The organism is Azospirillum sp. UENF 312511 (assembly GCF_058780635.1).
Genome location: NZ_JBSNCG010000001.1, coordinates 348,704 through 405,972 on the forward strand (window position 1 = coordinate 348,704; position 57,269 = coordinate 405,972).

Below are 57,269 nucleotides of genomic sequence, written 5' to 3' on the forward strand. Positions count from 1 at the left end.
CAGGCGGCGGCGGTGCGCAGCCCGGTCAGGTGGTTGGAACTGACCAGCGCCGTCGGGCAGCCGGTCTCCGGGTCGGTCAGCACGGTTGTGGACTGGTGGTTGGTCAGGCCGCGGGCGCGGTTGCCCGTCCAGTAGCCGCCGATCTTCAGCCCGAGCAGCCCAATGGCGAGGTCGCCGCCGGCCTTGATGCCGTAGACGTCCGGCCCCGGCAGCAGCCGTTCGCGGACCACCGGGAAGTTGCGCGCCTGCCCGCGGGAGACCTCGCGGAAGGCCATGTCCATGGCGTCGATGGCGTCGGCGGGGGACACCAGACGGCGGGCGGCGGTTTCATCGATGACGATCATTCTTTTACTCCCGCGGCGTCGAGCACCAGCCGGGACAGCGCGTCGTCCGGCGTTTCCATCCGTGCCATGATCGAGAAGTGATCCTCCCCGGCCAGCGTGTGATAGGTGCAGCGTGAGCCGCGGCACTGGCACAGCGTGGCGAAGTCGCGCGACTGGGCGATCCAGGCGGGCGTCTCCGCCGAGCCGACGACGACCGTCAGGGCCGTGGCGCTGGAGGGCGGGTGGCGCATCGGGCTGACCCCGTCGACCATCTCCGGGCGCAGCCCGATGGTCTCGTTGACGGTGATGTCCAGCACCGGCGCCAGCTCGTAGATGCCGCTGATCAGGACGGCGGCCTTGACGACGCCATCCTCCAGCCGGTCCGCCCCGGCGTCGTCGGCCAGCGCCATGGCGATCAGATGAGCCCCGGCGGAATGGCCCGACACGGTGAGGCGGTCGGGATCGCCGCCCAGCGAGGCGGCGTTGCGGTGGATCCAGCGCAGCCCCTCGCGGGTGCGCCGCGCGATCTCCGGCAGGGTTGCCGCCGGGCACAGGTCGTAGTTCATGACCACGGTCGTGACGCCGCGCGGCACCAGCGCGTCGGCGACGTAGCTGTAGTCGGCCTTGTCCCGCCCGCGCCAGTAGCCGCCGTGCAGGAAGACGTGCAGCGGGGCGCCGGGTGTGGCCGCCGGAAACACGTCGAGCATGGACAACGGACTGTCGCCATAGGCGATGTCGTAACGTCCGGCGTTCCGTTCCCGAGCAGCGCGGCTCAGCTCGGCGGCGCGCTCGGCGTGGCGCGCGAAATCGGGAACGGAATGGCGGGGGTTGTACTGCCACTCGTGATCGTCAGGGACGACTGACACGATGGGACCTCCTGGGTTCCGGAGAAGGGGGGCGCTCAGACCAGATCCATCAGCTGGGTCCACAGCTGGTGCCGCTTGGCGACGTATTCCGGCGTGTCGCGCAGCGCCTCGCCCAGGCTGGCGCGCGGGCGCGGGATGTCGATGGGCACGATCTCGCGGATGCGGCCGGGGCGGGGCGACATGACCACCACCCGGTCGGCGAGGCAGACGGCCTCGTCCACGCTGTGGGTGACGAAGAGGATTGTCTTGCCCATGCGCTCGGTCAGGCCGAGCATCTCGTTCTGCAAAATCTCCCGGGTCAGCGCGTCGAGCGCGCCGAACGGCTCGTCGAGCAGCATGATCTCCGGCTCGATCGCCAGGGCGCGGGCGATGCCGACGCGCTGCTGCATGCCGCCGGACAGCTGGTGCGGGAAACGGTCGCCAAAGCCCTTCAGCCCGACGGTGGCGAGCACGCGCTCCGTCGTCTCGCCGTGGCGGGCGGCGGGAATGCCCTTGGCCTCCAGCGCGAAGCCGATGTTCTGGGCGGCGGTCAGCCAGGGCAGCAGGCCGTATTGCTGGAAGACGAAGCCGCGGTCGTGGCCGGGGCCGGTGACCGGCTTGCCGTCGATGCGGATCTCGCCGCTGGTCGCCGTCTCCAGCCCCTGGATGATGCGCAGCAGCGTGGTCTTGCCGCAGCCGCTGGGCCCGACGAAGGCGATGAACTCACCCTCCTCCACGTCCAGGTCGACGCCGTCGAGCGCCGTCATCGACGGCCCTCCGGACACCGGGAAACGCTTGGTCAGGTTGCGGACGGACAGCTTGGGCATGGGACGGCACCGGGTCTTGAAGCGGGACGGCGGGCGGAATGGGGCAAAGCGGGGGAGGGGGCCGGCGGTGCGACGCCGGCCCCGACGGGAGGATTACGGCTGCTTGTAGGTGCCGATCTCCGCCAGCACCTCCTGGACGATGCTGGTGTCCAGCACCTTCTCGGCCGGGTGGACGGCCTTCTGCAGGCCGCCTTCGACGTTCAGCTCCTGCATGTACTTGGCCTGATCGGCGGTGACGGTGCCGTTCGGGTTCCAGATGCCGCCGATCTTGTAGAACTCGTAGAATTCGGCGAGCTGCTCGTCGTTGTAGTCGAAGTGCTTCTTCGCGACGTCCAGCGCGCCCTTCTCGTTGTCGAAGATCCAGCGGGTCGCCTCCAGCTCCGCCTTGACGAAGCGCTTCAGGACGTCGCGCTTCTTGGCGATAGTCTGGTCGTTCACGTCCCAGGGGGTCATCACGTAATTGGGCAGCTTCTTGGAGACGACGAACAGCACCTTGGCGTTCTTGTCGTGCGCGGCCTTCGGGTCGTAGTTGGAGACGGTCGCGTCGATGGTGCCGGTCAGGATGCCGTTGATGCGGGCCGAGGAGCCCTTCAGCGAGACCCACTGGACCGACTTGATCTGGTCCTCGCTCATGCCGGCCTGGCGCATCAGGGCGGTGATGACGACGTGCGGCAGCGAGCCGGGGGAGGAGATGCCGACCTTCTTGCCCGGCAGGTCGGTGACGTCCTTCACGCCCGACGCGGCGTTGGCGTAGAAGGCGTAGTGCAGGCCGGTGTGGACGCCGCCGATGGTCTTCAGCGTGCCGCCCTTGTCGGCCGCCGCCAGCGTCTCCGACATGCCGGCTTGGCTGATGTCCAGCTCCCCGGCGATCAGGGAGCGCACGGGGATGGAGCTGTCGGCGATGTGCACCAGCTCCACCGTCAGGCCGTTCTTCTCGTAGAAGCCCTGGTCCTGCGCGACGAACTCGACGAGGTTCAGGAACATCTTGGCCGGCATGCCGATCTTCAGCGCGTCGGCGGCGAGCGCGGCGGTGCTCATCGCCACGGAGAAGGCACCCGCCAGCAGGGCGGCCTTCAGCGAACGGGACATCATGCTCATGATCCCTCTTCCTTCCTCAATCCGGTGTGGTGTGGGGCGCGTGTGGTGCGGGGGAGGCGGGCCGGTCAGCGGCGGCGCCAGCGGCCGAAGCGCTCTTCGACCTTTTGAACGAGAACCGTCAGCGCGTTGGCGAGCAGGGCCACCACCAGGACCGGGGCGAAGGCCTTGGCCGTCTCGAACGCGTTGGTGTAGTTGATGATCAGGCCGCCGAGGCCGGAGATGGAGGTCAGGAACTCCGCCACGATCATCGCGATGATGCCGCGGCCGAGCGCGATGCGCAGGCCGCTCGCCACGTAGGGCAGGGCGTAGGGCGCGATGATCTGGCGGTAGACCATGAACCGCGAGGCCATGAAGGCCTTGCCGATGTCCAGATAGTGCCGGTCGACGTTCTTCACGCCGGTGACCGTGTTGATGATCACCGGGAAGACCGCGAACAGGATGATGATGGTGATCTTGGCCAGGAAGCCGATGCCCACCCACAGCATCAGGATGGGGATCAGCGCGACCAGCGGCATGGCGTAGAGCGCGTTGATGTAGGGATCGAGGATCACCTCCACCGTGCGGTTCGTGCCCATCGCGAAGCCGACCACGATGCCGATGATGGAGGCGATGACGAAGCCCAGGACGAAGGTCGACATGCTGTCCAGCGTCGCCGAGAGCAGCTCGCCGTTCAGCAGCAGTTCCCAGGTCGCCATGGCGATGTCGCTGGGCACCGCGACCAGCAGCTTGTTCGCGTCGCGCGCCGCGAATTCCCAGACGGCGAGCAGCAGAACCAGCGTGCCGAGTTGCAGCAGCCGCTCGCGGCGCCTCTGCCGGTTGGGGTCGGACGCGGCCTCAGGCTCGCCGGCGCTTTTTGAAACGGCGCTCGCTTGTGCACTCCGCTGCACGCCTGCCTCCTGTGTGCGAGGTGATGGTATGGTGTGGTGGGTGTGGCGTTTGGCCCTCTGGGCCGCCGCCTTGGATCGTCGTTGATACGTATGCTAATCGAAGGTGGTAGTGTGGCGCAAGCAGATCGTCATACTGTCTGACAAGAAGAGAAATTTTATGTCAAATTTGCCGATAAATATTGTCCGCGTCGCCGCTCCCCTGCGCCAGCAGGTGATCGACTTGTTGCGCGCGGCCATCGCCGACGGGCGCTATTCGCCCGGCGACCGGCTGGTCGAGCGCGAACTGTGCGAGACGTTGCAGGTCAGCCGCCCGATCCTGCGGGAGGCGCTGCGCCAGCTTGAGGCGGAGGGGCTGGTCCACAACGTGCCCCAGCGCGGACTGGAGGTGGTGACCCTGACGGCGGAGGATGTCCGGCAAATTTATCAGGTGCGCGGGGCGCTGGAGAGCCTGGCGGCGGCGGAATTCATCGCCCAGGCCAGCCCGGAGCAGTGGGCGGTCCTGACCGACGCCATGGCGGCCTTCGAGGCGGCGGCGGCGGAAGGCGTGCCGTCGCGCATCCGCACGGCGAAAACGATGTTCTACGACACGCTGATCGCCGGCTGCGGCAACCCGACGATGGCGCAGATCCTCAAGGCGCTGCACAACCGCATCCAGCTGCTGCGCGGGGTGTCGCTGGCCGAGCCGGGGCGGCTGCCCAACACGATCCGCGAAATCCGCGAGATCTTCGAGGCGATGACCGCCCGCGACACGGTGCGCACGCGCCAACTCTACGACGAGCACATCGCCAGCGCCGCCCGCGTGACCATGCAGGCTTTAGCCGCCGGACGATAATGCCTGGGCGATAAGGGCGGTCAGGCGCCGCCGATGCCCTCGGTGAAGGTCTCGCCGGTCCTGGGATCGATGTCCTCGCCGGTTCCCGGCGTGCCGGGCGCGGCCTCGTCCCGATCATTGGGGCGGTCGCTGGCCGGCTTTTGGCTGTCGGGATCGTAGCTGCGCGGGGGATGGACGGCGGTGTCGTCCGGCTTCTTCGGGTCGCTCATGGGCCACCTCTGCGAAAGGGATTGCAACCTTCCCGTCAACAAGGGCGGGGGCGTATCCTCACGCGCATCGGCAACGCACCGACAGGGAAGGGACACGCCATGACGACCGCCAAAAACACCATTTGCCTCTGGTACGACAAGGATGCGGAGGCCGCGGCCCGCTTCTACGCCACGGTCTTTCCCGACAGTTCGGTGGGGGCCGTTCACCACGCGCCCGCCGACTACCCGTCCGGCAAGGCGGGCGACGTGCTGACGGTTCAGTTCACGGTGGCCGGCATTCCCTGCCTCGGCCTCAACGGTGGGCCGACGTTCCAGCACAACGAGGCCTTCTCGTTCCAGATCGCCACGGACGATCAGGAGGAGACCGACCGCTATTGGAACGCCATCGTCGGCAACGGCGGGCAGGAAAGCGCCTGCGGCTGGTGCAAGGACCGCTGGGGCGTCTCCTGGCAGATCACGCCGCGCGTGCTGACCGAGGCGCTGGCGGCCGGCGGCGACGAAGCCGGGCGCGCCTTCGCGGCGATGATGGGCATGACGAAGATCGACGTCGCCGCGATCGAGGCCGCGCGGCGCGGCTGACGATCCCTGGAAGGCGGGCTCACCGGCCGGGGGCCGGCGCCTCCACAGCCTCCACCGCGCCGCGCGCGGGAACGCGCAGCAAACTGGTCAGGCCGCCCGCCAGGGTGAGGACGGCGGCCACGGCGAGGCCGAGGCGCGGCGCCGTCTCCGGACCGGACAGCAGCGAGAACAGCACGGTCATGAGCACCGCGCCGGCGGTCTGCCCGACCAGACGCGCGGTGCCCTGCATCCCTCCGGCGGCGCCGCTGCGCGTCTTGGGCACGGTCAGCAGCATGTTGCGGTTGTTGGGCGTCTGGAACAGCCCGAAGCCGAAACCGCACATCACCATGAAGACCAGCAGCGGCCGCGCGTCCTCCCCGAGCGGCCAGACCGCCGCCAGGGCGAGACCGGCGGCGAGGAGCAGGCCGCCCACGGCGCACAGCCAGCCCGTGCCGACGCGGTCGGACAGCCGGCCGGCGATGGGTGCGGCGACGGCGGTCGCCAGTGGCCACGGCACCAGGAACAGCCCCGCCGTGACGATGCCCTGGCCGAGCCCGTGCTGCAGGTAGAAGGGCAGGGCCACGGCGGCGGCCATCTGGCCGGTGAAGCAGAGGACGGAGGCGACCACCGACAGTCGGAAGGAGCGCACCCGCAACAGATCGAGCGGCACCAGCGGAGCCTCGCGGTCCTTTTCGCGCCGGACCAGTCCGGCAAGGCAGAGCGCGGCGGCCAGCAGCAGCGCGCCGCCGCGCAGGGGCTGCGCCGCAACGATCTCGGCCCCCATCACCAGGGCGGCGAAGAATCCGGCGTTGAGGGCGACGCTGGCGGGATCGAGGCGGCGCTTGCTTCCCGCGACGGCGGGCAGCGCGCGGGCGGTCGCCAGAACCACGATCCCGACCGGGATGTTGACCGCGAACAGGAACGGCCAGGGGGCGACCGCGAGGATGCCCGCACCGATCGTCGGTCCCGCCGCCGAGGCGAGCGCGATGGCCAGGGCGTTCCAGCCGATGGCGGCGCCGAGCAGCCGCTGCGGATAGACGAAGCGCAGCAGCGCGACGCCCAGCGCCATCACCGCCGCCCCGCCGAGCCCCTGCACGAAGCGCGCGGCGATCAGCCAGGGCAGCGTCGGCGCCAGGGCACAGCCGGCGGAGGCCGCGGTGAACAGCAGCACCCCGCCGGTGAACACCCGGCGGTGCCCGAGACTCTCGCCGAGGGCGCCGACGGGCAGGAGCGCGATCACCAGGGCCAGCTGGTAGGCTGTGATGATCCAGACGGTGTCGGCGGGCGGAACCCCGAGGGTGCCGGCGACGGTCGGCAAGGCGATGTTGGCGATGGCGCCGTCGAGCACAACGAGCACGATCGCGGCGATGACGGACGCGGCGGCCACGGCGCGGCGGGGCATGGGCAGCCCGTCGGGATGCGGGGAATCCGGCGTTCGGGCGAGGGTGGAACGGGGCATCGGCGTCTCCAACAGGGGTTGGATCAATGTCGCTCTCCGCTTGGCATGGCGGAAGACGCCGCCTGTGCAGGTTATTCCTGCATGGGGCGCCATGTGTTAACTTCGGGCTCCATGGCCGATCCCGATCTCAACCTGCTCATTGCCCTCGACGCGCTGTTGTCGGAGGGCAGCGTCGTCAAGGCGGCGCGGCGGCTCGGCCTCAGCGAGTCCGCGATGAGCCGCACCCTGGCGCGCCTGCGCGAAGTCACCGGGGACCCTCTGCTCGTCCGGGCCGGGCGCGGCCTCGTCCCGACGCCGCGGGCCATCCAGTTGCGGGAGCGGGTGCCCGGCCTCGCCGAGGAGGTCCGCGCGGTGCTGCGCCCGGCGGAGGCCATCGACATCGCCCGGCTGGAGCGCGGCTTCACCCTGCGCGCCAGCGAGAGCTTTATCGAGGTCTACGCCGCCCGGCTAGTCGGCCGCGTCGCCGCCGAAGCCCCCGGCGTCCTGCTGCGCTTCGCGCCGCGGGGCAACCGCGACGCGCAGGCGTTGCGCGACGGTCTGATCGACCTCGACATCGGGGTGCATTCGGAAACCACGCCGGAGCTGAAGGTGCAGAGCCTGCTCCGCGACCGGCTGGTCGCCGCCGTGCGGGAGGGCCATCCTCTGACCCGGCGGGCGACGGTGACGCCGGAACAGTACGCCGCCTGCGGCCATGTGCTGACCTCGCGCCGCGGGTTGGTGCGGGACCGGGTGGACGAGGCGCTGGCCGCCCTGGGCCTCGTGCGCAAGGTGGTGGCGGTGGTGCCGAGCTTCCCGGCGGCCCTGGCGATCGTCCGCGCCTCCGACCTGACCGCGCTGGTGTCCGAACGCCAGCTCGCCGCCGGGGTGGCCGGGGTGCGCACCCTGCCGCTTCCCGCCGGTCTGGCGACCGTCTTGGACGAGGTCGTGGTGACGCAGATGTGGCACCCCCGGCAGGACGCCGACCCGGCCCACCGCTGGCTGCGCGGGCGGATTCTCGCGGCCTGCCGCGAGCCGGATTGACCCGCAACGCACGCTTGGCGGAGCGGAAGCGGCGCAACAACCTCCCCCTCCCGGCATTGATAAGGTCGGATCGACTTCGACGGCTGGGACGCAATGACCGGATTCCGACGTGCGCTCGCGGGCTTGCTCCTCGGCGCCCTTCTCGCCCTGCCGGGCGCGCCGCTCCGGGCGGCGCCGGTGCCGAAGGACGTGCTGGTCGTCGGCCAGATCGCCGAACCGGCGTCGCTGGACCCGGCGGTCAGCACCGCCACCAACGATTTCCGCATCCTGGTCAACCTGTATGAGGGGCTGGTCCGCTACCGGCCCGGAACCCTGGACGTCGAGCCCGCGCTGGCCGAGCGGTGGACCGTCTCCGACGACGGCCTGACCTACCGCTTCACGCTGCGGCCGGGCGTCACCTTCCACGACGGCACGCCCTGCGACGCCCAGGCGGTGAAGTTCAACTTCGACCGCATGCTGGACAGGACGCATCCCGCCGCCGACACCGGCCCCTTCCCGCTGGCCTTCTTCTTCGCGGCCATCGACCGGGTCGAGGCGCCGGACCCGTTCACCGTCCGCATCACGCTGAAGGAGCCCTTCGCGCCCTTCCTCTCGAACCTCGCCTACCCGACCGGCCTGATCGTCTCGCCCGCCGCCGTGATGAGGGAAGGCCGGGAGTTCGGCCGGCGGCCGGTCGGCACCGGCCCCTTCCGCTTCGTCGACTGGCAGGGCAGCCGGCGCCTGACCATCGAGCGCAACCCGGACTACTGGGGCACGCCGGCCAAGCTGCGCACGATTATCTTCCGCCCGGTGAGCGACCCGAACACCCGCGCGATGGAGATGCTGGCCGGCGGTCTGGACGTGATGGTGGAGGTGCCGGCGGACGCGCTGTCCCAGTTCCGGGACGGCGACGGCTTCCGGGTGCACGAGCAGGCCGGCCCGCATCTCTGGTTCCTGATCCTGAACACCCGACACGGGCCGCTGAAGGACCGGCGCGTCCGGCAGGCGGTGAATTACGCCATCGACAAGGGGGCCATCGCCGACAGCATTTTGCAGGGCACGGCGATCCCGGCCCGCGGCCCCACCGCGCCCGCCTTCGACTGGGCCACCGACCCCGCGGTCACGGGCTATCCCTACGACCCGGATAAGGCGCGGGCGCTGCTGAGGGAGGCCGGGGCGGAGGGAGCGAAGCTCACCTTCTATGTCGCGGAGGGCGGGTCCGGCATGCTCGATCCCGTCGCCATGGGGACGGCGATCCAGGCGAACCTCGCCGCCGTGGGGCTGTCGGTCACCATCGAAACCTACGAGTGGAACAGCTTCCTGGCGCGGGTGAACGGCGGGCTGGGCGAGGCGGCGGACATGGCCGAGATGGCCTGGATGACCAACGATCCCGACACTCTGCCGTACCTGACCCTGCGGTCCGGCGCCCTGCCGGAGGCGGGCGGATTCAACTCCGGCTACTACGCGAATCCGGACCTCGATCGGCTGCTCGAACGGGCGCGGCGCAGCGGCGACCGGGCCGAGCGGGGCGCGCTCTACCGACAGGCCGAGCGGATCATCGTGGACGACGCGCCCTGGGCCTTCGTGGCGCACTGGAAGCAGAACGCCGTCACCACCGCGGCGGTGCGCGGCTTCGCGCTGGAGCCGTCCTTCTTCCTGCTGCTCGACCGCGTGTCGAAGGACTGAGGGGGCGCCCGTGGGGTCTTACATCCTCGGCCGCCTCGCGGCGCTCGTCCCCGTGCTGTTCGGGCTCAGCGTGATCGTCTTCCTGATCATGGCGCTGATTCCCGGCGACCCGGCGACCGCGATCCTTGGCCCCTACGCGACGCCGGAGAACGTGGCGCGGCTCCGTCAGGACCTCGGTCTCGACCACAGCCTGCCGGTGCGCTACGCGACGTGGCTGGGCAACGTGATGACGGGCGATCTCGGCCGTTCCTCCAGCCTCAACCGGCCGGTCCTCGACGAGGTGACGGAGCGCTTCGCCGCCACGCTGGTGCTGGCCGGTGCCGCGCTGGTGCTGGCGTCGGTGCTCGGGCTGCTGGCCGGCATCCTGTCCGCGGTGCGGCAGTTCGGCCTCGCCGACAAGCTGGTGACTCTGGCCGTGCTGGTGGGGATCTCCATGCCGACCTTCTGGCTCGGCCTGCTGCTGATCCTGGTCTTCGCCGTCCGCTGGCAGCTTCTGCCGGTGAGCGGCATGCTCTCCATCTACGGCGGCGGCGACCTGCCGGACCTGCTCTTGCATCTGGCGCTGCCCGCCGCGACGCTGGCCATCGTCGCCGCCGGGGTGATCGCCCGGCTGACGCGCTCGGCCATGCTGGAGGTGTTGCGCCAGGACTTCGTCCGCACCGCCCGCGCCAAGGGGCTGACGGAGCGTCGCGTGGTGTTCGGTCACGCGCTGCGGGCCGCCATGGTGACGGTGATCCCGGTGATCGGCATCCAGGCCGGCTTCGTCCTGGGCGGGGCGGTCTACATCGAGACGGTGTTCCAGTGGCCGGGCATCGGCCGCATGCTGGTCAACGCCATCGCGACGCGCGACGTGCTGCTGGTCCAGGGCGGCGTTCTGGTGGTCGCGGCCAGCTACGTGCTGTTCAACCTGCTGGCCGACATCCTGCAACGCCTGCTCGACCCAAGGATCGCGCCATGAGGGGCGGCTTGGCTCTCTTGCGCCGCGTGATGCGCAACCGGCTGGCGGCGCTGGGGCTCGTGCTGCTGGGGCTGATCGTCCTGGTCGCGCTCGCCGCGCCCGTCCTGCCGCTGGCCGACCCGGACGCCATCGATCCCGCCCGGCGCCTGCTGCCGCCCTTCAGCGCCCGGGCGTGGCTCGGCACCGACACGCTGGGGCGCGACGTGCTGGCCCGGCTGGTCTGGGGGACGCGGCTGAGCCTGGGGGTCGGCGTCGCGGCCTCCCTCCTCGCCGCGCTGATCGGGTCGGCCATCGGCCTCGTCGCCGGCTACGCGGGCGGGCGGACCGACGGCGTGCTGATGCGCGGCATCGACGTGCTGATGGCCTTCCCCTATCTGCTGCTGGCGCTCGCCATCGTGGCGGCGCTGGGGCCGGGGCTGCTCAACGCCCTGTACGCCGTGGTGGTCGCCAACATTCCCTTCTTCGCGCGCAACGTCCGCGGCGCCACCGCCGGCCTGCGCCGCCGGGAGTTCGTCGACGCGGCACGCCTGTCCGGCATGGGCGAGGCGCGCATCCTGTTGGGCGAGGTGCTGCCCAACGTCCTGCCGGTGATCGTCATCACCGCCTCGACCACCGTGGGCTGGATGATCCTGGAGACCGCCGGCCTGTCCTTCCTGGGGCTGGGGTCGCAGCCGCCGCAGGCCGATCTCGGCTCGATGCTGAGCGAGGGGCGCAAGGCGCTGATCACAGCACCACACGTCGCGGCGGTGCCGGGGCTGGTCGTCTTCCTGATCGTCATGAGCATGAACCTGATCGGCGACGGGCTGCGCGACGCGCTCGACCCGCGCCTGCGCTCCGGCATCCCCGGTGCGCCGGGCGCCGCCACGCGGGTGGTACGGACCGCCGGGGGCGGTGGGAATTTGGCCCCGGACCCTGGCGCGCTGCTGCAGGTCACCGGCCTGCGCACGGCCTTCGACACGGCGAACGGTTCGGTGGACGCGGTGAAGGGCGTCGACCTGCGCGTCGCCCCCGGCGAATGCCTGGGCATCATCGGCGAGTCCGGGTCCGGCAAGTCGGTCACGGCACTGTCCATCGCGCGCCTCGTCGCCTCGCCGCCGGGGGTGGTGCGCGGCGGCGCGGTGCGGTTCGGCGGGGACGATCTGCTGGCCCTGCCGGTCGGAGCGTTGCAACGGCTGCGCGGTGGGCGGATCGCCTATGTCTTCCAGGATCCGCTGACGACGCTCCATCCGCTGATGCCGGTCGGCGCGCAGGTGGCCGAGGCGCTGCGCGCCCATCGCCCGGTGCCGCGGGCCGAAGCCGACCGGCGGGTGGTGGAGCTGTTCGCCGCGGTGAAGCTGCCCGACCCCGCCAGCCTCGTCCATGCCTACCCGCACGAGCTGTCGGGTGGGCAGCGCCAGCGGGTCGGCATCGCCATGGCGCTGGCCAACGACCCGGAGCTGATCGTCGCCGACGAGCCGACCACCGCGCTCGACGTCACCGTCCAGGCCGAGATCCTGGACCTGCTGGACGATCTGCGCAGACGCCGCCGCCTCGCCGTCGTCTTCATCAGCCACGATTTCGGAGTCATTGCCCGTCTCTGCGACCGGGTGGCCGTGATGTTCCAGGGGGAAATCGTCGAGGAGGGCGACACCCGCAGCGTCCTCACCCGGCCTCGGCACGCCTACACCCGGCGCCTGCTCGCCGCCGTGCCGGTGCTCGGGCAGTCACGGCGCCCGGAGACACCGCCGCGAGGGGCGTCGTCGGTGGGTTGGGCGGTCGAGGTCCGCGATCTGGTCAAGACCTACGCGGCGCGCCGCTCCCTGTTTGGCCAATCACTGTTTGGGCGGTCGCGCCCGGCGGTCACGGCCTTGAAATCCGTGTCGCTGCGGGTGGCCTTTGGGGAAACGCTGGGGATCGTCGGGGAGTCCGGCAGCGGCAAGTCGACGCTCGCCCGCAGCCTTGTCGGGCTGAGCCGGCCGACCGGCGGGACCGTCCTGCTCGACGGCCGTTCCCTCGCCGAGCTGGCCGCCGAAGGGCCGCGGGCGCTGGGTCGGACGGTGCAGTATGTCTTCCAGGACCCGCTGTCCTCGCTCAACCCGCGCAAGACGATCCGGCGGACCCTGACGGCGCCGTTGCGCTTCCTGGCCGGTGTGCCCGCCGGAGCGCGGGAGGAGCGGTTGGCCGAGCTGATGCGGTCGGTCGACCTCGACCCCGCCATTCTGGACCGCTACCCGCACGAGCTGTCGGGCGGGCAGGCGCAACGCGTCGCCATCGCGCGGGCGCTCGCCGCCAGGGCGAGGATCATCGTTCTCGACGAGGCGGTGTCCGCCCTGGACGTGTCGGTGCAGGCGCAGGTGCTGCGCCTCCTGGCGGCGCTGAAGGAGCGGCACGGGCTGACCTACCTGTTCATCAGCCACGATCTCGCCGTGGTCGAAGCCATCGCCGACCGGGTCGTGGTGATGGCCGCCGGCGATGTCGTCGAGGAGGGGCCGGGCGACCGTCTGTTCGCCGCTCCGGAGCATCCCTACACACGCCGACTGATCGCCGCCGTGCCGACGCTTCCGTCCTGATGGAGCGGTGGGGCGTGCGCCGTGATGTCTGGAAAGGGGAGGAAAACAGGGCGCGCTCTGTGCGGCGGCGCAAAGGGTGTCGCCACACGGTGCGCCTGGCCGGCAAACCCTTGAAATCATAAGCAATGAGAGGAAAGTTGGTTGGGGGACTAGGATTCGAACCTAGGTAGCCAGAGTCAAAGTCTGGAGTCCTACCGCTAGACGATCCCCCAATGGTGGTCCCGACTGGGATTGAACCAGTGACCCCTACGATGTCAACGTAGTGCTCTCCCGCTGAGCTACAGGACCAAACCGCGAGATACCGAACCGAACTTAACCTAACCACAAGAAAGTGGCGCGAGTGACGGGACTTGAACCCGCGGCCTCCGGCGTGACAGGCCGGCGCTCTAACCAACTGAGCTACACCCGCGTCGTTGGCGACCTTTTAAAGAACAAAGACCGCCGAAGCAAGCACTAAATTCAACCTTGCTCTACTTACTCAAGTCAACCAACCAACCGCCGAAGAAGTTGGTGGAGCCGAGGGGGATCGAACCCCTGACCTCCTCATTGCGAACGAGGCGCTCTCCCATCTGAGCTACGGCCCCATGGTGCTGCCAGAGAGGATTGAACTCTCGACCTCTCCCTTACCAAGGGAGTGCTCTACCACTGAGCTACGGCAGCGTCCGGCGGGAGCGGGTGAATAGCAATCCAGGCGGCCCCCTGTCAAAGGGAAAAATATCGAAGGGGGCATTTCTTTCTTTTCACCCCGGCGGAGGCCGCAGGCGGCGCTTGCATCCCGCCGCTTTCGCGGGGCATCTCATGCCCCATTCCGACCATGCCCGACCGACAGGTTTTCCCGTGGATGAGGTTCTGACCGAGGCGCGCCGCCTGATCGCGGCGCGGCATTACCGGCAGGCGGTGCGCCTGCTGCGGGACACGGCATCCGAGGCCGCAAGCTCCGCGGAACGCGACCGGCTGACCGGCATGGCCGCTCTGGGCCGGCGCGACGCCGCGGCTGCCGCGGCCGCGCTTCGCCGTGCCCTGGCGCGCGCGCCGGAGCACTCGGAAACCCTATATCATCTGGCCCAGGCCGTGCTGGCGGCCGGGGACCGCCTGCAGGCGGTGCGCTGGCTGGAGCGGGTCGCGGCGGTCGATCCCGCCTTTCCCGGCCTCTGCGAGGCGCTGGCCGGCGCCTACCGCCGCGACGCCCTCTATGAGGAGGCGCTCCGGGTGACCGGGGAAGCGCTGGCCGCCGGGAATCGGTCGGCGGACATTCTTTATGAGCGGGCGGTCAGCCTCGCCCATCTCGGCGACGCCGCGGGCGCGCTGGCCGTCTTCGACGAGCGGCTGGCCGACGACCCGGAGCACGCCGCCGCGTGGTTCGGCAGCCACGCCGCAGCGCTCGGCCTGAACGGGGTGGAGGACGCGCTGCGCCGCCTGCGCCGGGCCGCGGACTGTCCGGGGGCGGCGGGGAAATACTGGGGCTTCCTGTGCGCCTACCTGCTGCTGCTGGGCCGCGACGCGGAGGCCGAGGCGCTGTACGGCGAGAAGCTGGCCGGTCAGCCGAAGCGTCTGCCGCTGGTGGAGGCGGTGACGGCGATTCGCCCGCACCTCGCCCAGGACGTGCGACTGTTCGGCGTGGGGGCGGAGTTGCTGCGGTTTGCGCTGGAGCGGGCGGAGCGGCCCGGTCTGGTGCTGGAGTTCGGCGTGCGCCGCGGCACCTCGCTGAACCAGATCGCCGCGGTGGCCGGGCAGACCGTGCACGGCTTCGATTCGTTCGAAGGGCTGCCGGAGGGCTGGGTGAACGCGCCGCGCGGCGTGCTCAGCACGGGCAAGAGCCTGCCGCCGGTGCGCGGCAACGCGGTGCTGCACGCGGGCTGGTTCGAGGACACGCTGCCGCCCTTCCTGGCGGCCCACGGCGGCGCGGTGCGCTTCGTCAATGTGGACAGCGACATCTACTCGTCGGCGCGGACGGTGCTGACCGCCCTGGCGCCGCGCTTCCGGGCGGGGACGGTGCTGGTCTTCGACGAGTTCATCGGGAACCGGACGTGGCGCGAGGACGAGTACCGCGCCTTCATGGAATACGTGGCCGAGTCCGGTGCGGCCTGGGAGATCATCGCCGTCAGCCCGCACACCAAGCAGGTGGCGATCCGGCTTCTGGCAATTCCCGCGTCGTAACGGGGCTTCCGTCCCGGCCGTCGTTCCCGAACAGGAGTAGGAACGACGGCCGGGACGGAAGCGTGCCCGGATGTTAGGAAACGATGCGCCAGCTGCCGTCCGGCTGCTGGCAGGCGGTGCCGTTGGCCCGCTCGGCCTTGCCGCCGACATAGACGGTCTGCTGGTACTCGCGGCAGTAGTTGCCGGAGTTGTCGCGGCCGTCGCGGATCGGGGTGATGGTGCCGCGGTTGCCCGATTCCGGGTTGTTCCACTGGATGGTCGAGCCCATCGGCGCCGCATAGGCCTGGGTGGCGGCGCGCTGGGCGTAGCCTTCGTCCGCGCGGTCGAGCGACTGGCCAAGCTCGCTGCCGAGATAGGCGCCGAGCAGCGTGCCCACACCGGTGGTGATGAGCTTGCCGGTGCCGCCGCCGAACTGCGAGCCGATCACGCCGCCGGCCGCCGCGCCGCCGAGCGCGCCGACCGTCTGCTTGGTCCCGATGCCGCTGCCGCCGCTCTGGCAGGCGGCGAGCGACAGGGCGACGAAGGCGGTTACAGCGATCTTCTTCATGGGGTCTCTGCCTCTTGGTTCCGTATAAGCCATCAACACGTAAGGCTTCGCTTTAATCCGGGGGAGCCTGCGCTTTGGTGCGTATGACTCCCGTTCAACCGCCTCTCCCGTCATAGGCGGTGGCGGATAGAAGCACGGACCCGGTGGCCCTCGCCTGTTATCAAAATGGCGCACAAATGTCCGGCCGGCCCCGCCATGCTCGCCGCCGTTGAGCATAAGAGCGAGGGAACCATCCAATGGCTTCGACCACCACGGGCAAGACCGACGCCAAGATTGTCGTGAGTGCCTATGGGCAGTCCGCCGGAGGCATCTGGCCGCATTTCCGCCTGTTGATCGACGGCGTCGAGGTGGGCCAGGCAACCGTCAACGCCACCAGCCCGACCGCCTACAGCTTCACGGTGCCGGTCACCGCGGCGCAGGCGCACAAGGTGCAGATCCAATACGACAACGACGCGATGGTGAACGGCCAGGACCGCTCGCTGATCGTCAGCGGGGTCTCCATCAACGGCAAGACCCACAAGCCGACCGACGCCAACGTCACCTACGACAAGGGCGCGCTCGACGGGAAGGACGTGGTCAAGGGCCAGTCCGGCATGTGGTGGAACGGCACGCTGGTGGTCGACACCCCGGCCGCCGACTTTCCCGCCCCGGCGGCGCCGGTCGCTGGCACCTCGACCTTCGTGGTGAACGCGCAGGGCATTGCGGCGGGCGGCACCAACGCGCATTTCAACCTGATGGTCGACGGCAAGAAGGTGGGGGAGGGCACGGTCGGCACCGCGGCCAAGGACTACAGCTTCACCGCCAACGTGGCGCCGGATCAGGCGCACAAGGTGCAGATCCAGTATGACAACGACGCCGTGGTGAACGGCCAGGACCGCTCGCTGATCGTCAACAAGGTCACCATCAACGGCAAGTCCGTCTCCGCCACCGACAGCATCGTCACCTACGACAAGGGTGCCTTGGACGGGAAGGACGTGGTCAAGGGCCAGTCCGGGATGTGGTGGAACGGCACGCTGGTGGTGGACGCCGACAAGAGCTTCTTCGCGACCGGCGGGTCCACGCCGGCCCCGACGCCCACGCCGAATCCCACGCCGTCCCCCGCCCCGACCGGGCCGGCGTTCTTCGTGGCGACCAACGGCAACGACAAATGGTCGGGCAAGCTGGCCGCCCCCAACGCGGACGGCACCGACGGGCCGAAGGCGACGCTGACCGCCGCCCGCGACGCCATGCGCGCCGACCCGAACATCGACGTGACCTACGTCCGCGGCGGCGACTACTACATGAAGGACATGCTCTGGCTGGACGGCCAGGACAGCGGAGTCCGCTTCGCCGCCTACGGCAGCGAGAAGCCGGTCTTCCACGGCGGCTCGCTGGTTGACAACTGGGTGTCGCGCGGCAACGGCCTCTACAGCGCGCAGCTTCCCGGCGGGTCCAAGGCGGTGCTCGACCTGTCGATGGACGGCGACCGCCAGACGGTGGCCCGCACGCCCAACGCCGATCCCAGCCATCCCATCGACGGCGGCTGGTTGATCGCCACCAAGGCCGGGGCCAACGCCTACACCCAGTTCGGCTTCAAGGCCGGGGCGATCCCGACCTATTCGAGCACGGACGGGCTGATGGTCAGCGTCTTCAGCCAGCACGGCTACGACAACATGACCGTGCCGGTGAAGAGCATCGACTACGGCAGCAACACCATCACGCTGGCCCAGAACACCTACGACGCGCTCGGCGCCGGCAGCCGTTTCTACCTGTTCAACGGCAAGGACCAGCTCGACGCCCCGCGGGAGTGGTTCTTCGACAAGGCGTCCAACCAGGTGCTGTTCAAGCCGGAGGGCGGGGCGGTCGCCGGGCATAAGGTGGTCGCGGCGCAGCTTCCCGTGCTGATCGGGCTGGGCGGTGCGAAGAACGTGACGATCGAGGGGCTGACCCTGACCGACGGCGCGCCGGACGGCCACGCGGTCTACGCCAACAACGCCGCCGGGCTGACCTTCAAGAACAACACCGTCACCAACACCGGCTACGGCATCACGGTGGAGGGCAGCGCCAACAGTACCGTTTCCGGCAACCATTTCGCCGAGACCGGGCGCGAGGCCGTCTACGTCAAGGCGGGGTCCAACTTCACCAAGGTGTCGGACAACCTGATCCAGCACGCCAGCGCCGTCGACCACGGCGGCGACGCGCTGTGGGTGAACGGCAGCAACGACGTCACCATCACCCACAACCAGATCGAGGACACGCCGGGCAAGGCCATCGCGGTCGGCTCCGTCCAGGCCTCGGGCGACGCCACCTACCGGGCGACGATCACCTACAACAAGATCGTCGGCGCCAACCAGGAGACCAGCGACGGCGGCGGCATCTACCTGATCAACCGCCAGCAGGATCTCGCCGGGCACACGGTGGCCTACAACGAGGTGTCGGGCACCACCGCCTTCGGCAACGTGACCTGGGACGGCAAGGTCTCCCCCACCTTCCTCGACCCGACGAAGCTGGTGAGCTGGGGCATCTATCTGGACGACTGGACCAGTGGCACCACGGTGAAGGGCAACGTCGTCCACGACAACGTCGGCGGCATCTTCCTGCACGGCGGCTGGAACAACACGGTTACCGACAACATCCTGGCCGACAATCTGGGCACCCAGATCGGCCTGCAGCAGAGCGTCGGTTGGGGCGGCTGGAAGGGCACGCCGATGGCGAACAACACCATCACCCAGAACATCGTGGATGCCGGCGACGGCCGGGCGGTCAACATCGACGGGCCGAAGACGGCGGGGACCTTCACCGGCAACTTCTACGCCGACCTCAATCCGAGCGAGGCGCTGTTCCAGGTCTGGCCGCAGGTGATGGCGAACGGCGCCACCGGCACGCTGGCGCAGTGGCAGGCCGCCGGCTACGACAAGGGGTCCTTCACCTTCGACCCGCAGTTCACCGACGCCACGCACGACAACTTCGCGCCGGTGGCGGGTTCCGCGGTGTACCAGCACGGGTTCGATCCTCTGCCCTTCGACCAGATCGGCCTGCTGGGCTGAGGATCGCGACGAGCAAAGGGAACCTGCGGCGGGGCGGGAGCGTTATCGCGGCATGGACATCATACGCATCATCCTGGCGCTTCTGCTGCCGCCCGTCGGCGTCTTCCTCCAGGTGGGGTTTGGCGCCCAGTTCTGGATCAACGTGCTGCTGACCCTGCTCGGCTACATTCCGGGCATGATTCACGCGCTGTACGTCATCGTGAAGTACAAGGACCGCTCCCCGGCGTGAGGTCCTGACAAGACAATCGCATCCTGCTCCCTCTCCCGCCCCGGGAGAGGGATGGGACCCGCGCAACGCGCGGGAAGGGTGAGGGGACAGGCAAGGATCAGGGTTTGATCCTCGTACGACCCTCACCCGCTCTCGGCGGACCGAAGGTCCGCCTGCCGCGTCAGCGCTGGCTTCGAGCCAGCGCGAGAGCCCGCTGCCGCGGGCATCCTCTCCCGGGGCGGGAGAGGGGATATTCACCTCCTTACGCCGCGCGGACCTTCGCGAGGAAGCCGCTGACCTCCGTCCGCAGACGCGCGGCGGAACGGCTCAGCTCCTGCGCGCTGCCCAACACGCGGCCCGCCGCGGTCCCGCCCTGCGAGGCGGCGCCGCTGACCTGCACGATGGCGCCCGACACCTCCGCGGTGCCCGCCGAGGCCTGCTGGACGTTGCGGGCGATCTCCTGCGTGGCGATGCCCTGCTGTTCGACCGCCTGGGCGATGTCGTCGGCGATCTGGCTGCTTTCCCCGATGACCTGGGCGATCTCCCGGATCGACTGCACGGTGCGCAGGGTCACGTCCTGGACCCCGGCGATCTGGGCGGTGATGTCCTCCGTCGCCTTGGCGGTCTGGTTGGCGAGATTCTTCACCTCGCTCGCCACCACCGCGAAGCCCTTGCCGGCCTCGCCGGCGCGGGCCGCCTCGATGGTCGCGTTCAGCGCCAGCAGGTTGGTCTGCTGGGCGATCGAGTTGATGAGCTGCACCACCTCCCCGATCTTCTGCGACGTGCTGACCAGACCTTCCGCGGTCGCCTGGGTGTCCTCGGCGTTGCGGACGGCGCGGTTGGCGATGTCGGCGGACTGACGGACCTGCTGGCCGATGCTGCTGACCGACCCGGCGAGTTCACCGCAGGCCGTGGCCACCGATTCCACGTTGGCCGTCGCCTGGGTCGCCGCGGCGGCGACGGTGCCGGCCTGATCGTTGGCCCGCTCCATGGTGGCGTTCAGCGTCTGGGCGGCGCCCTCCAACTCGGCGGCGGCGTGGGAGACCAGCTCGACGATGGAGCCGACGCTGCGCTCGAACTGGTCGGCCAGCCCGTTCATCGCCTCGCGTTTCTCGGCCTCGGCGCGGCGTTCCGTCTCCTCCTTCTCCGATTCCATGCGGCGGGCACGGACCATGTTGTCCTTGAAGACCTGCACGGCGCGGATGATCTCGCCCACCTCGTCGCGGCTGGTCGCCTGCGGCACCGCGATGGTCAGGTCGCCCTCGGCCAGCTTCAGCGTGGTGTCGGTCAGGCGGCGCAGCGGCCGCACCGTCAGGATCGACCACCAGGCGAGTCCGGCGCCGAGCAGGACGGTCACCGCGCACAGCGAGATCATCAGCACCTGGAAGCTCTCGGACACCGTCCGGGCGTGCTTGGCCACCGCCTGGCTCTCGGCCTCCTGGAGGTCGATGAAGGCGTTGATGCGGGCCAGCCATTCGGTGAAGCCGGGGCGGGCCTGCTCGACCAGGATTTTGACGGCGCGGTCGGCGTCGCTGGCCTGGCGCGCCTCGATGACGCCACGGGCCAGCGGCAGGGTCTTGGCTTCCGTCTCCTTGATGGAGGCGAGGATTTCCCGTTCCCTGGGGGTGATGTGGGTGCCGACGGCGAACATGCGGTCCATCTGCTCGGCCGAGCGCGCGTAGTCGGCGGCCAGCCGGTCGATGGTGGCGAGTTCGGCCTTCAGCGCCGCGGCGTCGGACAGGAGCGTGACGTCGCGCAGGCTGATCGCCCGGTCATGCACGCTGCCGCGGAAGTTGATGGCGTAGCGCTGCTTGACGTTGTTGACGTCGTTGATCGTGGAAAGGCTGTCGTTGATGCTGTTGACCTTGTAGATGGCGATGGCCGCCAGGGCGACCATCAGCACCAGGATGCTGGAAAAGCTCAGCATCAGCCGAAGGCCGACCTTGGCGTTTCGGAACCAGTTCATTGTCCACACTCCCGCCGGTCCGTGTCGTCGAAGACTCGTTGGATGCCGCCGGTTGCCGAAAGCCCACCCTGCGGCGGAACCGACGATAGCACCAAAGAGTTGATACGGATTTTCCGAGAGATTGGATCAAAAGGAAAATTTTTCAGGACGCGGGAAGGGATGGCTGGGTTGTGGGATTTGTCACAGAAATTCGCCTGCCGTCCGGCTACAGTCGCGCGCGTTCACAGACCCCATTACGAGACCCCGATGGCCGGACCCATGCTCAAGCTGCTGCTTGCCCTGTTGCCGCTCGGCGCGTCGCTGCTGATGCTGGCGACGGTTCAATGAGGAAACGGGTCACGAGTTGATGACCCGCCGCACCATCTCGTAAATCCCCATCCGCCGCAGCCCTCCCTGAAGGGCGGCGCGCAACGGCGCCGGAATGGACAGCAGGCGCCGCGGTTCGATCCCCGCCCGGCGCGTCTTCTCGAAAGCCGCGCGGTCGTCGTAGGCGACCCGCCGCACGCTCACCGTCCGTCGGCCGGTGTCGAACAGCATCCAGGTCGCCCGCCGCTCGTCGCTCCGCGGCTCCCCCACCGTGCCGGGGTTGAGCAGGTAGCAGGAACCGCCGCGCAGGGCGACCTCGCTGCCGGGATCGTGCTCCCACAGCTCGCCGTTGCGGTATTCGTGGATGCCGAGCCGGTGCGTGTGCCCGTAAGCGCAGACGCGGGCGCCGGAGGGGTGGGCGAGCAGGGCCTGCGCGGTCCGCCGCATCCGGTCCTCGCTGTTCAGCCGGACCAGCTCGCAGCCCCGGTCCACATGAAGCGCCCCGTGAACGGCGACGAGCTGGTCGCCGACATTGGTCTTCAGCGGCAGGGCGGACAGCCACGCGACGTCCTCCGGCGGCAGGCGCTTGCGCGTCCAGGCGATGGCCCGGATGGCGCGGACGCTGAAACCGTCGGTGGGGATCTGGCGGGTCACCGCGCGGTCGTGGTTGCCGGCGACGCAGACCGCCCCGGCCTCGCGCAGCAGCCTGATGCAGGGCGACGGGTCGGTGTTGTAGCCCACCACGTCGCCCAGGCAGACGATGCGCTCCACCCCCGCGCCGCTCATGTCGGCCAGTGTGGCCTCCAGTGCCTCACGGTTGGCGTGGATGTCCGACAGGATGCCGATCCTCATCGCCGCGCCACCCTCATTGGGCTTTCATCGCGCCGCCGGGCGCGTCGTGGTGCGCGCGCGACGGCAGGAAGCGGGCGAGCTGGTTGTGCAGGAAGGGCATGGGATCGTCGAGCGCGATGGCCTTGGCTTCGCAGCCCAGCACCCAAGGCAGCCACGCGGCCATCGACAGGCCGCTGTCCCGGGCGGCCAGCCGGTCCTTGGTGATATGGCACCAGCGCGCTCCGGCCCGCGCCTTGCCCACCGCCGGGCGCGGCAGGCCGAGCCGGTCGGCGTGGACCAGCGCCGGCAGGTTCACTCCGGCCACCGCCCCCAGATGGTGCCACAGGTTGAAGCGTGGGTTGACCTCCAGCAGGTGCAGCGAACCGTCCGGGGCGCGCTTGAAGTCGAACTTGGCGACGCCGCGCAGGCCCAGCCGTTCGGTCAGCGAGCGGCCGAGCGCCGCCACGTCCGGCGCGTCGGTGATGATCAGGGCGGTGCTGTGCCCGTAGGCGAGCGGGTAGGTGCGGATCTTGGCCCCGGTAAACTCCCCGGCCACACCGCCGCGCTCGTCGACATAGACGTGGTAGCTCTCGATCCGGGTTTCCGGGCCAGGGATCATTTCCTGGACCAGCAGGTCGAGCCCGACCGCCGCCAGCCGCGGCCACAGGGCGCGCAGCTCCTCGGCGGAATCGACCTGGATGGCCTTGGCGAAGCCGTCCGCCTCGTCCCACACCCGGCGGCGGGTCAGCGGCTTGACGATCAGGGGGAAGCGCAGGTCCACCACGTCGGGTGCAGCCTCACGGGTCGGATAAAGGCGGCGGGTCGCCGGGACGGGCAGGTTCAGCCGCTCGGCCAGCGCCTGGAAGCGGCCCTTGTCCACCAAATCCTCGACCAGCTCGGCGTCGGCGATGGCGAAGCGGAACCCCTCGGCCAGCCGGTCGCGGTTGCGCGAGACGAGCAGGAGCTGGGTGTCGTCCTGATAATAGAGGACCGGCTTTTCCGGCTGGCTCTTGGCGAAGGCCATCATCACCTCGACCAGCCCGTCCGGGTTGCGCGCCGGGTCGTCCCACAGGATGGCGTCCTTGGTGAAACGGGAGTGCAGGGCGGGGGCGCCGGGATGGGTGACCACGGCGCAGCGCAGCCCGGCCAGCCCCAGCGGGCGCACCATGTCCATGTCGCCCATCACGCAGGCCAAGGCGGAGTTGGCGACGGAGCTGGCGGCGGGGGTGTTTCTCATTTTCGGCATCCTCCAACCGCCCCGTCGGCGGCCCTGCGGTTTGCGGCGTTGGTCTTAATGGAGTCAGCGGTTCATCAGGGGAAGCGGGCTGCGGATCAGCCGTCTCATCCGGTCGGCCAAACCCGCCTTGACGCGGCGCAGGCGGGTGTCGATCTGGCGGCTCAGCCGGTCGGGGCCGAGCGCGATCCAGTTCATCGGCTGCTCGGTGTTGGACAGCAGCGGCTTGTGTCCCGCCGGGGTGGACATGAAGTCGTAGCAGTCCTCGCCGCGGGCCAGCGTGTCCTCGATGGCCAGGACATGGGCGACCAGACCGGGCTTCAGCCGGTTGTCGGCCTCGTAGGCGAAACCGCCCTGGTAGTTCATCACCCGCCCGCGATGGACGAAGTTGTAGAGATAGCCGATGACCGCATCCCCGGCGCTGACCCGGCACAGCCGCACCGTCCCCGCCGGCACGCCGCCGGCGATCAGCCGCTCGTGAAAGGGGCGGAAGGCCGGGTTGGAGAAGGCGCCGGACTGGCCGCGGGCGTTCCAGCTCGCCTGATGCAGGATCTCCATGGCGTGGAAATCCTCCAGCGCTTCCTCCGCCGTCGTGGCGACGCGGTAGGTCAGCGGGCCGCGCTCCGTGTAGAGCCGCATGGCCCGGCGCACCGCGGCGCGGGTGTTCTTGCCGAGGCTGGCGAGGTAGCCCGCGCCCTGCCGGCGCACGCCTTCCAGGTCGACCCACTGGCAGCTGTCGGCCACCCGGACCTGCAGCGCGTGGCCCTGCTGCGCCGCGGCGAGCCGCACCGCCGCTTCCGCCTCGGGCTCCAGCCCGCCCAGCACCAGCTCGTCCCAATTGGTCAGGCGCTGCCCCAGCCAGTCGAAGCAGGCGGCCAGCACCGCGTCCGCGCAGTTCCGGTCGGCGAGGATGCCGTTGTACTCCACGAACAGCCGGTCGAAGGTCCGCTCCCCCGTCTCGTGCAGCAGCCAGCAGCGCGTGCGCAGCAGACCGAAGCGCCACTGTGTGCGCGGGCAGAGGAGCGCCAGCCCGACGACCTGTTCGCCGCGCCGCGCCACCAGTGCGTGGGGGCGTGTGCCGCTGGGCAGGGAGGCCAGCCAGTTGCCGATCCACTGCCAGCTGAGGAAGAAGGACCCGTCGGCGCGCCGCTCCAGATCGGTCCAAAGCTCTTCAAGTTTGCTGGGATTTTCTACAGGCTGCAACGTGATGTCGATGGTGTCGCCGTCGTCCTCAACAAGAGTCCTCATGTCCATGGGCTCGGTCTTCCCTGGGGGATGTTGATGAAGGGCCGGCTTCGAATGTCTACGTGAAAAAAATGGGATTGGATCGGCGTCTCGAAAACTTTGATCTCATCCGCTCTATCCTGTGCTTCCGCATCTGCATCATGTACGGACGACTGTGACAAAAAACGCGGTGGCGGAAGGTGGGTTGCGGCGTTCCGGTGGGGGAACCCGTCCGGGTCATCCGGGGTATCGGGCGGTGATGCGACTGCGAGATGGAGGTGTCCATCTGCCCCCTGAAAGCCCTTCCGCCCGATGCGATGGTCCTATGGCCGGCCATGCGTCCCGGCCATTCGTCCAGGTCTTGCGGATGGCCGTTGTTCTTTTGGCCTTTCCTCTCCATCTCTTGAGTCCATGGGTTAGGCATCGGAAAGGACCGGCCCCGTGACCACGCCCGAAGAAGCCTTGCCGTCGCGGCTGGAACGCGCCTGCGCCGAGCGGGGGTTGAAGATGACCGGCCAGCGCCGGATCATCGCCCGAGTCCTGTCGGAAGCCGCCGATCATCCCGATGTGGAGGAGGTCTATCGCCGTGCGGCGGCGATCGATGCCGGGATCAGCCTGGCGACCGTCTACCGCTCGATGCGGCTGTTCGAGGAGATCGGGATCATCCAGCGCCACGATTTCGGCGATGGACGCGCCCGCTACGAGGAGGCTCGCGGCGACCACCACCATCACCTGATCGACATTGAGACCGGCGAGGTGGTGGAGTTCCAGGACCCGGAGCTGGAGGCCGCCGTCACCCGCATCGCCCGCCATCTCGGCTTCGACATGATCGGGCAGCGGCTGGAGATTTTCGGGCGCCGCATCCAGCGCAAAGGCCCGGAGACGGCCTGATGGCGGCGGAGCGGAGAACCGGGCCGGAGCACGATCCGGCGGAGCGTTTCGCCGCCTGCGAAGCGGCGGTGTGCGGCTGCCGACCGGTGGTCGAGCGCGCCTACCGCGAACTGGTCGATTGCGGGCGCCCCGACCGCCACGCGCTGGAGGCCGCCACGGTGGTGCTGCGCTGGCATCATCCGGAACTGGACGTGCCGCAGGCGCTTCAGATCGTCGAGCGCTGGGTGATCGCCCCCAGTCGGCTGCATTGATGCCGGCTGCATTGATGCCGCCTGCATTGATATTGGCTGCATCGGTGGCGCATTGATCTTGCCTTGTCCGGCGGAGCGGTTCTAAAGCTCTGTCCCTTCCGCGACACCGCAGGGCCATCCATGGACGCCGACGCCGAACGCCGCCTGACCGAGCTGGAATCCCGCCTCGCCCATCACGAGCGCATGGCCGAGGAAATGTCCGCCGTCCTGTTCGAGCAGGGGCGGACCATCGATCTCATGACGGCGCAGATGCGCCGCCTGCGCGACCGGATCGCGGAGCTGGAATCCGGCGTGCCCCGCGCGCCGCAGGACGAGCCGCCCCCGCCCCATTACTGATCATCCCTCGCGGACCGTCACCGCATCTTCCAGCCGCCGCGCGGACCGCACCAGCTGAGCTGCGGGCCGGCGGGCGGCTGGCGCGAGCAGTCGGCCTGGGTGCAGCCGCAGGCGGGGAACAGGCAGCGGTCGCCGTTCACGTCGGTGGCCTGCACGGCCAGCTCATAACGCGTGCCCCGCATCAATTGCGCGCCCGCCGCGCTGTTGCGCTCGTAATGCTCGACGACGGCGAGCAGACGCAGCATGCGGGCACGCTGTCCCTTGGTGTCGAGGCTCATCTTCCAATCTCCCGCCATGGCCGTCCGAATCGTGCTCCGATGGACATGAAACGGCAGAAAAGGTCCAAGGCTCCAGCGTGCAACCGCTTTACCCACCGCTAGCCGGACGCCTGCCGGACGCGGTTCCCCGCTTGGCGGAGGCTTGGCCGCGGGGCCTAGGACGCCGCGCTCTTTGTCGCCTCCGCGACTATGCCCTGGCTTTCGGCCGGGGCGGGCGGCAGGTCGGCCGTCCAGCGGATGCCGCGGTTGCGCCCGGCGCGCTTGGCCTGATAGAGCGCCTGATCGGCGCGGCGCAGGGTTTCCGTCACGTCGGGCGAATCCTCGGGCCACAGCGCGATGCCGAGAGAGCAGCCGACCCGCACCGCCTCGCCCTGGACGCTGACGGGTTCGTTCACCGCCTCGATGATGCGGTGGGCCAGCCCGTCCAGGTCCGGCGGCTCGACACCGGCGCGCTGCGGCAGCACCGCCGCGAACTCGTCGCCGCCCAGCCGCGCCACCACGTCGTCGCCGCGGAAGCAGGCGGCCAGCCGCTCCCCCACCTGACGCAGCACGAGGTCGCCGGCGTCGTGGCCCAGCCGGTCGTTCACCGGTTTGAAGCCGTCCAGATCGATGTAGAGGAAGGCGGCGGAGCCGTTGCCGGCGGTCGTGGCCTCCACATACTGCTCGAAATAGCGGCGGTTCGGCAGGCCGGTGAGCCGGTCCTGATAGGCGATGTCCTCCAGCCGCACCAGCGCGGCGTCGCGGTGGGTCAGCCCGTCCACCAGATCGCGCAGCGTCGCCGACAGCGAGGTGATCTCGGCGCTGCCGGCCAGCACCGGCATTTCCGCCCCGCGTTCGCCGCTGCGGATGCGCTCCGCCGCCTGGGCGATGCGGCGCAGCGGCCGGGTGACCCGCCCGGCGGCCATCCAGCCGAGCGCGCTGAACAGCAGGACCATGGCGCCGCCGGCCAGCACCGTCTCGACCATCTGGGCGGTGGCCGGGGCGTAGGCGACGGCCAGAGGCTGGCGGGCCACCACGCTCCAGCCCAGGCCCGGATAATTCAGGTAGCCGTTGCCGTAGGCGTAGCCGGTGAGGTAGCGCTCCCCGTCCGGCCAGCGTTCCACGATCCAGCCGCTCTCGTTCTTCTGCGCGCTGCGCACCGCCTCGATGTCGAGGGGAGTGCCGAGCAGTTCACGGGGGCCGAGCAGCACCGTGCGGTCGGCCGCGACCACGATCAGCTCCAGCTCCGCGCGGCCCCGCATGGTGTCCAACAGGGAACGGCGGATCTCGCGCGTCCATTCCCAGCTCAGATGCGTGGCCAGAACGCCGACGACCTCACCCCGCTCGTTGTGCACGGGGGTGGAGATGTCCACGAACTTCATGGCCTCGCCCGTCGGGTTCGGCAGCAGGAAGGCCAGCATCACCGCGTCGTGCACGTCACCGACGAACTGCGTTTTCTGCCCGTTCTGGAAGACCGGGCGCTTGGAAATGTCCACGCCGTCCAGCAAGCCGCCGGTCGCGGCCAGAACCTTGCCCTTGGTGTCGGTCACGCCCATCCAGGAGACGGTCGGGAAGAACTCCTGGAACTGCTCCAGCAGCCAGCGCAGCCGGACCGGATCGTCGATGGCGGGGGTGATCCCGAGCTTGGCCAGCATGCCGATCTCGCTGGCGCGCGACCACATGGAGCGGTCCAGCCGGTCGGCCATGTTGTGCGCGGCTTCGGCGAGCGAGTGCCCGATCTCGCTCTCGATCCGTTCGCGGGAGCGCAGGCCGGTCAGTGCCGCCAGCACGACGGAGACGCCAAGGACAAGAACGGCGCCGGTCAGAGCCACCGTCGTCCGCAGACCGCGTTCCCTTGCCATGACGCCCGGCCACTCCCCGAAACACCCCGCCGCCGTTCCGTCAGGAAGACCGCTTACGAAGGTTCTATCAACTTCGGCTAGGTTTCAAAAGTGACATTGGCGGCGGACGAGGCATACCGGCGCATGGAATTGTGGGAAAGGCGGTCAGCGGGCGGGCCGGGCCCCCACGGCGGTGCGCCGGCAGTCGGACAGGATGTTGCCGACGGTGACGCGCTCGCGCTCGTCCATGGTCAGCTCCCACCGCGCCTTCACGGCGATCCAGCCCGCCACATAGGCGCAGATGTACGCCTCGCGCGGCGGCAGCCAGTCCTCCGGCCCCTTCGATCCCTTGGCGCGGTTGGCCGCCGCCGAGACGGTGACGAGGGTCAGCGGGTCGCTCACGTCGTTGGCGTAGGCGGCGCGCTTCTCGCGCGGCCAGTCGTAGCCGCCGCTGGCGTAGGCCTCCTCCAGAGGCACGCGGTGGTCGATGTCCACCTGTTTCGGCTCGGTGAAGGTTTCCCCGGTGTAGGGATCGTTCCACACGCCGGACAGCACCGAACAGCCGTTGGCCGACAGCGTCGCCGGCTTCGCGGAGTCGCGGATCAGCACCTGCTCGCGCGTGTTCAGGCATTTGGAATCGATCGTCAGCCAGTGCGGCCATTCCTCCCGCACATAGCCGCGGCGGCGTTCCTCCGTCACCTGGATGCGGTCGAGCTGGGCGGCGACGGCGGCGTAGTCGATGCTGGCGTCCGGGACCGGGCGGGGGATGGGCCTGGGATTGGGGCGCTGGGCCTTCTCCTCGCCGAGGATGGAATCCAGCGTGCCGGGCGGGACGAGGTGGAAGCGCTCCGCGGCATAGACCGCGGCCAGCACCAGCAGAACGGCGACCAGCCCGCCCAGCGTCAGGGGACGGCCCCTCCGGCCTCCCCGCGGTGCTCCGCCTCTCCGTCGTGCCATGCCTGCTCCCTCAGCCTGATGTGCGCCATACGTGGATATGGTGGCGGGCGTGTTCTATGGCGCTTGGGGAAAACAGGTGCAACGGCGTTGGAGAGGGCGGGGGTCCGTTGAGCGTCACGGACTCTGTGAAAAAGAAGCGGCGGAGTCCGGGACGTGCCCCAAACTCCGCCGCCTCTCACCCCACGGCGGGCAGCCGGTCGAGGAATTTGTCGAGCGTGATCGGGTATTCGCGCACCCGCAGGCCCGTCGCGTTGTGGACCGCGTTGGCGACCGCAGCACCCACCCCGCACAGGCCCAGCTCACCCACCCCCTTGGCCTTCATCGGCGAGGAGATCGGGTCGGCCTCGTCGAGGAAGATCACCTCCTGGTGCGGGATGTCGGCGTGTACCGGCACCTCGTAGCCGGCGAGGTCGTGGTTGACGAAGAAGCCCGCCCGCTTGTCGAGCGCCAGCTCCTCCATCAGCGCGGCGCCGACGCCCATGGTCATGGCGCCGATCACCTGGCTGCGCGCCGACTTCGGGTTCAGGATGCGGCCCGCCGCGCAGACCGCCAGCATCCGCCGCACGCGGATCTCGCCGGTCGCCGCGTCCACCGCGGCCTCCACGTAATGGGCGCCGAAGGTCGATTGCTGGTACTTCTTGTCGAGGTCGCCGTATTCGATGCCGTCCTCGGCCGACAGGCCGTCGGCGCCCGCCGCCTCGGCCAGCGGGACCCTGCGGTTGCCGGCGACGACCTGCCCATCCACGAACTGCGCGTCGGCGGAGTTGACGCCCAGCTTCTGTGCCACCGCCTCGCGCAGCTTCACGCAGGCGGCGTAGACCCCGGCGGTGGCGTTGTTGGCACCCCACTGCCCGCCCGACCCGGCGGACACCGGGAAGCTCGAATCGCCGAGCCGCACCGCCACCTTGTCCAACCCGACCCCCATCATCTCGGCGGCGGTCTGGGCGATGATGGTGTAACTGCCGGTGCCGATGTCGGTCATATCGGTTTCGACCGTGACGATTCCGCGCTGGTCCAGCCGCACCCGCGCCGCCGACTTGGTCAGCAGGTTGTTGCGGAAGGCCGCCGCCATGCCCAGCCCGACCAGCCAGCGCCCGTCGCGCACCTGCCCCGGCTGCGGGTTGCGCTTGGCCCAGCCGAAGCGCTCCGCCCCCAAGCGCAGGCATTGAACGAGCTGGCGTTGCGAGAAGGCCCGGTTGGGGTCGGCGGGGTCGGTCTGGGTGTCGTTGCGGATGCGGAACTCCACCGGGTCCATGCCCAGCTTCTCCGCCATCTCGTCCATCGCGACCTCCAGCGCCATCATGCCCGACGCCTCCCCCGGCGCGCGCATGGCGTTGCCCTCGGGCAGGTCGAGCGTGGCGATGCGGTTGCCGATCAGGCGGTTCGCCCCGGCGTAGAGCAGCCGTGTCTGGTCGGTCGCCGTCTCCTCCGAGCCGCCGGGCAGGTTGCCCGACCAGCTCTCATGGGCGATGGCGGTGATCGTGCCGTCCGGCGTGGCGCCGATGCGGACGCGCTGGATGGTGGCGGGGCGGTGCGTCGTGTTGTTCATCATCAGCGGCCGCGACAGCCCGACCTTGACCGGCCGTCCGGCCTCCCGCGCGCCCAGAGCCGCCAGCAGTGCGTCGGCCCGCAGGAACAGCTTCCCGCCGAAGCCGCCGCCGATGAAGGGGGAGATGACGCGCACCTTGTCCTTCGGCATCTTCAGCGTCGCCGACAGGTCGGTGACCATCCAGTCGATCATCTGGTTGGAGGTCCAGACGGTCAGCCGGTCGCCCTCCCAGGCGGCGATGGTGGCGTGCGGCTCCATCATCGCGTGGCTTTCGTCCGGCGTGGTGTAGGTCTCGTCGAGTTTCACGGGAGCCGCCGCGAAGGCGCCCGCGAAATCACCCACGACGGAATCGCCGTCCTTGGTCTTCTCCGCCTTGTCCTTGGCCGCCGCCAGATCATAGGCGCCGTCCGCTGGCGTGTAGTCGATGCGGACCAGCCCCGCCGCGGTGCGCGCCTGCTCGAAAGTCTCCGCCACCACCAGGGCGACGGCCTGCTGGTAATGCTCGATCTCCGGCCCGCCGAGCAGGGTCGCGGTGTTGCGCTTGCTCTTGTCGAGCGGTCCGGCGTTCTCCGCCGTGACGATGGCGACGACGCCGGGGGCCTTCCGCGCCGCCTCCAAATCCATGGACGCGATGCGCCCCTTGGCGATGCCCGAGCCGATGACCCAGCCATAGGCGACGTTCGGCGCCACGTCGTGCCATTCATAGGCGTAGGTGGCCTTTCCCGTGGTCTTCAGCGGCCCGTCGATGCGGTCGGTCGGCTTGCCCACCACCTTGAGCTGGTCGATCGGGTTGGTGGTCGCGGGAGTGTCGAACTTCATATCTCACCCTTTCGCTTCGGCCAGCACCGAGGCGAGCGTCCGCTCGACCAGGGTCAGCTTGAATGCGTTGTCGTGCGTCGGCTTCGCATCGGCCAGCAGCCCGGCGGTGACCGCCTTGGCGCCGCGCGGCATCTCGGCCTCGGCGGCCTCGACGCGCCACGGCTTGTGCGCCACGCCGCCCACCGCCACCCGGCCGCTGGCCGTCGCGCTGCACCACCGCTGCAACGGAGATCAGGGCGAAGGCGTAGGACGCGCGGTCGCGCACCTTGCGGTAGACGTGGGTGCCGCCGACCGGCTTGGGCAGCGTCACCGCGGTGATGAGTTCGCCGGGCACCAGCGCCGTTTCGATGTGCGGCGTGTCGCCGGGCAGCCGGTGGAACTCCGCGATGGGAATGGTCCGCGTCGTCCCGTCGGCCCGCACCGTCTCCACCGTGGCGTCCAGCGCGCGCATGGCGACGGCCATGTCGCTGGGGTGGGTGGCGATGCAGGCGTCGCTCGACCCGATCACGGCGAGCTGCCGGCTGTAGCCGCCGATGGCGGCGCAGCCGCTGCCGGGCTGGCGTTTGTTGCAGGGCTGGGCGGTGTCGTAGAAGTAGGGGCAGCGCGTGCGCTGGAGCAGGTTGCCCGCCGTCGTCGCCTTGTTGCGCAGCTGGCCCGACGCCCCGGCGAGCAATGCCCGCGACAGCACGCCATAGTCGCGCCGCACCCGTTGGTCGGCGGCCAGTGCCGTGTTGCGCACCAGCGCGCCGACGCGCAGCCCGCCGTCCGGCGTCGCCTCCAGCGTGTCGAGCTTCAGCCCGTTGACGTCGATCAGATGGGCCGGCGTCTCGATCTCCAGCTTCATCAGGTCGAGGAGGTTGGTGCCGCCCGCGATGAATTTGGCGCCCGGCCGGCGCTCGACCGCGGCGGCCGCGGCGGCGGGGGAGTCCGCCCGCTCGTAGGTGAAGGGTCTCATGCCTCCCTCCGTGCGACGTCCGAGATCGCATCGACGATGTTGGAATAGGCGCCGCAACGACAGATGTTGCCGCTCATCCGCTCGCGGTACTCCTCCACGGTGGCTTGGGGCGCGGCGTTGAGGTCGGCGGTGACGTGGCTGGGCATCCCGGCCTTGATCTCGTCCAGCATCGCCACCGCCGAACAGATCTGGCCCGGCGTGCAGTAGCCGCACTGGTAGCCGTCATGCTCCACGAAGGCGGCCTGCATGGGGTGCAGCTTGCCGGGCAGGCCCAGCCCTTCGATGGTGGTGACGCTGCCGCCCTCGTGCATCACGGCGAGCGTCAGGCAGGAATTGATGCGCTGCCCGTCCACGATGACCGTGCAGGCGCCGCACTGGCCGTGGTCGCAGCCCTTCTTGGTGCCGGTGAGATGCAGATGCTCGCGCAGCGCGTCGAGCAGCGTCGTCCGCGTGTCGAGTTCAAGGTCGCGGCGCTGCCCGTTCACCGTGAAGGTGACCTTGGACAGGACGGGCGACAGGGACGGTGCGTCGGCTCCGGTCGCGGGGGGTGGCATGGCGGTCTCTCCAACGGTGGCCGCCCGCGCCGGCGCCCGGAACGGCGCCGCCGTCAGCGCGGCGGTGGCGGCGGTCCCAAGCAGGAGGCCGCGCCGCGTCATGTCGAGGTCGCCGGAATATCGCATCGGTGAAATCCTCTTCCCTTCCTGGCTGTAATCCCGGTGCCCTTGGGGCGGGGCGCGGGCGTGCGGGCGGCTCATCCGCTTGTGCGGATGGGGAAAAGCTAGGCCGTGCCGCTTCGGCGATTACCCGCCGGTCTCTGATAAGTCTTATGAAACCGATCAATGGAACGCAGTGGCCCGGCAAATGGTTGAACGGGGTTTGCCCGGCGCTTCCTCATTCACCCGCCTTGATCCGCCCGCGACGCCCCGACATGATTGGCCGAGGCGGGGGAGTGTCGCTCCCGCAGGCAAAGGGCCGGGCAAAGGAAGGTGAGCGTTGGATCTGCGTCAGTTGCGGTATTTCATCGGCATCGTCGATGAAGGCTCCTTCACGGCCGCGGCTCAGAAGCTGAACGTCGCCCAACCGGCCCTCAGCCACAACATCCGCAACCTTGAGGCAGGCCTCGGAGTCAAGCTGCTGACCCGTGGCGTCCATGGGGTCAAGCCGACCGCCGCCGGCACCCGGCTGTACGAGCATGCGGAGATCATCCTGCGCCACGTCGCCCAGGCGACCGAACAGGTGCGCAACTGCTCGGGCACGCCGAGCGGGCTGGTGACTGTCGGCTTCACCTCCTCGGTGGCGCTGGTGGCGGCGGTTCCCCTGGTGCAGGCGGTCCGCGTCGAGCTGCCGCAGGTGTCGCTGCGGGTGGTCGAGTCCTTCAGCGGGACGATCCTGGAATGGCTGAACGACGACCGGCTGGATTTCGGCTGCATCTACGACGTGACGCGGTCGCGCACACTGCTGGCCGAATCGCTGGTGCGTGAAGACCTCTACCTGATCGGGCCGCCGGGTGGCGGGGACGGCGCCATCGCCTTCGACGAGCTGGCCGGCAAGGATCTGATCCTGCCGAGCCGTCCGCACAATCTGCGCGACCGCATCGAACGGGTGGCGCGCGAGACCTGCACGATCGTCACCGTGGCGGTGGAGATCAACGGGCTCCCGCAGATCAAGACGCTGGTCGCCAAGGGGGTGGGGTACTCGGTCCTGCCGATCTCGGCGGTGATGGAGGAGTGGCGGACGGGCCAGGTCTCCGCCCGGCTGATCGTGTCGCCGTCGCTGCGCCGCTCGGTCCATCTCTGCCGGCCCCGCGGCGCCCCGGTGACCGAGGCCGCGGCGGCGGTGCGCGAGACCTTCCTGCGGGTGGTGCGCGATCTGGTCGGCGGCGGCGACTGGCCCGGCACCCTGCTGCTGGACGAGGAAGCGGCGGCGTCCTAGCGCACGGCCGAAGACATAGGATTCACACCGTGCCGGCAGCGGACCGACGACGCTCCGGGTACCAGGATGTGAACTTGATCGCGCCGACCAGCGCCAGCACGGTCGCGACGATGCCGAAGCGAGGCGGAAGATCGGGCCGGTAGAGCAGGGTGAGGTCCGCGATCACCAGCACGAGGAAGGCCAGAGCCCACACGCCCGTGATCACGTAATTGGTGTGGATGAAGTTCGGGCTGTCCCAGAATTCGTGGGCAACCTGCTCCCGCGCGTACTGCAGCGTAAAGGGGCGCCGCAGCGCGATGGAGATCAGCACGATCAGCAGGAGCCCTGCATCGACGAGCAGCCGGACCCCCATGACGGACCCCCCCATGACGGACCGGGTCGGTCCGCCGGCCACGGCGTAGAGCGCCAACCCACCGAACAACAGCACCGTGCCGATTTCGAGGATTTTCGGTGTCCTGCCGGGGCTCATCCAGTCGCGCAGCAACATGGTGGCCGAAACGAGGGCACCGGCGATGAGTCCCTCCACCGGCCCGACCAGTCGGTCGAGGACAGCGAAGGCGATGAAAGGCGCGAAGGCCAGGAGAATTCCCATCACGTCTCCTTTCCAGCCGAGGAGTCGGCCCATCGGAAGGCTGCGGACGTTGGAAGAGACACGCCGTCGAGGCTGAACCGTCGCATCGACGACGACAAGTGGGCTGCCCGCGTAGGTGAATGGGAATTACGAGTATGACTGCCCTAACCAAGTGACCTTCGTCGCCACCGTTATCCAAATCATTGGTTTTCCGGACACCACCAGCGTATCGGACAGTTCGTCCACTTCCGTGGCATGATCCCTGTCTGGCCCTTGTCGAACCGCGCGAGTTCATCGACAGGCTGGCCAAGCTGACAGCCGCGAACCCGAAGCCCTATATTCTGGGCAAGCACCTCGGGACCGAGTGACCATCGGCCGGCACCTGCATGCGCGGCCGACCGACCGTTCAGCCCGCTATCTCGGAATGTGATCGATCGAGGGTCGTAGAATGAAGCGCAACAAGGCCCTACGGGAACACGCGATACTGGTTGAAGGGACCACGTCCTCACGATGTGGCTCGGCGCACGGGGTGACCCGAATTGCGGCGCCTGCGCGCCTGGACTGGTTGCGCGGCGAAGGTGAAATGAGACACCGCATCCGGGGACATGACTGGAGCGCAACGCCGCTTGGCTCCCTGGAGCGGTGGCCGCTCTCGCTGCGCAATGCGCTGACCATGGTTCTCGATCAACCTCTTCCGATGGCCCTGGCCTGGGGGCCAGACCTTCTGACGTTCCCCAACGATGCCTATCGTCCCTTGCTCGGCAACAAGCCCGACGCCCTCGGCCGGCCATTTCTGGAGGTTTGGGAGGAGGCGCGCGACATCACGGAGCTTCAGATTGCTCAGGCCCTGGCTGGCAATCCACTTTCTTTTGAGAACGCCCGATTTCTGCTCCCGCGCGGGGGCCAGACCGAGGAGGTGTTTTTCGACTACTCGTTCAGCCCAGTACGCGACGAAACTGGCGCGGTCTCCGGCCTGATCAATACGGCCATTGAGACGACCGCGCGGGTCCTTGCCGAACGTGAGCGGGCCAAGGACCTCGACGCCATGACCCGTTTGCACAAGATCGGCGCGATGTTCGTGCGTAAAGGCGACATCGCTCCGGTCCTTGCCGAGATCGTGGATGCGGCCATCGCCATCGCCGATGCCGATATGGGCAACATCCAATTGCTCGCGCCCGCGACCGGGGACTTGCGGATTGTCGCGCATCGGGGCTTCCCGCAATGGTGGCTCGACTTCTGGGACACCGTCGCGCTCGGCCAGGGTGTTTGCGGTACGGCGCTCGAACGTGGAGAGCGCGTCATCATCGAGAACGTCGAAACGAGCCCGATCTTCATTGGCACCCCCGCATTGGACATCCAACTCCGAGCCGGTGTCCGAGCGGTGCAGTCCACGCCTTTGATCAGCCGCTCGGGACAGAAAGTGGGGATGTTTTCCACGCATTATCGGACACCACGACGACCCGATGAACGGTCCCTTCAGTTGCTGGATCTGCTCGCCCGCCAGGCTGCCGACATCATCGAGCGGCAAGCCGCCGAGATCGCCCTGCGCGAGAGCGAGGAAAAATACCGCTCTCTGTTCGAATCGATGGATCAGGGTTATGCGGAGTGCGAGTTGATCCGCGATCCCGATGGTCGCGCCACCGATCTTCGGTACATCGAGTTAAATCCCGCATACGAGCGTCTGACCGGCATTCCCGTGGCTGAGGTGCTGGGCCGGACGGTGCGTGAGGTCATCCCAAATTTCGACGACTGGTGGATCGCGACATACGATCGCATCGTCCGAGACGGTCGCCCTGAGCGGGTCGAAAACCAAGTGGCCACGCTCGGCCGGTGGTACGAGGCGCACGTCTACCCACGGCGCGGCCAGCGGTTCACGGTTCTTTACGAGGACATCACCGAGAGGAAAGAAGCGGCCGAGCGGATGAAGGTCCTTGTTGCGGAACTCCAGCACCGTACCCGGAACCTTCTGACGGTCGTCTCCGTCGTAGCGGAGCGCACCAAGACGGCCAGCAGCACCCTGGAAGATTTCTGGGAACGCTTGGAATTGCGCTTGGAAGCTCTGGGGCGCAGCCAGGCGCTGCTGTCGCGCAGCGGGCCAGGCGTAAACCTGAGTGACTTGACGCGCCTGGAATTGGCGGCGCACGGGGCGGACTCGGAATCCGGGGTGCACGCGGAGGGCCCGGAGATCTGGTTGCAACCGAACCAGGTGCAGATGCTCGGGCTGGCGTTGCATGAGTTGATGACCAACGCGCTGAAGCACGGAGCGTTGACGTCGTCCGGCGGGCGCTTGTCCATCACCTGGGGCAAGCACGACGACGAGCGGATCTGGCTGCTTTGGGAGGAGACGCCGGCGTCACCGCCGCGCTCGCCGCCGGGGCGACGCGGCTTCGGACGGGAGCTGATCGAGGAGGTTTTGCCCTACGACCTGGACGCCAAGACCCGGCTGGAGATCGGCCCGGACGGCGTTCGCTGCGCCATCGAACTGCCGCACTTCTGATCGGAGGCGCTCAGTCCTGCTCCGGGGCGCCGCGCTTCGGGAGGAGGATGCGGGTCTCCTCGATCAGGTTCCGGGTTTCCAGGACGGTCGCTACGGCGCGCGAATAGGCATCGCTGAGAACCGCGGGCGAGGGGGCGGGCTGCGCGGGCCGGCCGGAAAGCGCGGCCTTGAGGCAGGCTAGAAGCTTCGTGTCGCGAAACGGCTTGCTGATGTGGTGCACCGTCGTCCAGGGTTCCGGGATGGCGCTCGCGGCAAAGCCGGTGACGAATATCATTGGCACGCAGCGCGCCCGCAACGCCTCGGCGAGCGGGTAGACGAGTTCGCCGCGCAGGTCGATGTCGAGCACCGCGGCCCCAAGGCCGTCGCCCTCGGACGTGAGCAGGTCGAAGCCAGCCTTCAACGTGGAAGCCGGCCCGACGGGAACGCACTCTGCCGTCTCCAGCGCGCGCGTGATCTTGCCGGCGATCAGGCCGCGGTCCTCGACCACCAGGACGCGCAGTCCCTTCAGCACAACGGCCATTCCGCTGCCTCCCTGCCGCTTCATAGATCCCCTGGACCGACATCAGCCGACAGGCACACATGATGCGGCACTGCCTTCAACAAGTGAACCGGACAATCTGATCACTTCCGTGTCGTGCCCCCTATTGGCTTTTATGGAAAGCCCATACGCTGACAGCGGCGCTTAACCGCCAACAGGTCTTCCAGGCAGATGCAGATGCATCCGAAACCCGCCACCGGTTTGCAGAAGCGCCCTGGCGCTTTGGCCTCATAGCGCTTCGTTATGCGATGCATGCCCCATCTGTATTGGATCGGGGCCGGTCCGGCTGTTTACCATCGCGGCCTCGGACGATCGGCCCTGGCTTGCAGCGGAGGCTTTCCAGAATGACTTCACCTCTGTCGGGACTTCTGGTCGTCTCGCTGGAGCAGGCGGTGGCGGCACCGCTCTGCACGTCGCGCCTCGCCGACGCCGGGGCACGGGTGATCAAGATCGAACGGCCGGATGGCGACTTCGCCCGCGGCTACGACGCCGTGGTCCACGGGCAGAGTTCCTATTTCGTCTGGCTCAACCGCGGCAAGGAATCCGTCGTCCTCGACATCAAGACGCCCGAGGACGCCGAGCTGCTGGAGCGGCTGATCGCCCGCGCCGACGTCTTCGTGCAGAATCTGGCGCCGGGCGCGGCGGAGCGGGCCGGATTCGGCTCGGACGCCCTGCGGCGGCGCCATCCCCGGCTGATCACCTGCGACATCTCCGGCTACGGTGACGACGGCCCCTACCGCGACATGAAGGCCTACGACCTGCTGGTGCAGAGCGAAACCGGGCTGGCCTCCATCACCGGATCGCCGGACCAGCCGGGGCGCGTCGGCGTGTCGGTGGCCGACATCGCCTGCGGCATGAACGCCTACACTGGCGTCCTCCAGGCATTGCTGGAGCGCGAGCGCAGCGGCGAGGGGTCGGCGGTCGGCGTGTCCCTGTTCGATTCGCTGGCGGAGTGGATGATGGTGCCGCTGATGCACCACGACCATGGCGGCAAGGCGCCGGGACGGGTCGGGCTGATGCACCCGAGCATCGCCCCCTATTCCGCCTTTGCCCTGGCCGATGGCCGGCAGGTGGTGTTGTCGATCCAGAACGAGCGCGAATGGGTTGCCTTCTGCGCCGACGTTCTGCTGCGGCCGGAGCTGGCGACCGACGAGCGCTTCGCGACCAACAACCGCCGCGTCGCCAACCGCCCGGAGCTGGACGCGCTCGTCGCCGCCATCTTCCGGACCATGGACCACGCCGAGGCGGTGCGCCGCCTGAACCGCGCGCGCACCGCCTTCGGCTCGCTGAACGAGGTGGCCGACCTGTCCACCCACGCGCAGTTGCGCCGCGTGACCGCCGAGACGCCGGGCGGACCGGTCGAGGTGGTGGCGCCGCCGGTGCAGGTGCGCGGCCGACCCTACGCCTCCGGCGCCGTTCCGGCGCTGGGCCAACACACCGACGCCGTCCGGCGTGAAATTGCTGAACAACAGGGGGGAGCATGACCATGGACCATTTGCGCGACTGGATCGGCCGGTCGGAAAGTGCCGAGGACGTCGCGTCGCCGGTGGCGCTGACCGGACTGGCCGCGACGCTCGACCACGACAACCCGCCCTGGCCGGCGGGCGAGGTGCCGCCGCTCGGGCATTGGCTGTATTTCCTGCCCAAGGCTCTGCAGCGCGACATCGCCGAGGACGGCCACCCGCACAAGGGCGGCTTCCTGCCGCCGGTGGAGCTGCCCCGCCGCATGTGGGCCGGCGACACGCTGACCTTCCACCGCCCCATCCGCAGCGGCGAGGCGATCTCCCGCCGCTCGACCATCGAGGAGGTCACCCCGAAGGAGGGCCGCTCGGGCCGGATGGTTTTCGTGAAGGTCCGGCACGAGATCAGCACCGCCGCCGGCGTCGCCATCACCGAGTTCCACGACATCGTCTACCGCGAGGCCGCCAAGCCCGGCGACGCCCCCGTCCCCGGCGAGCGTCCGACCAGCGAGGCGGTGTGGCAGCGATGCATCCAGCCCGACCCGGTGTTGCTGTTCCGCTATTCGGCCCTGACCTTCAACGGCCACCGCATCCATTACGACCGCGACTATTGCCGCGACGTCGAGGGCTATCCGGGGCTGGTGTTCCACGGCCCGCTCAGCGCCACCATGCTGATGGACCTGTTCCTGCGCGAGAATCCGGGGGCGCGGGTGACCGGTTTCCGCTTCCGGGCGAAGCGGCCGCTGTTCGACATCCATCCGCTGACCCTGTGCGGCGCTCCGACCGACACCGGCGCCACGCTGTGGGTGACCGATCACGAGGGCTTCGTCGCCATGTCCGCGGAGCTGGAGGCCGAACGGTCATGATGGTGGCGCATTGCGGCTCGGTTGGAGGAAACGTCTGATGTCCCTGCCGTATCAATCCTATCTCTTCGTCCCCGCCGACAACGCGAAGCTGCTGGAGAAGGCCCACCAGCGCGGGGCGGACGCCCTCATCCTCGACCTTGAGGACGCGGTCCTGCCCGCCGGCAAGCCGGAGGCCCGACGTGGTCTCCCGGCGCCGATCGACCGGCTGCACGGGCTCGGCGTGCCGGTGCTGGTGCGGATCAACAGCGGCTGGCGCGACGCCGTCGCCGATCTGGAGGCCGCGGTGCGCCCCGGCGTGGCCGCCCTGGTGGTGCCCAAGGCCGAGGACGCCGGGGCGTTGCGCGTCCTCTCCGCCATGATCGCGGAGTGGGAGGCGGAGCGCGGCCTGACGCCGGGCGCCATCGGCCTCGTCGCCCTCATCGAAAGCCCGCTGGGGCTGGAGCGGCTGGCCGGGATCGCCGCCGTCCCGCGCGTGGCGGCCCTGGCGCTGGGCAGCGAGGATTTTGCGCTGACGCTGGGGGTGGAGCCGACCGAGGCGCTGCTCGCCCTGCCGTGCCGCCAGATCGCGCTGGCCGCCGCCGCCGGCGGTCTCGCGGCGATCGGCCTGCCCGGTTCGCTGGCCGAGTTCCGCGACCTCGACGCCTACCGCGCCATGGTGGCGCAGGCGCGGGCCGTCGGCATGACCGGCGCGCTGTGCATCCACCCGGCCCAGCTGCCCGTCGTCCGCGACGTCTTCGCCCCTTCCGCCGCCGACGTGGCCTGGGCCGGGCGGGTGGTCGCGGCGTGGGACGATGCCCAGGCGGCGGGGCGCGGCGCCGTGTCCGTGGACGGGCGCATGGTCGACCGCCCGGTCGCCGAGAGGGCGAAGGCCATCCTGGCGCGTAGCGCCCCCACGGCCTGAAACGCGGCAACAATCAAAAAAGCAGGGTGACGAGACATGAAGACCAGCATCGGTCAGGGCTTCGACGAGATCCGCGACGCCGTGCGCGCGCTCTGCGCCGAATTCCCCAGCGAGTACCATCGCCGCATCGACGAGGAGCGCGGCTATCCCGAGGAATTCGTGGACGCGCTGACCAAGGCCGGCTGGATGGCCGCCCTGATCCCGGAGGAATACGGCGGCTCGGGCCTCGGCCTGACCGAAGCCTCCGTCATCATGGAGGAGATCAACCGCTCGGGCGGCAATTCCGGCGCCTGCCACGGCCAGATGTACAACATGAACACGCTGGTCCGGCACGGCTCGGAGGAGCAGCGCCGCCGCTACCTGCCGAAGATCGCGGCGGGCGAGCTGCGCCTCCAGTCGATGGGCGTCACCGAGCCGACCACCGGCACCGACACCACCCGCATCAAGACCCGGGCGGAGAAGAGGGGCGACCGCTACGTCATCAACGGGCAGAAGGTGTGGATCTCCCGCGTCCAGCATTCCGACCTGATGATTTTGCTCGCCCGCACCACGCCGCTCGATCAGGTGCGCAAGAAGTCGGAAGGCATGTCGATCTTCATCGTCGACATCAAGGAGGCGATGGCCAAGGGCATGACCGTCCGGCCCATCCGCAACATGGTCAACCATGAGACCAACGAGCTGTTCTTCGACAATCTGGAAATCCCCGCGGAGAACCTGATCGGTGAGGAAGGGCAGGGCTTCAAATACATCCTGACCGGCCTCAACGCCGAGCGGGTGCTGATCGCGGCGGAATGCATCGGCGACGGCTATTGGTTCATCGACAAGGTGTGCGACTACACCCGCGACCGTCAGGTGTTCGGCCGCCCGATCGCCCAGAACCAGGGCGTGCAGTTCCCCATCGCCGAGAGCTTCATCGAGGTGGAGGCCGCCAACCTGATGCGCTTCGAGGCCTGCCGCCTCTACGACGCCGGGGAGCCCTGCGGCGCCCAGGCCAACATGGCCAAGTACCTCGCCGCCAAGGCCTCGTGGGAGGCGGCGAACGCCTGCCTGCAGTTCCATGGCGGCTTCGGCTTCGCCAGCGAGTACGACGTCGAGCGCAAGTTCCGCGAGACCCGGCTGTATCAGGTGGCCCCCGTCTCCACCAACCTGATCCTGGCCTACGTCGCCGAGCATGTCCTGGACCTGCCGAAGTCCTACTGACCGCCCGGTTGCGTCGGCGCCGGAGGCAGCCTGAAGGCCGCCTCCGGGGTTGAGCTGACCCACCGCCCGCAAAGAAAAAGGCGGGTGCCGGAGCCCGAAGGCGCCGGCACCCGCCTTTCGTTTGCGGAGCGCGCTGCGCCGCCGCCGCTCAGCCGAACCAGGCGGCGACGTTGCCGGTCTGGCCGAGGATGGTGATGCGGTTGCCCCCGCCGACGTCGAGCGTGGTGTTGCCGCCCTCCACCCGCGCCGAGCGGATCACCGCGCCGAGGTCGACGCCGGCCTCGTAGAAGGCCAGGCGGTCTACTCCCACTTCGAAGTCCATCACCACCGACCCGCCGGAGTTGCGCCCGAAGGCGAAGACGTCCGCGCCCTCGCCGCCCCACAGCGTGTCCGCCCCGCCGTCGGCGAACAGCACGTCGTTGCCGGCCCCGCCGTGCAGCACGTCGTCGCCCGCCCCGCCGAACAGCGTGTCGTCGCCCTCCTCGCCGAACAGCGTGTCGTTGCCGTCCCCGCCCAGCCCCAGGTCGTTGCCCGACCCCAGAGCGATCAGGTCGTTGCCCGACCCGCCCAGCGCCGTGTCGTTGCCGTCCCCGCCGCTCAGCGTGTCGTCGCCCTCGTCGCCGTACAGAAGGTCGTCGCCCTCCTCGCCGAACAGCAGGTCGTTGCCCGCCCCGCCGCTCAGCGTGTCGTTGCCCTCGTTGCCGGTCAGCGTGTCGTCGCCCTCCTCGCCGAACAGCACGTCGTCGCCCTCGCCGCCGAAGCCGCGGTCGTCGCCCGTGCCGCCGCCGATCAGGTCGTTGCCCGACCCGCCGAACAGCCAGTCGTCGCCCTCGCCGCCGTGCACCAGGTCGTCGCCCTCGTCGCCGTACAGCGTGTCGTTGCCGCCGGCGCTGGTGATCGTGTCGTTGCCGCCGCCGCCGTGCAGGAGGTCGTCGCCGTCGCCCAGATGCATGTACTGCTCGTGGTCGTCGCCGTAGACGATCTGCTCGCCGTCGCCGCCGACCAGCGTGGCGTTGCCGACCACCGCCGCGAACTCGACGTTGTCGAGCTGGATGGTCACCGGCCCGGTCAGGCCCGTGGTGTTGAGCACTACCGCGGTCGGCGCCGTGCTGGTCGGGCCGGTGCCGCCCAGCGTGGTGCCGGTCACCTTGGTCTGCACCGCCTGGCCGGCGGCCACGCCGGGCGCGGTGAAGTCGATGGCGCGGACCAGCAGCTGGGCCTGCGCCGACAGCACCGAGAGGAAGCCCGAGCCGCCGCCGGTCAAGGTGCCGCGCGCGGCGGTGCCCTCGTCGGTGCGCGCCTCGATGGCGGCGATCAGCCCGGTCAGCCCGGTCAGCGCCTGGGCGGCGGTCTGCCGCTCGGCGCCGCCGGTGGCGGTGACGGCGACGCCGGTGGAGACGCTGACCGTCAGCGTGGTCTGGGTGGAGACCTGGCCGGTCTGCGCGTCGACCACCTGCTCGCGCACCACCGGGACGTCGGCGAGGTCGGGGTTGGCGGTGCTGGTGTCCTCGACGCGGGTGCCGGTGCTGGCCTCGATGGTCACGGTGGTGGTGCGGCTGCCGTCGCCGTTGGTGGTGACCGCGCCGGTGACGGTGGCGCCGTCCACCGTGGCGACCGGCGGCGGGGCGACGGGGGCGGGCTTGTCGACGGTGGCGGTGAGCTTCTGCGTCGTCGCGGTGAAGGGCACCGAGGCGTTGCCCGCCGGGTCGGTCAGGGCGAGCGTCAGGGTCAGCGTGCCGTCGCCCAGGCCGGAGAGGTCGAGCCCGCCGACCTGCGCGGTCGGGCCGCTCATCACGCCGCTGCCGGAGACCTGGCCGCCGCCGGCGGAGGTGATCGTCCAGGTGAAGGCGGCGCCGGCCTCGCCGCCGCTGATGGTGAAGGCGGTGCTGGACTGCTCGAGGGCGTCGATGCTGTCGTCGTCGAACAGCACGCTGGCCGTCGGCGGGGTGGTGTCGACGGTCAGCGTGTGGGTGGCGGGGCTCGACACGTTGCCGGCGGCGTCGGTGGCGGTGGCCGCGACGGGGTTGGCGCCGTTGGGGTCGAGGCTGAGCGAGCCGGCGGTCGGGGTGGCGGTGGCGAGGTCGAGGCTCCAGGCGCCGGTCCCCGAGGCGGTGGTGGTGTAGGTGGCGCCGCCCACCGTGACGGTGACCGTGGCGTTGGCCTCGGCGGTGCCGGTGAGGGTGGGGGTGGTGCTGTTGGTGAGCGCGGTGGTGACGGTCGGTGCGTCGGGCAGGGTGGTGTCGATGGTCAGCGTCTGGGTGCCCGGCGCGGAGACGTTGCCCGAGGCGTCGGTGGCGGTGGCCGCGACGGTGTTGGCGCCGTTGGGGTTCAGGCTCAGCGACCCGGAGGTCGGGGTAGCGGTGGCGAGGTTGACGCTCCAGCTCCCGTTGGTGGCGGTGGTGGTGTAGGTGGCGCCGCCCACCGTGACGGTGACCGTGCTGCCGGTCTCGGCGGTGCCGGTGAGGGTGGGTGTGGTGCTGTTGCTCAGCGCGGCGCTGGTCACCGTCGGGGCGTCGGGCAGGGTGGTGTCGATGGTCAGCGTCTGGGTGCCGGCCGAGGAGGTGTTGCCCGCCGCGTCGGTGGCGGTGGCCGAGACGGCGTTGGTGCCGTTGGCGTTGAGGCTCAACGATCCAGCGGTCGGCGTCGCCGTGGCGAGGTTGAGGCTCCAGCTGCCGTTGGTGGCGGTGGTGGTGTAGGTGGCGCCGCCGATGGTGACGGTGACCGTGCTGCCGCTTTCCGCCGTGCCGCCAATGGTCGGGGTGGCGCTGTTGGTCAGCGTCGCGCTGGTCACTGCCGGGGCGTTGGGCGCGGTGGTGTCGATGGTCAGCGTCTGCGTGCCCGGCGCGGAGGTGTTGCCGGCGGCGTCGGTGGCGGTGGCCGCGACGGGGTTGGCGCCGTTGGGGTCGAGGCTGAGCGAGCCGGCGGTCGGGATGGCGGTGGCGAGGTCGAGGCTCCAGGCGCCGGTCCCCGAGGCGGTGGTGGTGTAGGTGGCGCCGCCCACCGTGACGGAGACCGTGGCATTGGCCTCGGCCGTGCCGGTGAGGGTGGGTGTGGTGCTGTTGCTCAGCGCGGCGCTGGTCACCGTCGGGGCGTCGGGCAGGGTGGTGTCGATGGTCAGCGTCTGCGTGCCGGCTGAGGAGACGTTACCCGCCGCGTCGGTGGCGGTGGCCGAGACGGCGTTGGTGCCGTTGGCGTTGAGGCTGAGCGACCCGGAGGTCGGTGTCGTGGTGGCGAGGTTGAGGCTCCAGCTGCCGTTGGTCGCCGTCGTGGTGTAGGTGGCGCCGCCCACCGTGACGGTCACCGTGCTGCCGGTCTCGGCGGTGCCGGTGAGGGTCGGCGTGGTGCTGTTGCTCAGCGCTGTCGTAACGGTAGGGGCGTTGGGCGCGGTGGTGTCGATGGTCAGCGTCTGGGTGCCGGCCGAGGAGGTGTTGCCCGCCGCGTCGGTGGCGGTGGCCGAGACGGCGTTGGTGCCGTTGGCGTTGAGGCTGAGCGTGCCGGAGGTCGGCGTCGCCGTGGCGAGGTTGAGGCTCCACGTGCCGTTGGTGGCGGTGGTGGTGTAGGTGGCCCCACCCACCGTGACGGTCACCGTGCTGCCGGTCTCGGCGGTGCCAGTGAGGGTCGGCGTGGTGCTGTTGCTCAGCGCTGTCGTAACGGTGGGGGCGTTGGGCGCGTTGGTGTCGATGGTCAGCGTCTGCGTGCCGGCCGAGGAGACGTTGCCGGCCGCATCCGTTGCCGTCGCCGAGACGGTGTTGGTGCCGTTGGCGTTGAGGCTGAGCGTGCCGGCGGTCGGGGTGGCGGTGGCGAGATTGACGCTCCAGGCGCCGGTCCCCGAGGCGGTGGTGGTGTAGGTGGCGCCGCCGACGGTCACCGTCAGGGTGCTGCCGGTCTCAGCCGTACCGCCAATGGTCGGGGTGGCGTTCTTGGTCAGCGCGGCGCTGGTCACCGCCGGAGCGTTGGGCGCGGTGGTGTCGATCGTCAGCGTCTGGGTGCCGGCCGTGGAGGTGTTGTTGGACGCGTCCCGGGCGGTGACGGACACCGCGTTGGTGCCGTTGGCGTTGAGGCTCAGCGACCCGGAGGCCGGCGTCGCCGTGGCGAGGTTGATCGACCAGCTGCCGTTGGTCGCCGTCGTGGTGTAGGTCGCCCCGCCGATGGTGACGGTGACCGTGCTGTCCGCCTCCGCCGTGCCGGCGATGATCGGCGTGGCGCTGTTGCTCAGCGCCGCGCTGGTGACCACCGGAGCCACGGGCGGCGTCACGTCGGCCACGCTCACCACCGTGCTGACCCCGGAGATGGTCGCGGCTCCGGTGGCGCCGCCGCTGTCGGTCAGGCTGGCGACCGCCACCGTGCGGTCGCCCAGCGTCGCCGACGCGCTGGTGTTCTTGTAGGTGACGCCGCCCAGCAGCGCGTTCATCTGCGCGTCGCTGCGCTCCAGCCCGGTGACGGTCACCGTGGCGACGCCGCCGACCACCGACACGCTCACGCCGGCGTTGCCGCCGGCGACGCCCAGCCCGCTCAGGGTGGCGGTGGCGCCGTTGGTCAGGGCGACGTCGGTGCCGCCGATGGTCAGGACCTCGGTGGCGTCGGTCACGCCGCTGACGGTGAACACCACCCCGCGGAAGCTCTGCCCGGCCTCCACCGTGGAGGCGGCCACGCCGCTGAACAGGCTGGTGGTCGCGCCGTCCACCCCGACGCCGAAGGTCGTGGTGCCGCCGGTCGCGGTCAGGGTCGGCACGGCGTCGACGGTGATCGTCGCGGTGGCGCTGCCCGCGCTGTAGGCGTCGGCGGTGGTGGTGTCGGCGGTGGCCCCCGCCGTGCCGCTGGTCAGGTCCCACGCCTTGAAGGTCAGGCCGCCGGTGTCGGTGTTGGTGAAGCCCGAGCCGCTCGGCACGAAGCGCACGCGGTCCGACCCGGCGAGCAGCAGCGCCGCGCCGGCGGACGAGGCGGTGGGGATGTCGGTCCAGGCGCCGGTGCCGACCTTGTACTGCCAGGTGCCGTTGGTGTTGGTCACCCCGGTGACGGCGATGCCCAGCGGGAGGACGGTGACCAGCGGGAAGGGGCTGTCGTACTCGGCGTCGGTGGCGGTGCCGGCGGAGGCGAGCAGGTCGGTGACGGTGGTGCCGGTGTTGGCGGCGTCGGCGATGCCCTGGTCGATGGCGGCCAGGCTGCGGACGTCGTTGGACAGGATGGGGCTGTCGTTGGCGCCGGTGAAGTTGAGGGTGAGCTGCCGCTCGACGGTGCGGTTGCCGTCGGAGACGGTGAAGGTGCCGGTGCCCTGCATCGGCCCGGCCGGGACGCCGTTGAGGAAGGCGGCGTCGAAGACGTAGGCGTAGTGGCCGGTCTGGCTGTTGACGTAGGCGGTGCCGCCCGGCCCGGTGGACCAGGTGTCGTAGGTGACGCCGTTGCTGAGCGTGACGCTGCCGTGCTGGACCGGGGAGGCCTGCGATCCGGCGACGGAGTAGGTCAGCGTGTCGCCTTCCAGATCGGTCGCGGAGAGCTGGCCGTCGATCAGCGGGAAGGTGTCGGTGGCCGAGGTGTCGACCAGCGTCGGCGGGGTGGTGGGGACGGCGAGGACCGGCGGGGCGTTGGTGTCGATGCGGTCGTTGTTCTGGCTGATCGGGGTGGTGTAGGGGGTGTTGGCGTTGCTGGCGCTGTCGACCAGGACGATGTTGACCGGAATGTCCTGGTTGGCCGCGAGGTTGCCGGTGCGCTGGCCGTCGGCGGTGACGGTGAAGGTGGCGGTGTAGGTGGTCGCGCTGACCCTGGTCAGATTGGCGAGCGCGAAGCCGCCGACGGTGCTGCCGTTGCCCAGCGTGTAGGTGTCGCTGTCCGAGGCCACGGTGATCGTCACGGTCACCGTGTCGCCGACCTGGGCCGGCTGGTTGGGGATCGTGACGTTGGTGATCGACGGCGGCGTCGTGTCCGCCGTGTTGTTCGTCACCGACTGGTTGGTGACGAGGTCCGGGGCGTTGCTCGCGGTGTCGGTCAGGTTGCCGGTGCCCGGGTTGTAGGAGAGCGTCACCGTCTCGCCCTGGGCCACCGCCGAGGCCAGCGTGAAGGTCAGCGTGGTGCCGCCCGAGCCACTGGTGTAGGTCGCAGCGCGGCTCTGGCCGGCGACCGTGACGGTCAGGCCGGCGGCGCTGGTCGCGGACATGGCTTCGGCGAAGGTGACCGTCAGTGTCGTGCCGTTCACCTCCGCCGAGGTGATGGTCGGCCGGTTCGCGTCGATGCGGTCGGCGCCCTGGCTGATTGCCGTGGTGTAGGGGGTGTTGGAGTTGCCGGCGGTGTCGGTCAGCACGATGCTGACCGGCACGTCGGAGCCCGCCGCGACGTCGGCGCCGCCGCTGGTCACCGTGAAGGTGGCGGTGTAGGTGGTCGCGTCGACCTTGGTCAGGTTGCCGAGCGTGAAGCCGCCGACCGTGCTGCCGTTGCCCAGCGTGTAGGTATCGCTGTCCGAGGCCACGGTGATGGTGACGGTCACCGTGTCGCCGATCTTCATCACGGCGTCCGGGATCGAGACCGCGGTGATCGACGGCGGCGTGGTGTCGGGCGCCGCCGTGTTGTTGGTAACCGACTGGTTGGTGACGCTGGCCGGAGCGTTGCTCGCGGTGTCGGTCAAGGTGCCGGTGCCCGGGTTGTAGTCGAGCGTCACCGTCTCGCCGTGGGTGACCGCCGAGGCCAGCGTGAAGGTCAGCGTGGCGGTGCCGGACCCACTGGCGTAGGTGGCGACGCGGCTCTGGCCGGCGACCGTGACGGTCAGGCCGGCGGCGCTGGTCGCCGACATGGCTTCGGCGAAGGTGACCGTCAGCGTCGTGCCGTTCACCTCCGCCGAGGTGATGGTCGGCCGGTTCGCGTCGATGCGGTCGGCGCCTTGGCTGATCGCCGTGGTGTAGGGGGTGTTGGAGTTGCCGGCGGTGTCGGTCAGCACGATGTTGACCGGCACGTCCGAACCCGCCGCGACGTCGGTGCCGCCGCTGGTCACCGTGAAGGTCGCGGTGTAGGTGGTCGCGTCGACTTTGGTCAGGTTGCCGAGCGCGAAGCCGCCGACCGTGCTGCCGTTGCCCAGCGTGTAGGTATCGCTGTCCGAGGCCACGGTGATGGTGACGGTCACCGTGTCGCCGATCTTCATCACGGCGTCGGGGATCGACACCGTGGTGATCGACGGCGGCGTCGTGTCGACGGCAGCCGGCGGCAGGGAGACGTAGGTGTCCGTCCCGCTCAGCGTCAATGTCTGATAGGGCGTGTAGACGGTCTCGACACCGGACACGAAGACGGTGCCGGCGGTGTCGGTGATCGTCACCACGTCGTTGCCGGTGCCGCCGATCACGGTTTCCAGCCCCTCGACCTGGACCGTGTTGCCACCGGCGCCGAGATAGATGACGTCGGTGCCTGCATTGCCGACGATGGATTCGACGGCCGACACCGTCATGGTGGCGCCGCGGGAGGTGCGCACCGTCACCACATCGTTGCCGGCGCTGCCGATCAGGGTTTCCAGCGCCTCCACCTGGATGGTGTTGCCGCCGGTGCCGAGGACGACGACGTCGTTGCCCGCCTTGCCGATAACGGATTCGATCGCCGACACCGAGAGGGTCATGCCGTTGGTGTCGAGCGCGACGACCACATCGTCGCCGGCGCTGCCGATCATCGTCTCGATCAGCGACACCAGCATCGTGCTGCCGTCGGTATTCCAGGCGATGGCATCGCCGACGATTCCCGTCCCGTCCCGGAGCGTGACGTTGACGACATCCTTGCCGCCGCCGCCGATCAGGGTCGTGAGGCTCGACACCGTGATGGTGTTGCCGACGTCGAGGAGGATGGCGGTGGTTCGGCTGCCGGTTCCGCCGACGATCGTTTCGATCGACGATACGGCAAGGGTGCCGCTGCCGGTCTGAAGCTGGGCCGTGCCGGTCTTGAAGGCCATCGCCACGACATCGTTGCCGCTGCCGCCGATGAGGGTCTCCAGGAAGGCGACGGCCATCGTGTTGCCGCCGCTGGCCAAATGGACGATATCGCCGGGAGAGCCGGACCTTCCGAGGATGATCTCGATGTTTTCCACGAGCATCGTGTTGCCGGCCGACGACGTGGCGACCATGTCGAAGCCGCTGGTCCCGATCAGCGTCTCGATCAGGGACACCGCAATGGTGTTGCCGATGGAGCCGGCGGCGTTGAGATTGATGACGTCCTTGCCGGCGCTGCCGATCAGCGATTTCAGATACCCCACCGACATGGTGTTGCCGGTGGTGCCGGCGAGCGTGATGAGGCCGGTGCCGGTGGAGACGCCGAGGATCGTCTCGATCGATTCCACCACCATGGTGGTGCCGGTGGACGTCAACAGGACCCGGTCGTTGCCGGAACTGCCGATCAGGGTTTCCAGGGCCTGGACCGTGATCGTGTTGCCGCCCGTGCCGGCCAGCGTCACGACATCCTTCCTGGTGCTGGAGGTGCCGCCGATGATGCGGTCGAGGTTGGAGACGGTCAGGGTCTGACCCTGGGTATTGAGCCGCGCGCCTTGGGTGCTGCCGTTGCCGACGATCCCCGACCAAGCCTCCGTCGAGGAGAACACATAGTCCGAGCCGCCCGTGAGCGTCAGTGTTCCACCAGCAGCCATCTCATCCCTCTCGCATCGGCGTTTTTGGCTCCGCGGCCGTGGCAGCAAGAGCGTGGCAGTCTGTGCAGACTGGCAACTACCTCTTAAAAGCGGGTAAATAAAGTTAATGTTTTATAGGCATCGGGGGGTCGGAAACCCGAATTTTCGTGATGGTATTGGCCCGGCCGGGGGCGCTCGGCATAGCGCATTGGCAACACAAAACTTCAGCTGTACGGGACTGGATCGCGGTGCGTCATGATCGCTTGTCCATGCCATGCCCGATTTGTCGCGTTCTAGTTGATGTTTTTTGAGGGTCGGCAATTCATTTTGTAACAATGCATTCGTAAAGACGGCGATTGATCACAAAAAGCAACGATATGAATCCAAATATTGCGTTCATGCGCGTGAACGCCCGGCCACGGCATTGCTCTCCGGGGCGGGTGGTTGACAGCCGCGCGATCAAACGAGTCTATGGTCGCAAGCGTGGTCTGGCGGTCCGGCCACGGCCAGCCGGGGGGACGAGGATGGATCATGCGCAGGCCACGACCAGTCTGGAGGCCCTCCTCGCGGCCAATCCCCGTGACGGCGCCGCCTGGAGCATGCTCGGCCACCTTCTGCGCCGTGCGGGAAAACTGGACGGCGCCATCGCCTGCCACCGGCGGGGCTTGGAGGTCGCGCCGGAGAACGCCAGCATCTGGAGCAATCTTGGCAACGCCCTGGTGGAAGCCGGCCGGTTCGACGAGGCTTTGACCGCGCACGCGGAGGCGCTGCGGCTCGAACCGCAAGCCCCGGCCTTCCTCTTCAACAGCGCCGTGGCCCTGCGCAAGGCGGGGCGCTTCAGGGACACGCTTGCGATGATCGAGCGGGCGGCGGCGGACGGGGCCGTCACGCCCGAGTTGCGGTGGGAGCGGGCGCTCGCCCGGCTCCAGATCGGCGACTATGTCCACGGCTTCACGGATTACGAAGCCCGGCGCGGGCTCGCTGCCTACCATGGCCGGCCACCCTCGGACCGGGCCTGGAACGGCGGACCGCTGGACGAGCGCGCCCTGTACCTGTTCACCGAGCAGGGATTCGGCGACGCCATCCTGGCGGCGCGCTACGTGCCGCTGGTCAGGGAGCGGGGCGGCCGGGTGCTGTACGAGTGCCATCCGGAACTGCGCCGGGTGCTGTCGGGGCTGGGCGTCGACGCCGTCCTGCAACCGGGAAACCCACCACCGGCCTTCGACGTCGAAGCGTCGCAGATGAGCCTGCCGGGCCTGTTCGGCACCACCCTGGCGTCGGTCCCGCCGCCGGTGTCCCTGACCGTTTCGGACTCGTCCCGCGCGAAGGCCGCCCATCGGCTCGGCGCGCGGGAGCCGGGCACGCTGCGCGTCGGGATCGTGTGGTCGGGGCGGGTGACCTTCGGCGACAACGGCCGGCGCGCCACCAGCCTCGTCCGGTTCCTGCGCTTCGCCGAGGTGCCGGGCGTGCGGCTCTACAGCCTTCAGAAGGGTCCGCCCGAGGCCGAACTCGCGGACAGCGGCGTCGCCGGCCATCTGGTGACGCCGCTCGGCCCCGACCTGGAGGATTTCGCCGACACGGCGGCGATGCTGGAACAGCTCGACCTCGTCATCATGACCGACAGTTCGGTGGCGCACCTCGCCGGGTCCCTCGGCAAGCCGGTCTGGAACCTCGTGCAGCATGTTCCCTACTGGATCTACGGCTTTTCCGGTGACCGCACGCCCTGGTACCCGACGATGCGGCTGTTCCGCCAAGGCCCCGATCAGGATTGGGAGCCGGTGTTCGCCCGGGCCGCGGATGCCCTGCGCGAGGAGGTCCGCCGCACCACCGGCCGCTGATGCGCCCGGCGCCCGGCGCTCAGCGTTCCGCCGCGGCGTCCCGCTCGCGCCCGAGCCAGGAGTGCCACATGGCGCGGTAGGCGGCCTCGACCGCCGCCGCGAAGCCGCGGTGGTCGCTGAGCGCCGAGCGCTCCATCCGTTTCGTCATGCCGCGGCGCAGCGCGGCCAGACGCCCCGTGTCTCCGGCCAGGGCGACGGCTGTCTCAATGTAGCCGGCTTCGTCCGTGGCGATGAACTCGGTCAGCCCGCACCGGGTCAGCAGGCTGGCGCCCACCCGCGCGACGTGATGACGACCGGCGAGCGTGATCACCGGCACGCCCATCCACAGCGCTTCGCAGGTGGTGGTGGTGCCGTTGTAGGGGAAGGGGTCGAGGCCGATGTCGATCCGGTCGTAGGCCTGCAGGTGGTGATCGATCACATCCATCGGCGGAAGGAGGTCGACACGGCCGGGGTCCACGCCGTTGCCGGCGAATTGCCGGAGATAGCGTTCCCGCGTCGGCGCGTCGCCGAAGGCGCGGCTCTTGAGACACAGGCGGGCGGACGGCACGCGCGCCAGGATGGCCGACCAGACCCGCATCACCTCCGGCGTCACCTTGGCGGCGTTGTTGAAGGACCCGAAGGTCACGAAGCCGTTGGCCAGCGCCGGCGGTTCGTCGCGCGCCGTGACGAACCGCAACGGCTGGAAGGCGAGGAACCCCTTGGGCAGGCGGACCAGCCGCTCGGCGTGCCAGGCGTCGGTGAGGCCCGGCGGGTCGGCGACCGCATCGGTCAGGCGGTGGTCGATGGCCGTCATCCCCGTGGTGTCGGGATAGCCCAGCCAGGCGACCTGGATCGGGGCCGGCTTGCGGGCGAACAGCAATGGCCGGCTGTGCGCCGTGTGGCCGGCCAGATCGACCAGGATGTCGATGCGGTCGCGCTCGACCAGCGCGGCGGCGGCCGCGTCGTCCAGGGCGGTCAGCGACCGCCACCCGTCGGCCAGACTCCTCATGCGTTCGGTGATCGCGTCGTGATGGTTCGACGTGGCGTAGCAGAAAATCTCGACCGCGCCGCGGTCGTGCTCGCGCAGCAGGGGCTCGATGAAATGGGCGCAGGCATGGGCGCGGAAGTCGGGCGAGACGTAGCCCGCCCGCAGCCGGCGGTCGGGGTTGCGGTCGCTGGCGAACCGCCGGTTCCGCGGCATCAGCGGCCGGGCGTGCCGCTCGTTCCATTGCGCGTGGGCGCGGGCGATGACCTCGGGCGGCACCCAGGGCGTATAATGCAAGGCGAGCAGCAGGTTGGAATGGAGCAGGGCCAGATCGGGGTGGCGTTCGACCCCGCTTTGGAAGACCGCGATGGCCTCGGTGATCCGTCCTTGCTCCTTCAGCGCCTCGCCAAGGTTGACGACGGGTTGCGGCAGGTCGGGCTGCGCCTGGATCGCCGCCCGGTAGCAGTCCACGGCGCGGCTCGATTCCCCGAGGTCGCGGTGGACGTCGCCCATGTTGCTGTGGGCCCCGCCCATGCCGGGCTTCAGCCGCACCGCCCGGCGGTAGGCGGCGAGCGCCCGCTCGGGCTGCCGCTCCGTCTTCAGGAGGTTGCCGGCGTTGAACCAGGCGTCGGCGTAGTCCGGGGACAGGGACAGCGCCACGCGCACCGCCGCCAGCGCCTCCGCCAGCCGGTCGAGGTCGGCCAGCGCGCAGGAGAGGTTGCTGCGGATCGGCGCGTCGTCCGGCAGCGCCGCGACGGCCCGGCGGTAGCAGGCGGCGGCCTCCTCCCACCGCCCCGTGCCGCGCAGCAGGATGGCCAGATTGTTGTTGGCGTGGGCGTGTCCGGGATCGTCGCGCAGGATCGCCCGGTAAACGGCCTCGGCGGCGTCGAGCCGGCCCGCGCGATGATGCTCCAGGGCGGCGGCGAAGCTCCGCACCGTCGCCGTTTCGGCCGGGTTCCCCATCAGCGCAGGTCCGCGTCGTCGAGGATGGCGAGCAGCCGCTCCGCCGCACGGGTCCAGGTGAAGCCTTGCACCAGATGGTCGCGGGGCGACGGGGGACCGATGTCGTCGCCGCGGATGATGGCGGTCAGGATGTCCGCCGCGGCGTCCTCGTCCGGGTCCCACCAGTCGAGCCCGTGGAAGGGCGCGTAGTGCTGCGCGCTGTAGGGCAGGCGCGCGGGGCGGACGGCCGCCGGGATCAGGCGGGCCACCCGGTCGTCGAGATAATCCAGATAGGACGAATGGCGCGGTGCGATCAGGCTCAACCCCAAGGCGCCGGCCTTGGAGAGGGGAAGGTCCCAACCCTCGCCGTGCGACATGCTCCAGTAATGGGTCGCCGCCCGCAGCAACCCCGTCATGTCGGCGTCCGACAGAAGCTGGTTGATCAGCACCACCGGCGCCGCGTCGGCCATCCGTTTCCCGACGGCCTCCTCCGTCTGCCGCACCAGCGCGCCGAGTTCCGCGCCGAACGCCGGATTGGTTCCCTTGCCCAGCTTTAGGATCAGCACCGCGTCGTCGGTGCGCGCCGTGCTGCGCAGCCAGACCCGCAGCAGCCCGTCGATGTTCTTGCGGGGAATGAAATCCGAGACGTTGACGAAGCGGTGCCGGTAGCTGGAGACCAGCCGCCCGCGCGAATCGACCATGGTCGGGGCGGGAGCGCCGCCATCGGAGTCCTCAGGATCGACGCCCAGGGGGCAGACCCGCAGACGATCCTCCGGATAGCCCTGCGCCGCCCAGGCCATGCGGGACGATTCCGTGGGCACGATGACGAGGTCGCTGTGCTCGCACTGGCGACGCCAGGCCGGGGGGATGCGGGTTCCCTCGAACATCGAGAAGGTCACCGTGGCCAGCCCGGGGACCCGTTCGACCGCCAGGGGAATGAGGAAGTTCACCAGAGCCTTGGCGGAAACCGGCGGGTCGAGATCCTCCTCCTGCCAGGATTCCGGACCGGTGATTCCGATCGCCTGGAGGGGCACGGCCCGCTGGCGCAGCGTCCGGATGAAGCGCTGGCAGAAATAGCCGTAGCCCGTGGCGCTTGCCAGGGCGCCGCGGACGGCCAGCCCCTTCCGCGGTCCCGGCTCCGATCCCGGCCCCGATCCGGAGGCCTGTGCCACCGCGGCCCGGTACCGCGCGCAGCGCGCCAAGCCGTTGACCGCCTCGGAGGCGGTCGGGTCGAGCCGGAGCGCGCGGCGGAACACCCCGGTGGCCTCGTCCAGCCGACCGAGCCGCAGCAGCGTCTCACCAAGCTGGACAGAAGCGAGGCCCCCCTCGGGCGCGATCGCGATCGCCCGGTGCAGGTCGCGCGCCGCGGCCGTGAAGTCGCCGGCGAGCATCCGGATCAGGCCGAGATTGTACCATTGCACGCTCGAGCGGGGATCGAGCCGGGCGGCGCGGACCAGGAACCGGATGGCCCCGTCCAGGTCGCCCATTTCCTGAAACACCGTGCCCAACCGGCTGTAGAGGGGCGCGGACTCCGGCTGCACCGCCGCCAGCGCGCGCAAGGCGCGTGCGGCGGCCGGCCACTCCTGGCGGTGTTGCAGGACGATGCTGAAATTGGTCAGCGCGGCGGCGTTGCCCGGATCGGCGCGGACGGCCTCGCGCAGCGCGTCCCGGGCCGCGCCGTCCTGGCCGGTCGAGAACAGCGCGGCGCCGAGCAGGTTGAGCGCATCGAGACGCCCCGGCTCGACCGCCAGCACGGCTCGGCAGGCGTCGATGGCCTCCGTCAGCCGTCCGGCACCGTACAGCCGGGACGCCGCGTCGATCCTGTCCGTCATGACACCCCCGCGGCGCGGCGGGCGACCGCAGCGTCAATCTCGGCGGCAATCCGGGCCATCACCCCATCCCAATCGTTCCGGCGCGTCATGCGGAACAGCCGGGTCTGCGGGTACCAGGGCGTGCGGTCGGGATGGCGCATCCAGCGCCAATCCCCCAGCCACGGCAAGGCCAGGAACACCGAACGCCCCATGGCGCCGGCGATGTGGCCGACCACGGAATTGCAGGCGACGATCAGGTCCATGCCCTCGATGATCGCGGCGGTGTCGACAAACCCCTCATCCTCACCTTTCCCGTCCCGGTCCGGCAGCGAGACGATGCCCAGCCGGTCGTCGGGCCGCTTCCATTGGCCGGGTCCGTCCGCCTTTTGCAGGCTGTACAGCCGCACCCCGGAAAGGTGCGACAAGCGCGCGAAGCGTTCCAGCGGAATCGAGCGGTCGTCCCCCGCGGCCCGCCACTGGATGCCCACCCGGAAATCGCCCGGCCGCCCCGCCTCGGCGATCCGCCGGCGCCAAAACGCCGCACGCTCCGGATCGGCCCGCAGATACGGAACGCCGCCGG

Annotated in this window: 44 protein-coding genes and 5 tRNA genes (2 of these 49 running past the window's edge); 20 read left to right on the forward strand and 29 right to left on the reverse strand. The window is 69.6% G+C overall.

All coding sequences use genetic code 11. The features are described from left to right. The 5 genes from ACWPN7_RS01595 to ACWPN7_RS01615 all read right to left on the reverse strand — a co-directional run. Positions 1–344: the 5' portion of an ornithine cyclodeaminase family protein gene (locus ACWPN7_RS01595; RefSeq protein WP_459197778.1), read on the reverse strand. The gene continues 655 nt to the left of window position 1, outside the view; only the first 344 of its 999 coding nucleotides appear in the window; the start codon lies at positions 342–344; the stop codon falls past the left edge of the window. Then, entirely contained in the window at positions 341–1,189 is an 849-nt protein-coding gene (locus tag ACWPN7_RS01600) for an alpha/beta hydrolase (RefSeq protein WP_459197779.1), read from the reverse strand. Before ACWPN7_RS01600 ends, ACWPN7_RS01595 begins: the two co-directional genes overlap by 4 nt. Positions 1,190–1,224: 35 nt before the next feature. Continuing rightward, positions 1,225–1,995, reverse strand: a complete 771-nt coding sequence (locus ACWPN7_RS01605; protein ID WP_014197869.1) for an ABC transporter ATP-binding protein — start codon at positions 1,993–1,995, stop codon at positions 1,225–1,227. A 93-nt stretch (positions 1,996–2,088) separates the two neighbouring features. Next, a complete protein-coding gene (locus ACWPN7_RS01610) occupies positions 2,089–3,093 on the reverse strand; it encodes an ABC transporter substrate-binding protein (protein ID WP_040134620.1) in 1,005 nt (334 codons plus the stop codon). A 65-nt stretch (positions 3,094–3,158) separates the two neighbouring features. Next, entirely contained in the window at positions 3,159–3,980 is an 822-nt protein-coding gene (locus ACWPN7_RS01615; protein WP_459197780.1) for an ABC transporter permease, read from the reverse strand. A 157-nt stretch (positions 3,981–4,137) separates the two neighbouring features. Here ACWPN7_RS01615 and ACWPN7_RS01620 point away from each other — a divergent pair, with 157 nt between their 5' ends. Continuing rightward, a complete protein-coding gene (locus tag ACWPN7_RS01620) occupies positions 4,138–4,812 on the forward strand; it encodes a GntR family transcriptional regulator (protein ID WP_040134619.1) in 675 nt (224 codons plus the stop codon). 20 nt (positions 4,813–4,832) lie between these two features. Here the strand turns inward: ACWPN7_RS01620 and ACWPN7_RS01625 are convergent, their stop codons facing one another. Next, entirely contained in the window at positions 4,833–5,021 is a 189-nt protein-coding gene (locus tag ACWPN7_RS01625) for a hypothetical protein (protein ID WP_014197865.1), read from the reverse strand. Between the two features lie 99 nt (positions 5,022–5,120). Between ACWPN7_RS01625 and ACWPN7_RS01630 the strand changes: the two genes are divergently transcribed. Then, complete coding sequence (locus tag ACWPN7_RS01630; protein ID WP_456526299.1) at positions 5,121–5,600, forward strand: VOC family protein; 480 nt, start codon at positions 5,121–5,123, stop codon at positions 5,598–5,600. Positions 5,601–5,619: 19 nt separating this feature from the next. Here the strand turns inward: ACWPN7_RS01630 and ACWPN7_RS01635 are convergent, their stop codons facing one another. Next, the gene (locus ACWPN7_RS01635) at positions 5,620–7,038 is read right to left on the reverse strand and encodes an MFS transporter (RefSeq protein WP_459197781.1); all 1,419 of its coding nucleotides are present in this window, start codon (positions 7,036–7,038) and stop codon (positions 5,620–5,622) included. 111 nt (positions 7,039–7,149) lie between these two features. Here ACWPN7_RS01635 and ACWPN7_RS01640 point away from each other — a divergent pair, with 111 nt between their 5' ends. From ACWPN7_RS01640 to ACWPN7_RS01655, 4 genes are all read left to right on the forward strand, one after another. Continuing rightward, on the forward strand, positions 7,150–8,058 hold the full coding sequence (locus ACWPN7_RS01640) for a LysR family transcriptional regulator (protein WP_040134616.1): 909 nt from the start codon (positions 7,150–7,152) through the stop codon (positions 8,056–8,058). Positions 8,059–8,151: 93 nt separating this feature from the next. After that, positions 8,152–9,723, forward strand: coding sequence for an ABC transporter substrate-binding protein (locus ACWPN7_RS01645; protein WP_459197782.1), 1,572 nt, complete (start codon positions 8,152–8,154; stop codon positions 9,721–9,723). Positions 9,724–9,733: 10 nt separating this feature from the next. Beyond that, entirely contained in the window at positions 9,734–10,681 is a 948-nt protein-coding gene (locus ACWPN7_RS01650) for an ABC transporter permease (RefSeq protein WP_040134615.1), read from the forward strand. A gap of 8 nt (positions 10,682–10,689) precedes the next feature. After that, on the forward strand, positions 10,690–13,230 hold the full coding sequence (locus ACWPN7_RS01655; RefSeq protein ID WP_459197783.1) for a dipeptide ABC transporter ATP-binding protein: 2,541 nt from the start codon (positions 10,690–10,692) through the stop codon (positions 13,228–13,230). Positions 13,231–13,368: 138 nt separating this feature from the next. On the opposite strand, the gene ACWPN7_RS01660 is transcribed toward ACWPN7_RS01655, so the two are convergent. The 5 genes from ACWPN7_RS01660 to ACWPN7_RS01680 form a co-directional block, all read right to left on the reverse strand. Continuing rightward, a tRNA-Gln gene (locus ACWPN7_RS01660) sits at positions 13,369–13,442 on the reverse strand. Between the two features lies 1 nt (position 13,443). Further along, positions 13,444–13,518, reverse strand: a tRNA-Val gene (locus ACWPN7_RS01665). Positions 13,519–13,562: 44 nt separating this feature from the next. After that, positions 13,563–13,639 (reverse strand) — tRNA-Asp (locus tag ACWPN7_RS01670). 99 nt (positions 13,640–13,738) lie between these two features. Further along, positions 13,739–13,814 (reverse strand) — tRNA-Ala (locus ACWPN7_RS01675). 1 nt (position 13,815) lies between these two features. Then, a tRNA-Thr gene (locus ACWPN7_RS01680) sits at positions 13,816–13,890 on the reverse strand. 177 nt (positions 13,891–14,067) lie between these two features. Between ACWPN7_RS01680 and ACWPN7_RS01685 the strand changes: the two genes are divergently transcribed. After that, a complete protein-coding gene (locus ACWPN7_RS01685; RefSeq protein ID WP_459197784.1) occupies positions 14,068–15,387 on the forward strand; it encodes a class I SAM-dependent methyltransferase in 1,320 nt (439 codons plus the stop codon). 73 nt (positions 15,388–15,460) lie between these two features. On the opposite strand, the gene ACWPN7_RS01690 is transcribed toward ACWPN7_RS01685, so the two are convergent. Then, a complete protein-coding gene (locus tag ACWPN7_RS01690) occupies positions 15,461–15,934 on the reverse strand; it encodes an RT0821/Lpp0805 family surface protein (protein WP_014197686.1) in 474 nt (157 codons plus the stop codon). Positions 15,935–16,170: 236 nt separating this feature from the next. On the opposite strand from ACWPN7_RS01690, the gene ACWPN7_RS01695 reads away from it, so the two are divergent. Both ACWPN7_RS01695 and ACWPN7_RS01700 read left to right on the forward strand, forming a co-directional pair. After that, positions 16,171–18,960 carry a carbohydrate-binding domain-containing protein gene (locus ACWPN7_RS01695; RefSeq protein WP_492273094.1) on the forward strand — a complete coding sequence of 930 codons (2,790 nt, stop codon included), beginning with the start codon at positions 16,171–16,173 and terminating at the stop codon, positions 18,958–18,960. Between the two features lie 52 nt (positions 18,961–19,012). After that, positions 19,013–19,189: a YqaE/Pmp3 family membrane protein gene (locus ACWPN7_RS01700; RefSeq protein ID WP_040134614.1), complete on the forward strand. Its 177-nt coding sequence runs from the start codon at positions 19,013–19,015 to the stop codon at positions 19,187–19,189. Between the two features lie 241 nt (positions 19,190–19,430). Here the strand turns inward: ACWPN7_RS01700 and ACWPN7_RS01705 are convergent, their stop codons facing one another. After that, complete coding sequence (locus ACWPN7_RS01705) at positions 19,431–21,134, reverse strand: methyl-accepting chemotaxis protein (RefSeq protein WP_459197786.1); 1,704 nt, start codon at positions 21,132–21,134, stop codon at positions 19,431–19,433. A 42-nt stretch (positions 21,135–21,176) separates the two neighbouring features. Here ACWPN7_RS01705 and ACWPN7_RS01710 point away from each other — a divergent pair, with 42 nt between their 5' ends. After that, positions 21,177–21,461 carry a hypothetical protein gene (locus tag ACWPN7_RS01710; RefSeq protein ID WP_459197787.1) on the forward strand — a complete coding sequence of 95 codons (285 nt, stop codon included), beginning with the start codon at positions 21,177–21,179 and terminating at the stop codon, positions 21,459–21,461. 9 nt (positions 21,462–21,470) lie between these two features. On the opposite strand, the gene ACWPN7_RS01715 is transcribed toward ACWPN7_RS01710, so the two are convergent. From ACWPN7_RS01715 to ACWPN7_RS01725, 3 genes are all read right to left on the reverse strand, one after another. After that, a complete protein-coding gene (locus tag ACWPN7_RS01715) occupies positions 21,471–22,292 on the reverse strand; it encodes a metallophosphoesterase family protein (RefSeq protein WP_459197788.1) in 822 nt (273 codons plus the stop codon). A gap of 13 nt (positions 22,293–22,305) precedes the next feature. Continuing rightward, a complete protein-coding gene (locus ACWPN7_RS01720) occupies positions 22,306–23,508 on the reverse strand; it encodes a carboxylate--amine ligase (RefSeq protein ID WP_459197789.1) in 1,203 nt (400 codons plus the stop codon). 63 nt (positions 23,509–23,571) lie between these two features. Then, a complete protein-coding gene (locus tag ACWPN7_RS01725; protein WP_459197790.1) occupies positions 23,572–24,753 on the reverse strand; it encodes a GNAT family N-acetyltransferase in 1,182 nt (393 codons plus the stop codon). A 438-nt stretch (positions 24,754–25,191) separates the two neighbouring features. Between ACWPN7_RS01725 and ACWPN7_RS01730 the strand changes: the two genes are divergently transcribed. From ACWPN7_RS01730 to ACWPN7_RS01740, 3 genes are all read left to right on the forward strand, one after another. Further along, complete coding sequence (locus ACWPN7_RS01730; RefSeq protein WP_035677391.1) at positions 25,192–25,620, forward strand: Fur family transcriptional regulator; 429 nt, start codon at positions 25,192–25,194, stop codon at positions 25,618–25,620. Continuing rightward, positions 25,620–25,871, forward strand: coding sequence for a hypothetical protein (locus tag ACWPN7_RS01735; protein ID WP_081863184.1), 252 nt, complete (start codon positions 25,620–25,622; stop codon positions 25,869–25,871). The genes ACWPN7_RS01730 and ACWPN7_RS01735 overlap by 1 nt, the downstream gene beginning before the upstream one ends. Before the next feature lie 120 nt (positions 25,872–25,991). Further along, the gene (locus tag ACWPN7_RS01740; RefSeq protein WP_040134609.1) at positions 25,992–26,207 is read left to right on the forward strand and encodes a SlyX family protein; all 216 of its coding nucleotides are present in this window, start codon (positions 25,992–25,994) and stop codon (positions 26,205–26,207) included. A gap of 17 nt (positions 26,208–26,224) precedes the next feature. Here ACWPN7_RS01740 and ACWPN7_RS01745 read toward each other — a convergent pair whose 3' ends face one another. From ACWPN7_RS01745 to paoA, 6 genes are all read right to left on the reverse strand, one after another. Next, the gene (locus ACWPN7_RS01745; RefSeq protein ID WP_081863249.1) at positions 26,225–26,485 is read right to left on the reverse strand and encodes a hypothetical protein; all 261 of its coding nucleotides are present in this window, start codon (positions 26,483–26,485) and stop codon (positions 26,225–26,227) included. Between the two features lie 155 nt (positions 26,486–26,640). Continuing rightward, positions 26,641–28,326, reverse strand: a complete 1,686-nt coding sequence (locus tag ACWPN7_RS01750) for a diguanylate cyclase domain-containing protein (protein WP_492273095.1) — start codon at positions 28,324–28,326, stop codon at positions 26,641–26,643. 144 nt (positions 28,327–28,470) lie between these two features. After that, positions 28,471–29,262: an HNH endonuclease family protein gene (locus tag ACWPN7_RS01755; RefSeq protein ID WP_459197792.1), complete on the reverse strand. Its 792-nt coding sequence runs from the start codon at positions 29,260–29,262 to the stop codon at positions 28,471–28,473. Between the two features lie 175 nt (positions 29,263–29,437). Beyond that, the gene (paoC, locus tag ACWPN7_RS01760) at positions 29,438–31,630 is read right to left on the reverse strand and encodes an aldehyde oxidoreductase molybdenum-binding subunit PaoC (RefSeq protein WP_456511828.1); all 2,193 of its coding nucleotides are present in this window, start codon (positions 31,628–31,630) and stop codon (positions 29,438–29,440) included. Continuing rightward, positions 31,512–32,585 carry an FAD binding domain-containing protein gene (locus ACWPN7_RS01765; RefSeq protein ID WP_492273096.1) on the reverse strand — a complete coding sequence of 358 codons (1,074 nt, stop codon included), beginning with the start codon at positions 32,583–32,585 and terminating at the stop codon, positions 31,512–31,514. Before ACWPN7_RS01765 ends, paoC begins: the two co-directional genes overlap by 119 nt. Next, positions 32,582–33,265, reverse strand: a complete 684-nt coding sequence (paoA, locus tag ACWPN7_RS01770; protein WP_456531003.1) for an aldehyde dehydrogenase iron-sulfur subunit PaoA — start codon at positions 33,263–33,265, stop codon at positions 32,582–32,584. The genes ACWPN7_RS01765 and paoA overlap by 4 nt, the downstream gene beginning before the upstream one ends. Positions 33,266–33,578: 313 nt before the next feature. Here paoA and ACWPN7_RS01775 point away from each other — a divergent pair, with 313 nt between their 5' ends. After that, positions 33,579–34,517 carry a LysR family transcriptional regulator gene (locus ACWPN7_RS01775; RefSeq protein WP_103040521.1) on the forward strand — a complete coding sequence of 313 codons (939 nt, stop codon included), beginning with the start codon at positions 33,579–33,581 and terminating at the stop codon, positions 34,515–34,517. Positions 34,518–34,539: 22 nt separating this feature from the next. On the opposite strand, the gene ACWPN7_RS01780 is transcribed toward ACWPN7_RS01775, so the two are convergent. After that, positions 34,540–35,109, reverse strand: a complete 570-nt coding sequence (locus tag ACWPN7_RS01780) for a DUF3159 domain-containing protein (protein ID WP_349621083.1) — start codon at positions 35,107–35,109, stop codon at positions 34,540–34,542. Positions 35,110–35,536: 427 nt separating this feature from the next. Here ACWPN7_RS01780 and ACWPN7_RS01785 point away from each other — a divergent pair, with 427 nt between their 5' ends. Continuing rightward, positions 35,537–37,585, forward strand: coding sequence for a PAS domain-containing protein (locus ACWPN7_RS01785; RefSeq protein ID WP_459197793.1), 2,049 nt, complete (start codon positions 35,537–35,539; stop codon positions 37,583–37,585). 10 nt (positions 37,586–37,595) lie between these two features. On the opposite strand, the gene ACWPN7_RS01790 is transcribed toward ACWPN7_RS01785, so the two are convergent. Beyond that, positions 37,596–38,105: a response regulator gene (locus ACWPN7_RS01790; protein WP_459197794.1), complete on the reverse strand. Its 510-nt coding sequence runs from the start codon at positions 38,103–38,105 to the stop codon at positions 37,596–37,598. A gap of 362 nt (positions 38,106–38,467) precedes the next feature. Between ACWPN7_RS01790 and ACWPN7_RS01795 the strand changes: the two genes are divergently transcribed. Genes ACWPN7_RS01795 through ACWPN7_RS01810 form a run of 4 tightly spaced genes read left to right on the forward strand, consistent with a single transcriptional unit; the run spans position 38,468 to position 42,550 of the window. Then, the gene (locus ACWPN7_RS01795) at positions 38,468–39,607 is read left to right on the forward strand and encodes a CaiB/BaiF CoA transferase family protein (RefSeq protein WP_200775918.1); all 1,140 of its coding nucleotides are present in this window, start codon (positions 38,468–38,470) and stop codon (positions 39,605–39,607) included. A 2-nt stretch (positions 39,608–39,609) separates the two neighbouring features. After that, positions 39,610–40,449, forward strand: coding sequence for an HTD2 family dehydratase (locus ACWPN7_RS01800; RefSeq protein ID WP_459197795.1), 840 nt, complete (start codon positions 39,610–39,612; stop codon positions 40,447–40,449). A gap of 37 nt (positions 40,450–40,486) precedes the next feature. Next, the gene (locus ACWPN7_RS01805) at positions 40,487–41,350 is read left to right on the forward strand and encodes an HpcH/HpaI aldolase/citrate lyase family protein (RefSeq protein WP_459197796.1); all 864 of its coding nucleotides are present in this window, start codon (positions 40,487–40,489) and stop codon (positions 41,348–41,350) included. A 36-nt stretch (positions 41,351–41,386) separates the two neighbouring features. Next, complete coding sequence (locus tag ACWPN7_RS01810) at positions 41,387–42,550, forward strand: acyl-CoA dehydrogenase family protein (RefSeq protein ID WP_459197797.1); 1,164 nt, start codon at positions 41,387–41,389, stop codon at positions 42,548–42,550. Between the two features lie 148 nt (positions 42,551–42,698). Here ACWPN7_RS01810 and ACWPN7_RS01815 read toward each other — a convergent pair whose 3' ends face one another. Beyond that, positions 42,699–51,155: a beta strand repeat-containing protein gene (locus tag ACWPN7_RS01815; RefSeq protein WP_492273097.1), complete on the reverse strand. Its 8,457-nt coding sequence runs from the start codon at positions 51,153–51,155 to the stop codon at positions 42,699–42,701. A 503-nt stretch (positions 51,156–51,658) separates the two neighbouring features. Between ACWPN7_RS01815 and ACWPN7_RS01820 the strand changes: the two genes are divergently transcribed. After that, complete coding sequence (locus ACWPN7_RS01820; RefSeq protein WP_349621878.1) at positions 51,659–52,972, forward strand: tetratricopeptide repeat protein; 1,314 nt, start codon at positions 51,659–51,661, stop codon at positions 52,970–52,972. A gap of 19 nt (positions 52,973–52,991) precedes the next feature. Here the strand turns inward: ACWPN7_RS01820 and ACWPN7_RS01825 are convergent, their stop codons facing one another. The 3 genes in view from ACWPN7_RS01825 to ACWPN7_RS01835 are tightly spaced (each overlapping or abutting the next) and all read right to left on the reverse strand, a layout consistent with a single transcriptional unit that may run on beyond the window. Then, positions 52,992–54,899 (reverse strand): O-linked N-acetylglucosamine transferase, SPINDLY family protein, encoded by a 1,908-nt coding sequence (locus ACWPN7_RS01825; RefSeq protein WP_349621879.1) that lies wholly within the window; start codon positions 54,897–54,899, stop codon positions 52,992–52,994. Further along, entirely contained in the window at positions 54,899–56,710 is a 1,812-nt protein-coding gene (locus ACWPN7_RS01830; protein WP_459198191.1) for a tetratricopeptide repeat protein, read from the reverse strand. Before ACWPN7_RS01830 ends, ACWPN7_RS01825 begins: the two co-directional genes overlap by 1 nt. Beyond that, positions 56,707–57,269: the final stretch of a tetratricopeptide repeat protein gene (locus ACWPN7_RS01835; RefSeq protein WP_492273098.1), read on the reverse strand. The gene runs 949 nt beyond the window's last position; the window shows 563 of its 1,512 coding nt (coding positions 950–1,512); its start codon lies off the right edge, out of view — the gene reads right to left on this strand; the stop codon is at positions 56,707–56,709. Before ACWPN7_RS01835 ends, ACWPN7_RS01830 begins: the two co-directional genes overlap by 4 nt.

Bases quoted from the DNA above. Each gene is read 5' to 3' on its own strand.
- ACWPN7_RS01750 (WP_492273095.1), bottom strand. From the start codon at position 28,326: ATGGCAAGGGAACGCGGTCTGCGGACGACGGTGGCTCTGACCGGCGCC.
- ACWPN7_RS01825 (WP_349621879.1), bottom strand. From the start codon at position 54,899: ATGGGGAACCCGGCCGAAACGGCGACGGTGCGGAGCTTCGCCGCCGCC.
- ACWPN7_RS01830 (WP_459198191.1), bottom strand. From the start codon at position 56,710: ATGACGGACAGGATCGACGCGGCGTCCCGGCTGTACGGTGCCGGACGG.
- ACWPN7_RS01625 (WP_014197865.1), bottom strand. From the start codon at position 5,021: ATGAGCGACCCGAAGAAGCCGGACGACACCGCCGTCCATCCCCCGCGC.
- ACWPN7_RS01755 (WP_459197792.1), bottom strand. From the start codon at position 29,262: ATGGCACGACGGAGAGGCGGAGCACCGCGGGGAGGCCGGAGGGGCCGT.
- ACWPN7_RS01630 (WP_456526299.1), top strand. From the start codon at position 5,121: ATGACGACCGCCAAAAACACCATTTGCCTCTGGTACGACAAGGATGCG.
- ACWPN7_RS01715 (WP_459197788.1), bottom strand. From the start codon at position 22,292: ATGAGGATCGGCATCCTGTCGGACATCCACGCCAACCGTGAGGCACTG.
- ACWPN7_RS01710 (WP_459197787.1), top strand. From the start codon at position 21,177: ATGCCGCCGGTTGCCGAAAGCCCACCCTGCGGCGGAACCGACGATAGC.
- ACWPN7_RS01620 (WP_040134619.1), top strand. From the start codon at position 4,138: ATGTCAAATTTGCCGATAAATATTGTCCGCGTCGCCGCTCCCCTGCGC.
- ACWPN7_RS01640 (WP_040134616.1), top strand. From the start codon at position 7,150: ATGGCCGATCCCGATCTCAACCTGCTCATTGCCCTCGACGCGCTGTTG.
- ACWPN7_RS01700 (WP_040134614.1), top strand. From the start codon at position 19,013: ATGGACATCATACGCATCATCCTGGCGCTTCTGCTGCCGCCCGTCGGC.
- paoA (WP_456531003.1), bottom strand. From the start codon at position 33,265: ATGCGATATTCCGGCGACCTCGACATGACGCGGCGCGGCCTCCTGCTT.
- ACWPN7_RS01605 (WP_014197869.1), bottom strand. From the start codon at position 1,995: ATGCCCAAGCTGTCCGTCCGCAACCTGACCAAGCGTTTCCCGGTGTCC.
- ACWPN7_RS01785 (WP_459197793.1), top strand. From the start codon at position 35,537: ATGAAGCGCAACAAGGCCCTACGGGAACACGCGATACTGGTTGAAGGG.
- ACWPN7_RS01635 (WP_459197781.1), bottom strand. From the start codon at position 7,038: ATGCCCCGTTCCACCCTCGCCCGAACGCCGGATTCCCCGCATCCCGAC.
- ACWPN7_RS01820 (WP_349621878.1), top strand. From the start codon at position 51,659: ATGGATCATGCGCAGGCCACGACCAGTCTGGAGGCCCTCCTCGCGGCC.
- ACWPN7_RS01790 (WP_459197794.1), bottom strand. From the start codon at position 38,105: ATGGCCGTTGTGCTGAAGGGACTGCGCGTCCTGGTGGTCGAGGACCGC.
- ACWPN7_RS01745 (WP_081863249.1), bottom strand. From the start codon at position 26,485: ATGAGCCTCGACACCAAGGGACAGCGTGCCCGCATGCTGCGTCTGCTC.
- ACWPN7_RS01805 (WP_459197796.1), top strand. From the start codon at position 40,487: ATGTCCCTGCCGTATCAATCCTATCTCTTCGTCCCCGCCGACAACGCG.
- paoC (WP_456511828.1), bottom strand. From the start codon at position 31,630: ATGAAGTTCGACACTCCCGCGACCACCAACCCGATCGACCAGCTCAAG.
- ACWPN7_RS01765 (WP_492273096.1), bottom strand. From the start codon at position 32,585: ATGAGACCCTTCACCTACGAGCGGGCGGACTCCCCCGCCGCCGCGGCC.
- ACWPN7_RS01780 (WP_349621083.1), bottom strand. From the start codon at position 35,109: ATGGGAATTCTCCTGGCCTTCGCGCCTTTCATCGCCTTCGCTGTCCTC.
- ACWPN7_RS01795 (WP_200775918.1), top strand. From the start codon at position 38,468: ATGACTTCACCTCTGTCGGGACTTCTGGTCGTCTCGCTGGAGCAGGCG.
- ACWPN7_RS01725 (WP_459197790.1), bottom strand. From the start codon at position 24,753: ATGAGGACTCTTGTTGAGGACGACGGCGACACCATCGACATCACGTTG.
- ACWPN7_RS01645 (WP_459197782.1), top strand. From the start codon at position 8,152: ATGACCGGATTCCGACGTGCGCTCGCGGGCTTGCTCCTCGGCGCCCTT.
- ACWPN7_RS01695 (WP_492273094.1), top strand. From the start codon at position 16,171: ATGGCTTCGACCACCACGGGCAAGACCGACGCCAAGATTGTCGTGAGT.
- ACWPN7_RS01690 (WP_014197686.1), bottom strand. From the start codon at position 15,934: ATGAAGAAGATCGCTGTAACCGCCTTCGTCGCCCTGTCGCTCGCCGCC.
- ACWPN7_RS01740 (WP_040134609.1), top strand. From the start codon at position 25,992: ATGGACGCCGACGCCGAACGCCGCCTGACCGAGCTGGAATCCCGCCTC.
- ACWPN7_RS01800 (WP_459197795.1), top strand. From the start codon at position 39,610: ATGGACCATTTGCGCGACTGGATCGGCCGGTCGGAAAGTGCCGAGGAC.
- ACWPN7_RS01705 (WP_459197786.1), bottom strand. From the start codon at position 21,134: ATGAACTGGTTCCGAAACGCCAAGGTCGGCCTTCGGCTGATGCTGAGC.
- ACWPN7_RS01720 (WP_459197789.1), bottom strand. From the start codon at position 23,508: ATGAGAAACACCCCCGCCGCCAGCTCCGTCGCCAACTCCGCCTTGGCC.
- ACWPN7_RS01815 (WP_492273097.1), bottom strand. From the start codon at position 51,155: ATGGCTGCTGGTGGAACACTGACGCTCACGGGCGGCTCGGACTATGTG.
- ACWPN7_RS01610 (WP_040134620.1), bottom strand. From the start codon at position 3,093: ATGAGCATGATGTCCCGTTCGCTGAAGGCCGCCCTGCTGGCGGGTGCC.
- ACWPN7_RS01735 (WP_081863184.1), top strand. From the start codon at position 25,620: ATGGCGGCGGAGCGGAGAACCGGGCCGGAGCACGATCCGGCGGAGCGT.
- ACWPN7_RS01810 (WP_459197797.1), top strand. From the start codon at position 41,387: ATGAAGACCAGCATCGGTCAGGGCTTCGACGAGATCCGCGACGCCGTG.